50 protein-coding genes (2 of these 50 cut by a window edge) are annotated in these 57,671 nt (G+C 70.0%); 25 read left to right on the forward strand and 25 right to left on the reverse strand.

Going from position 1 to position 57,671, the window contains the following annotated elements:
- Positions 1-1,134, reverse strand: the 5' portion of a protein-coding gene (locus ACIBMZ_RS08820) for a hypothetical protein (RefSeq protein WP_396692008.1). Its footprint begins 1,311 nt before the window's first position; the window shows 1,134 of its 2,445 coding nt (coding positions 1-1,134); it begins with the start codon at positions 1,132-1,134; its stop codon lies beyond the left edge, outside the window.
- 159 nt (positions 1,135-1,293) lie between these two features.
- On the opposite strand from ACIBMZ_RS08820, the gene ACIBMZ_RS08825 reads away from it, so the two are divergent.
- Together ACIBMZ_RS08825 and ACIBMZ_RS08830 are read left to right on the forward strand one after the other, a co-directional pair.
- Positions 1,294-2,319, forward strand: coding sequence for a transposase (locus ACIBMZ_RS08825; protein ID WP_396692009.1), 1,026 nt, complete (start codon positions 1,294-1,296; stop codon positions 2,317-2,319).
- Between the two features lie 590 nt (positions 2,320-2,909).
- Positions 2,910-6,398, forward strand: a complete 3,489-nt coding sequence (locus ACIBMZ_RS08830) for a hypothetical protein (RefSeq protein WP_396692010.1) — start codon at positions 2,910-2,912, stop codon at positions 6,396-6,398.
- A gap of 1,022 nt (positions 6,399-7,420) precedes the next feature.
- On the opposite strand, the gene ACIBMZ_RS08835 is transcribed toward ACIBMZ_RS08830, so the two are convergent.
- Both ACIBMZ_RS08835 and ACIBMZ_RS08840 read right to left on the reverse strand, forming a co-directional pair.
- Positions 7,421-8,644, reverse strand: coding sequence for a hypothetical protein (locus tag ACIBMZ_RS08835; RefSeq protein WP_396692011.1), 1,224 nt, complete (start codon positions 8,642-8,644; stop codon positions 7,421-7,423).
- 82 nt (positions 8,645-8,726) lie between these two features.
- On the reverse strand, positions 8,727-10,280 hold the full coding sequence (locus ACIBMZ_RS08840; protein ID WP_396692012.1) for a hypothetical protein: 1,554 nt from the start codon (positions 10,278-10,280) through the stop codon (positions 8,727-8,729).
- Between the two features lie 245 nt (positions 10,281-10,525).
- Here ACIBMZ_RS08840 and ACIBMZ_RS08845 point away from each other — a divergent pair, with 245 nt between their 5' ends.
- A complete protein-coding gene (locus tag ACIBMZ_RS08845) occupies positions 10,526-10,840 on the forward strand; it encodes a transcriptional regulator (RefSeq protein WP_132405216.1) in 315 nt (104 codons plus the stop codon).
- Positions 10,841-11,530: 690 nt separating this feature from the next.
- On the opposite strand, the gene ACIBMZ_RS08850 is transcribed toward ACIBMZ_RS08845, so the two are convergent.
- The 7 genes from ACIBMZ_RS08850 to ACIBMZ_RS08880 all read right to left on the reverse strand — a co-directional run bounded on the left by ACIBMZ_RS08850 (position 11,531) and on the right by ACIBMZ_RS08880 (position 19,047).
- Positions 11,531-12,142 (reverse strand): GTP-binding protein, encoded by a 612-nt coding sequence (locus ACIBMZ_RS08850; RefSeq protein ID WP_396692013.1) that lies wholly within the window; start codon positions 12,140-12,142, stop codon positions 11,531-11,533.
- Entirely contained in the window at positions 12,123-12,494 is a 372-nt protein-coding gene (locus tag ACIBMZ_RS08855) for a DUF742 domain-containing protein (RefSeq protein WP_396692014.1), read from the reverse strand. The genes ACIBMZ_RS08850 and ACIBMZ_RS08855 overlap by 20 nt, the downstream gene beginning before the upstream one ends.
- A gap of 8 nt (positions 12,495-12,502) precedes the next feature.
- Positions 12,503-12,913: a roadblock/LC7 domain-containing protein gene (locus tag ACIBMZ_RS08860; protein WP_396692015.1), complete on the reverse strand. Its 411-nt coding sequence runs from the start codon at positions 12,911-12,913 to the stop codon at positions 12,503-12,505.
- 17 nt (positions 12,914-12,930) lie between these two features.
- Positions 12,931-15,276 (reverse strand): nitrate- and nitrite sensing domain-containing protein, encoded by a 2,346-nt coding sequence (locus ACIBMZ_RS08865; RefSeq protein ID WP_396692016.1) that lies wholly within the window; start codon positions 15,274-15,276, stop codon positions 12,931-12,933.
- A 172-nt stretch (positions 15,277-15,448) separates the two neighbouring features.
- Positions 15,449-16,357, reverse strand: a complete 909-nt coding sequence (locus ACIBMZ_RS08870) for a terpene synthase family protein (RefSeq protein WP_396692017.1) — start codon at positions 16,355-16,357, stop codon at positions 15,449-15,451.
- 8 nt (positions 16,358-16,365) lie between these two features.
- A complete protein-coding gene (locus ACIBMZ_RS08875) occupies positions 16,366-17,703 on the reverse strand; it encodes a cytochrome P450 (protein WP_396692708.1) in 1,338 nt (445 codons plus the stop codon).
- A gap of 261 nt (positions 17,704-17,964) precedes the next feature.
- Positions 17,965-19,047, reverse strand: a complete 1,083-nt coding sequence (locus tag ACIBMZ_RS08880) for a helix-turn-helix domain-containing protein (RefSeq protein WP_396692018.1) — start codon at positions 19,045-19,047, stop codon at positions 17,965-17,967.
- A gap of 138 nt (positions 19,048-19,185) precedes the next feature.
- Here ACIBMZ_RS08880 and ACIBMZ_RS08885 point away from each other — a divergent pair, with 138 nt between their 5' ends.
- Together ACIBMZ_RS08885 and ACIBMZ_RS08890 are read left to right on the forward strand one after the other, a co-directional pair.
- Positions 19,186-19,671 carry a DUF1772 domain-containing protein gene (locus ACIBMZ_RS08885; protein ID WP_396692019.1) on the forward strand — a complete coding sequence of 162 codons (486 nt, stop codon included), beginning with the start codon at positions 19,186-19,188 and terminating at the stop codon, positions 19,669-19,671.
- Positions 19,672-19,750: 79 nt separating this feature from the next.
- Entirely contained in the window at positions 19,751-20,833 is a 1,083-nt protein-coding gene (locus ACIBMZ_RS08890) for an NAD-dependent epimerase/dehydratase family protein (protein WP_396692020.1), read from the forward strand.
- Position 20,834: 1 nt separating this feature from the next.
- Here ACIBMZ_RS08890 and ACIBMZ_RS08895 read toward each other — a convergent pair whose 3' ends face one another.
- The 5 genes from ACIBMZ_RS08895 to ACIBMZ_RS08915 form a co-directional block, all read right to left on the reverse strand.
- Complete coding sequence (locus ACIBMZ_RS08895; protein WP_396692710.1) at positions 20,835-22,013, reverse strand: hypothetical protein; 1,179 nt, start codon at positions 22,011-22,013, stop codon at positions 20,835-20,837.
- Positions 22,014-22,102: 89 nt separating this feature from the next.
- Positions 22,103-22,795: an ABC transporter permease gene (locus ACIBMZ_RS08900; RefSeq protein ID WP_396692021.1), complete on the reverse strand. Its 693-nt coding sequence runs from the start codon at positions 22,793-22,795 to the stop codon at positions 22,103-22,105.
- Positions 22,792-23,610 carry an ATP-binding cassette domain-containing protein gene (locus tag ACIBMZ_RS08905; RefSeq protein WP_396692022.1) on the reverse strand — a complete coding sequence of 273 codons (819 nt, stop codon included), beginning with the start codon at positions 23,608-23,610 and terminating at the stop codon, positions 22,792-22,794. The genes ACIBMZ_RS08900 and ACIBMZ_RS08905 overlap by 4 nt, the downstream gene beginning before the upstream one ends.
- Complete coding sequence (locus ACIBMZ_RS08910) at positions 23,607-23,945, reverse strand: PadR family transcriptional regulator (RefSeq protein WP_396692023.1); 339 nt, start codon at positions 23,943-23,945, stop codon at positions 23,607-23,609. Before ACIBMZ_RS08910 ends, ACIBMZ_RS08905 begins: the two co-directional genes overlap by 4 nt.
- A 92-nt stretch (positions 23,946-24,037) precedes the next feature.
- On the reverse strand, positions 24,038-24,757 hold the full coding sequence (locus tag ACIBMZ_RS08915; RefSeq protein WP_396692024.1) for a PP2C family protein-serine/threonine phosphatase: 720 nt from the start codon (positions 24,755-24,757) through the stop codon (positions 24,038-24,040).
- A gap of 62 nt (positions 24,758-24,819) precedes the next feature.
- Here ACIBMZ_RS08915 and ACIBMZ_RS08920 point away from each other — a divergent pair, with 62 nt between their 5' ends.
- Positions 24,820-25,932, forward strand: coding sequence for a LuxR C-terminal-related transcriptional regulator (locus ACIBMZ_RS08920; protein ID WP_396692025.1), 1,113 nt, complete (start codon positions 24,820-24,822; stop codon positions 25,930-25,932).
- 56 nt (positions 25,933-25,988) lie between these two features.
- On the opposite strand, the gene ACIBMZ_RS08925 is transcribed toward ACIBMZ_RS08920, so the two are convergent.
- Complete coding sequence (locus ACIBMZ_RS08925) at positions 25,989-26,531, reverse strand: helix-turn-helix domain-containing protein (RefSeq protein WP_396692026.1); 543 nt, start codon at positions 26,529-26,531, stop codon at positions 25,989-25,991.
- Between the two features lie 60 nt (positions 26,532-26,591).
- Between ACIBMZ_RS08925 and ACIBMZ_RS08930 the strand changes: the two genes are divergently transcribed.
- Positions 26,592-27,935 carry a benzoate/H(+) symporter BenE family transporter gene (locus ACIBMZ_RS08930; RefSeq protein ID WP_396692027.1) on the forward strand — a complete coding sequence of 448 codons (1,344 nt, stop codon included), beginning with the start codon at positions 26,592-26,594 and terminating at the stop codon, positions 27,933-27,935.
- A 78-nt stretch (positions 27,936-28,013) separates the two neighbouring features.
- Here ACIBMZ_RS08930 and ACIBMZ_RS08935 read toward each other — a convergent pair whose 3' ends face one another.
- The 4 genes from ACIBMZ_RS08935 to ACIBMZ_RS08950 form a co-directional block, all read right to left on the reverse strand.
- Positions 28,014-28,388, reverse strand: a complete 375-nt coding sequence (locus ACIBMZ_RS08935; protein ID WP_396692028.1) for a hypothetical protein — start codon at positions 28,386-28,388, stop codon at positions 28,014-28,016.
- A gap of 216 nt (positions 28,389-28,604) precedes the next feature.
- Entirely contained in the window at positions 28,605-28,853 is a 249-nt protein-coding gene (locus ACIBMZ_RS08940; RefSeq protein WP_396692029.1) for a hypothetical protein, read from the reverse strand.
- A gap of 81 nt (positions 28,854-28,934) precedes the next feature.
- Entirely contained in the window at positions 28,935-29,408 is a 474-nt protein-coding gene (gene mscL / locus ACIBMZ_RS08945) for a large conductance mechanosensitive channel protein MscL (RefSeq protein ID WP_396692030.1), read from the reverse strand.
- Positions 29,409-29,447: 39 nt separating this feature from the next.
- Complete coding sequence (locus ACIBMZ_RS08950) at positions 29,448-30,128, reverse strand: FadR/GntR family transcriptional regulator (RefSeq protein WP_396692031.1); 681 nt, start codon at positions 30,126-30,128, stop codon at positions 29,448-29,450.
- A 50-nt stretch (positions 30,129-30,178) separates the two neighbouring features.
- On the opposite strand from ACIBMZ_RS08950, the gene ACIBMZ_RS08955 reads away from it, so the two are divergent.
- Positions 30,179-31,525, forward strand: coding sequence for an MFS transporter (locus tag ACIBMZ_RS08955; protein WP_396692032.1), 1,347 nt, complete (start codon positions 30,179-30,181; stop codon positions 31,523-31,525).
- A gap of 10 nt (positions 31,526-31,535) precedes the next feature.
- Here ACIBMZ_RS08955 and ACIBMZ_RS08960 read toward each other — a convergent pair whose 3' ends face one another.
- Complete coding sequence (locus tag ACIBMZ_RS08960; RefSeq protein WP_396692033.1) at positions 31,536-31,892, reverse strand: STAS domain-containing protein; 357 nt, start codon at positions 31,890-31,892, stop codon at positions 31,536-31,538.
- A gap of 166 nt (positions 31,893-32,058) precedes the next feature.
- On the opposite strand from ACIBMZ_RS08960, the gene ACIBMZ_RS08965 reads away from it, so the two are divergent.
- Genes ACIBMZ_RS08965 through ACIBMZ_RS08990 form a run of 6 tightly spaced genes read left to right on the forward strand, consistent with a single transcriptional unit; the run spans position 32,059 to position 37,647 of the window.
- A complete protein-coding gene (locus tag ACIBMZ_RS08965) occupies positions 32,059-32,919 on the forward strand; it encodes an STAS domain-containing protein (protein ID WP_396692034.1) in 861 nt (286 codons plus the stop codon).
- Positions 32,919-33,338: an STAS domain-containing protein gene (locus ACIBMZ_RS08970; protein WP_396692035.1), complete on the forward strand. Its 420-nt coding sequence runs from the start codon at positions 32,919-32,921 to the stop codon at positions 33,336-33,338. Before ACIBMZ_RS08965 ends, ACIBMZ_RS08970 begins: the two co-directional genes overlap by 1 nt.
- Positions 33,335-33,754 (forward strand): ATP-binding protein, encoded by a 420-nt coding sequence (locus ACIBMZ_RS08975; protein WP_396692036.1) that lies wholly within the window; start codon positions 33,335-33,337, stop codon positions 33,752-33,754. Before ACIBMZ_RS08970 ends, ACIBMZ_RS08975 begins: the two co-directional genes overlap by 4 nt.
- Positions 33,742-34,764: a SpoIIE family protein phosphatase gene (locus ACIBMZ_RS08980; protein WP_396692037.1), complete on the forward strand. Its 1,023-nt coding sequence runs from the start codon at positions 33,742-33,744 to the stop codon at positions 34,762-34,764. Before ACIBMZ_RS08975 ends, ACIBMZ_RS08980 begins: the two co-directional genes overlap by 13 nt.
- Entirely contained in the window at positions 34,761-36,110 is a 1,350-nt protein-coding gene (locus tag ACIBMZ_RS08985) for an ATP-binding protein (protein ID WP_396692038.1), read from the forward strand. The genes ACIBMZ_RS08980 and ACIBMZ_RS08985 overlap by 4 nt, the downstream gene beginning before the upstream one ends.
- 1 nt (position 36,111) lies before the next feature.
- Positions 36,112-37,647: a SpoIIE family protein phosphatase gene (locus ACIBMZ_RS08990; protein ID WP_396692039.1), complete on the forward strand. Its 1,536-nt coding sequence runs from the start codon at positions 36,112-36,114 to the stop codon at positions 37,645-37,647.
- Positions 37,648-37,707: 60 nt separating this feature from the next.
- On the opposite strand, the gene ACIBMZ_RS08995 is transcribed toward ACIBMZ_RS08990, so the two are convergent.
- Positions 37,708-37,974, reverse strand: a complete 267-nt coding sequence (locus ACIBMZ_RS08995; protein WP_396692040.1) for a hypothetical protein — start codon at positions 37,972-37,974, stop codon at positions 37,708-37,710.
- Between the two features lie 660 nt (positions 37,975-38,634).
- Between ACIBMZ_RS08995 and ACIBMZ_RS09000 the strand changes: the two genes are divergently transcribed.
- Genes ACIBMZ_RS09000 through ACIBMZ_RS09010 form a run of 3 tightly spaced genes read left to right on the forward strand, consistent with a single transcriptional unit; the run spans position 38,635 to position 41,389 of the window.
- Positions 38,635-39,171 (forward strand): PadR family transcriptional regulator, encoded by a 537-nt coding sequence (locus ACIBMZ_RS09000; protein ID WP_396692041.1) that lies wholly within the window; start codon positions 38,635-38,637, stop codon positions 39,169-39,171.
- On the forward strand, positions 39,168-39,869 hold the full coding sequence (locus tag ACIBMZ_RS09005; protein WP_396692042.1) for an ABC transporter ATP-binding protein: 702 nt from the start codon (positions 39,168-39,170) through the stop codon (positions 39,867-39,869). Before ACIBMZ_RS09000 ends, ACIBMZ_RS09005 begins: the two co-directional genes overlap by 4 nt.
- The gene (locus ACIBMZ_RS09010; protein WP_396692043.1) at positions 39,866-41,389 is read left to right on the forward strand and encodes an FtsX-like permease family protein; all 1,524 of its coding nucleotides are present in this window, start codon (positions 39,866-39,868) and stop codon (positions 41,387-41,389) included. Before ACIBMZ_RS09005 ends, ACIBMZ_RS09010 begins: the two co-directional genes overlap by 4 nt.
- Positions 41,390-41,461: 72 nt before the next feature.
- Here the strand turns inward: ACIBMZ_RS09010 and ACIBMZ_RS09015 are convergent, their stop codons facing one another.
- Entirely contained in the window at positions 41,462-43,558 is a 2,097-nt protein-coding gene (locus ACIBMZ_RS09015; protein WP_396692044.1) for a S9 family peptidase, read from the reverse strand.
- An 82-nt stretch (positions 43,559-43,640) separates the two neighbouring features.
- Between ACIBMZ_RS09015 and ACIBMZ_RS09020 the strand changes: the two genes are divergently transcribed.
- Positions 43,641-44,984, forward strand: coding sequence for an FAD-binding oxidoreductase (locus tag ACIBMZ_RS09020; RefSeq protein ID WP_396692045.1), 1,344 nt, complete (start codon positions 43,641-43,643; stop codon positions 44,982-44,984).
- Positions 44,985-45,042: 58 nt separating this feature from the next.
- Here the strand turns inward: ACIBMZ_RS09020 and ACIBMZ_RS09025 are convergent, their stop codons facing one another.
- Complete coding sequence (locus ACIBMZ_RS09025) at positions 45,043-47,121, reverse strand: SpoIIE family protein phosphatase (RefSeq protein ID WP_396692046.1); 2,079 nt, start codon at positions 47,119-47,121, stop codon at positions 45,043-45,045.
- Between the two features lie 156 nt (positions 47,122-47,277).
- On the opposite strand from ACIBMZ_RS09025, the gene ACIBMZ_RS09030 reads away from it, so the two are divergent.
- Both ACIBMZ_RS09030 and ACIBMZ_RS09035 read left to right on the forward strand, forming a co-directional pair.
- Positions 47,278-51,648, forward strand: a complete 4,371-nt coding sequence (locus ACIBMZ_RS09030) for a HAMP domain-containing protein (protein WP_396692047.1) — start codon at positions 47,278-47,280, stop codon at positions 51,646-51,648.
- Positions 51,645-52,205, forward strand: a complete 561-nt coding sequence (locus ACIBMZ_RS09035) for a two-component system response regulator (protein WP_396692048.1) — start codon at positions 51,645-51,647, stop codon at positions 52,203-52,205. The genes ACIBMZ_RS09030 and ACIBMZ_RS09035 overlap by 4 nt, the downstream gene beginning before the upstream one ends.
- Before the next feature lie 114 nt (positions 52,206-52,319).
- Here ACIBMZ_RS09035 and ACIBMZ_RS09040 read toward each other — a convergent pair whose 3' ends face one another.
- The gene (locus ACIBMZ_RS09040) at positions 52,320-52,655 is read right to left on the reverse strand and encodes an STAS domain-containing protein (RefSeq protein ID WP_131053680.1); all 336 of its coding nucleotides are present in this window, start codon (positions 52,653-52,655) and stop codon (positions 52,320-52,322) included.
- A gap of 139 nt (positions 52,656-52,794) precedes the next feature.
- On the opposite strand from ACIBMZ_RS09040, the gene hemL reads away from it, so the two are divergent.
- From hemL to ACIBMZ_RS09065, 5 genes are all read left to right on the forward strand, one after another.
- Positions 52,795-54,129, forward strand: a complete 1,335-nt coding sequence (hemL, locus tag ACIBMZ_RS09045) for a glutamate-1-semialdehyde 2,1-aminomutase (RefSeq protein WP_396692049.1) — start codon at positions 52,795-52,797, stop codon at positions 54,127-54,129.
- Between the two features lie 66 nt (positions 54,130-54,195).
- A complete protein-coding gene (locus ACIBMZ_RS09050) occupies positions 54,196-54,843 on the forward strand; it encodes a histidine phosphatase family protein (protein WP_396692050.1) in 648 nt (215 codons plus the stop codon).
- A 55-nt stretch (positions 54,844-54,898) separates the two neighbouring features.
- Positions 54,899-55,423, forward strand: a complete 525-nt coding sequence (locus tag ACIBMZ_RS09055; RefSeq protein ID WP_396692712.1) for a TlpA family protein disulfide reductase — start codon at positions 54,899-54,901, stop codon at positions 55,421-55,423.
- The gene (locus tag ACIBMZ_RS09060) at positions 55,423-56,283 is read left to right on the forward strand and encodes a cytochrome c biogenesis CcdA family protein (RefSeq protein ID WP_396692051.1); all 861 of its coding nucleotides are present in this window, start codon (positions 55,423-55,425) and stop codon (positions 56,281-56,283) included. Before ACIBMZ_RS09055 ends, ACIBMZ_RS09060 begins: the two co-directional genes overlap by 1 nt.
- Positions 56,283-57,671, forward strand: the 5' portion of a protein-coding gene (locus tag ACIBMZ_RS09065; RefSeq protein WP_396692052.1) for a cytochrome c biogenesis protein ResB. The gene runs 291 nt beyond the window's last position; the window shows 1,389 of its 1,680 coding nt (coding positions 1-1,389); its start codon is at positions 56,283-56,285; the stop codon falls past the right edge of the window. The genes ACIBMZ_RS09060 and ACIBMZ_RS09065 overlap by 1 nt, the downstream gene beginning before the upstream one ends.

Raw genomic sequence — 57,671 nt, forward strand, 5'->3', positions numbered from 1 at the left:
GCGGGTGTAGCCCTTATCGAATACTGCGATCTCCGCGCTGTTCCGGGTTAACGGGTATCCCACACGCAGTACGGACGACATTGGAGCTGCGCGGCATCGTTCATCTGTTGCCTCCGCGATCTCGTGTAGCTTCTCTTCGGAGACACTCGCACTCACGAGTGCAACTGTGAGGCGCCGGAAGCCATGATTGTAGAAGTTGCCTGGACGCAAAAGCCGCTTTATGTCTTCAGAGATGCTGGCCGTCAGTGGAAGTGCCGCTGGAACAGATCCGAGGTGACCGTAGGCCGCCCGAAGATTCCATAGAAGACAGAGGTCACTTGCGTCTTGAGGAGTGTATACAACGATCACGTTCTCGTTGAAACTGCGACTTTCGATGTTTGACATTGGAACCAAAGGCTCGCCACTGAAATTTCCGCCACGAGATGGCTGCTGAACACCCCAGCCAAGAGCCGCCAGATGCGTTGGGTTGGTAGTCGAAGACACGCCCTGCGTCCGGGAGATTAAGTCGTCTGGCCCAATATTTTCAGGAACGGCCGTGTCAATGTCATACACGTCCGCAAAAGTGGTACCAGGCACGAGGCTGCTGAGCTGCAGATCTTGTGGACTAGGACTGCTCGGCAATAGACCCAAGCAACCTACATATGCCAGGTGCCAGGGATTATCCTCAGAAACCATCGACGGATCAAAGCATGGAATTCTCCTGTTCACCCCCTTGGGCCTCCTGGCGAGCATGGATATGACCAGTTCGCCAAGGTGTCTTTCGCCATCCCTAATATCCGCCAGCGGAACGGACGGTTCAAAACTTTCTACTACGTCACGAGTGAGGACGGCGTCCACCTGGCTGATGCTTAAGAACTTCTCCCAGTCTGCGGTTAATTGGCCAGATTGCTGGATGGGAATCAGGATGTCCGTCGTGCCGCCCCATCGCGAGCATGTCTGTCGAACGGCCGTGACGGCGTCCGAATAACTGCCACCATCGACCAGTCGCGCGAAGCGCGGAGGGCTGAAATAACGGTCGATAGCATGAGTGCCGCTAATGACCGACTTATCGAGGAGGCTCGGGATGTATCGCGGGTGCATAACAGGGGGCACACAGCCTCCATCGTCCGTTTCGTCGAGGTCACCCGCGAGCATGACGGGAACAGCGCGGGGAGGTCAACAGAGCCGTGCATGAAGACCCGAACGCGGCGCCGTAGGCGGCCGGGCCGCCGGCTCCATAGGGGCCGGCTGCCGCGCCGGACCGGGCCATCGTTTTATATCTATTTTGGGTAGTTTGTTGGTGTGGCGTTGGGTATGGCTTCACAGCAGTTGGACCTGCTGGATCCGGTGAACCGGTTCTGCGATGAGGCGTTACCAGCTAACTCGATCTTCGCGTTCCTGCATGGGCATCGGGAGACGCTGTTCCCGGACGGGTTGATCATCGACCTGTTCGCGGCGGTGGGTCGCCGGTCGGTGTCGCCGTCGGTGGTGGCCACCGTGATGTGCTGCAACGCCTCGAGGGGCTGTCGGACCGGGAGGCGGTGGACCGGTTCACGTTCGACGCCCGCTGGCGTCACGCCGCCGGAGTCGGCGGCTGGGACGGCGCGGGCCGGGTGGGGTTCGCCCACACCGTGCTGGTCGACATGCGGGAACGCACGCAAGTACGCCCACGCCACCACCGCCGAGGCGTTGATTGGCCCGAACGCCAGCAGCCGACCCAGCGTCCTCACCCCGTTCCACTCCTACCTGCGGGTCAGTGCCTGGATCATGCGACCCGGCCACAAACACACCGACGACGACCGCGCTGATCTCGCCGACGCCCGCCGCCGCTGCCCGGACCTCGACACCGTCGCCGGCCTCGCCTGCGGGTTCGTCGCGCTGGTCCGCCACCAAGGCACCGGGCAACACCTCGACGCCTGGATCAACCGCGCCCGCCACGCCGGATACCCCGAAATCCGCAGCTTCGCCGCCGGCCTGGCCAGCGACCGTGACGCCGTCGCCGCCGGCCTCAGCCAGCCCTGGAGCTCAGGCCCCGTCGAAGGCCAGGTCAGCCGCATCAAGACGATCAAGCGACAGATGTATGGCCGCGCGAACCCTCGACCTCCTCCGCAAACGCGTCCTGACTACTTTGTGAGCCATCAACAAGATCAATCACAGAATGTGTGCCAGAGCCAGTTTTCAGGCGGAGCCGACAGCGAGGAGGTACCGATGACGGAGACAGCGGCAACGGAACTGAGTTGGGTCTTCCGCCCGCACCCGTCACGGCCGGCCGACATTTTGATCCTTGCGGGCGTGCCCATACACGCAGTCGACCCGGCCGACGCGGCGGGAGCCGTTTGATCGTGTTGCAAGACGGCAGCCGTGTGCGAGCCGAAAGAGCTGAGATCGTCCCGAGTAGGCGCACCGACCTCACCCCGGCGGGATACACGTGGGCTGCCGACTTGGACTCCATCTGAAGCCGCCGGACGACGGTCCCCGACCGAGATCACCCGAAGGGTATGGCGCTGGCATCCAGCTGGCGCTCGTTGGTAAGGTCCGCAGCCGGGGCAGCAAGGTTGAAGATTCGTGACGGGGACGTGATGGCGGACCGCAGGCGAAATGGAGCGGCAGGCCGAGTGCCGTTCCGTCGGCGGGTGGGAGCCCGTAGCCGAGGCAGCCTTCTACGGTTGCTGACCGCAGCGGGGGCGAGCCCTGCTGTTCGTCACCGGTGGCCGTCGGTTGGGCATCTGTTGTCGCTCGCCCTGCACGGCTCGGACGGTGGGCGGCCAGTCGATGCGGCGGACCTGTCTGGACTTCTCGAGGAGTGCCTAGCCGACGACCCGCGTGTTGGGCAGTACGAGGACTTCCTTCCCGTAGATCCCCGGCTTGTTGTGCTTGGACGCGTTGGCCACGATGCGGTGCGTCTCTTTCCAGGCGCGGTGGAGCGCCCTGTGGCGGACGTCGCGCGGTGGGCCTTGACCGCCGAGGCCGTGGATCCGTATCTCGTTGGTGAACTCGGCTTCGGTGTCAGCCATTTCACCGAGATTGCTCTTCGCTACATCGATCATGCAGTGTCGATGCTGGCGCCAGCGTGGCCGACCGACCCTCGGGCGGGTGAAAACCTGTTGCCGTTGACCACGGAGGAACTGGAGGCGGCGGGCAGGCTGCTCGACTCGGCAGTCCCGCAGGGGCTGCTGGTCTCGCCGGAATACCGGGCGGCGTTGGACTGGGCGACGGCGCCACCGGGCACCCTGAAGTTCGACGTCACCGATCCTGAGAGCTCGTTCGATCGCTTCTTGGCGGTGACCCTGCCCACCTCGGGAAGCCGTGATTACCGCTTCTGGCTGCCGTTAGCCTTTCTGCCAGAAGCCACCGCGAAGGGCGTCGTCACGCTCGCCGGCCGCGCATCTGAGGACCCCGGCAGCGTCCGGCGATTCGCCCAGCTGGCTGCCGATCGCTTGCGCCGAGCGCTTTTCCGGTTCGCCGACGAAGTGATCGGAGCGCCTGACGGCGAGGATGGGCCGCAAGTCACTCCCAACGGCAACATCGTCCAGTGGGTCGCGATGATCGGAGACGGTCGAGCGTTGGCGGTCCAGCTCGTTACCCAGCTTGAGCCCGGACCGTCCAGCTTCAACGGGATGCCCGAGGCGGTTCGCGTGGCGCAAAACGCCCGTGAGCATCCCGGCCAGGCGGTGCGTGTCCGAGTGTCCGGCGGTCATCTCGACCTCGGGACAAACATCGAGGTCGTACCCCTGCTGGTCGTCGCCTCGTCGGGGCACGTGGCTCCGCCACATCAGCCGCCCGGCTTGCCGATCATGTCGCTGGATGACGTGATCTGGGCATCCACTACAGCAGACGAAAAGACAGACCTGTACCTGTTCTGCCGCGAACTCGCCAGCGGCCGAAAGTTATTCGCGTTTGAATCGATCAACATCTGGGAGTGGTGGCGGGCCAACGGCAAGGTGCTGTTTGGTGGCGCTCAGGCCCCTGCCCTGATCTCGATCGAACCCCACTGGGGCCGCGCGGAGTGGCAACGCAGCGCGAACCGCGCCGAACTCGAACGGGCGCTTGCGGCGCTCGACATGTCGCCGATCCGGGACTGGGTCGACGTCGATGACCTTGCCGCGGGACCACCCACGGTCTACGGGTGGTCGTCCTGGTGCGCCCGGCTCCGCGGCGAGGCGGCCTACGATCCTGCGCTGGACGAGACCCTCATGCCGCCGCTCGTCGGCTGGCAGATCCACCTCAGTAGCGTCCCGGTGGCCATCCGCAGCGCCGATGAAACTTGGGCGCCCGACGACAGAGAACGGCTGTCCACCCTGGCCGGATCGATCGCCTATGGCATCGACCAAGTTGCCACGCCGTGGCAGTACGCCCATCAGGGCGTTGACGTCGCCGGATACGTCATCGGTCTTTCCGTAGCTCAGCCCAATTCCGTATCCGGCGCATTGGTGCCTCACTCGATCCAGGTCCAGAGTGTGCAGGTTGAGGCCGGCCCGACCGGCAACATCGTCCGCGTAGTTTTGCTCGTCGACGGTGACCGGCTCGTCGAGGACGCGATCGCGGACAAGGCCTCGGCCGGCCGTGCCATGGCCACCGCGTTCCAAGAGGTGATGGCGCGGGCGGGCGTTGCAGAAGGTCCCGCAACGACAGTTCGGACAGCCTGGGAAGCTGCCACCCCCACGTACGCGGCGGAGATCACGACCTCGCGAACGGCCCGGTCGACGTTGCCGCAGCCCTGGAAGCTCGACGACGCCCTCGTCGCCAGTGCTCACTTGGATGTCGCCAAGGCGGTTCAGCGCGCCGGGGTCGAGCCGGGAACCTACACCGGGGACGAGGCAAAACGACTGGACGGCGACCACTTGGGGCCGGCCGCGTTGGAGCAGCTGACCCGGCTCCTAAACCGGCATGCGTTGAGCGACATCGTCGCGACGGGAATGCGTCAACTCGACCGGGCAGTCGCCGCACGAGAACGAGCCCTCAGCGACATCCGCCGAGCCCGGACGATGCAGCTCGCGTGGGATCCCGATGAGCGTGCCGCCGAGGTCAAGGACGACCATCTGCATCTCCGGCGCTGCAACGAGACGGCGATCGAAGCGGCTCTACGAGCTGAACCCACGGGCTCCGAGCCCGTGGACCAAATCGCCTGGGTGCAGATCCTCGCCGCGGCCTGGTCATACCTCGAGGCGACCAGCCGCAGCGAAGCCATCCACCACCAGCTCAACCCGACCGCGCTAACCATCACGACCGGCTACGAAATCAAGACCACGCCTGACACCTCCGGCACGGCTGCCACCGATACCGCTGGCCAAGGCCGCGTCTACGCCCTGGATCTCGCCGCGTACCGCCGCGCTCGAATGCCCGATCGCCCTAACCTGCCCGACGCGGGCGAGCCTGACCCGACGGATACCCCGGGTGCCGCCGCCGTAGCAGGACTAGTCCCAGAACAGCTGGACACGGCAATGCTGCAAGCCTATGGCGCGTCGGCGGCGGACATCGTGACCGCCCTCGCTGCCCTCGCCCTGTGGCCCGTTCCTGCGGACGGCGACCATCTCGTTCGTGTCGAACGCGACGCCGCAGTCGGGCTCCTTCTCGATACCACAGACCTCGGCGAAATCCCGGGTGGGCCGGACCGGGCGGAGGCGGTTCTCACCATCCTGACCAGCACTGCCTCAGGCCTTCAATCGGCTGACTGGCGGCCATGGCACGCGCGAAGCCGGCAACGTCGCCTTCTTACTCAGCCGCTTGTCGAGCTGCCAACCGGAATCATTCACATCGCTCCCCACTTCTGCTATGCCGCGATTTCCGTCTATCTGAACTACCTCCGGCAAGGCATGCTCCCGTGGAGCAAACCGGAGCCCCCACAGCTCGTCAAACGAGCACTGGATGACATCCGCGATGAACGGAACAAAGACCTCGAAAAAGAGGTCGACGAGCTCCTCTCCAGTTCCGAACCTAGATACATCACCCGCTCGCGCGTTAAGCCGACCGACCCGCAACGACTCGGCGTCCCATCGTTGTCCGGAGAGATCGACACACTCGCCGGGCGACCCGGCTCGCGCATCCTCTGGCTAGTGGAAGTAAAAGACCCGGCCGACGTCTTCGTGACACCCGAGATCCGCCGACACCTCGACACCTTCTTCGTCGGCAGCCGGAAGAAGCACGCCTACTTGACGCAGCTGCAACGGAAACTTGCTGACCTCGCGCCGCATGCCGCCCAGGTCGCGGCCGCGCTCGGTCTGCCGCCGCTACCTGATGAGGCCGGCTACAAGGTGCGGCCACTGTTCGTCACTCGCCATCCCGTGCCTGCCGCATTCGTCGGCGAGCCGACGCCCTTTACTTCAATTGACAAACTTCTCGAGTTCATCACAGACCAGGAACTACGCATGTCGGCCCGGAGGCTGAGGCAACGAATGCTCACCCATCAGAGGAACCTCTAGGTCGCAGCCCTGCGCCATGATTGAAGAGTTCTTATGCCGTAACCTCAGCTCCACCAGCCAAAACACCGCCATTTGATCTAGCGCCTCGCGGCTTTGGGGGCGCCGCATAGAACAACGGCCTCCGCCGGGCGTATTGCAGACGTACAGTAGCCCGAGCAGAACGAGGCTGCCCCGGGCCTCGTGGGGTGCGCCGATCAGCTCCGGCGGCCGAGAAGCCCTGCGCCGAGGTTGTGGGCGGTTTTGGGTCTGTTCGCACCGCTCGCTGGCGACGACAGGGAATGGTTTCTTGAATATCATCCGCGTCGGCATTTCTTGGCTGCCAGCACGGTCTTCTGCTGGTCCCTGGTCGCAGGCGGTGCTGCTGGTTGCCAAGGCCGGAGACTGGAGGCGGTGGTACGAGTAGGCGAATCCCGATCGCCGAGGTCGCCTATGAGGGTTGGCTTGCCATCGAGGGGCAGGGGTTTGATCCGCAGTGGGCGTCCGCGAATGGGAGTGGTCGGGCGTGAGCGGCGGAGGGTCTCGCTCCTGCGTGGCCGGTGTCCTCGTTGTTCTGGCATGGCGGGGACGGAGCGCCGTACACCGATCGTGGTGGTGCGAGACCGAGGGCCCCCCATAACGGCGAGGGCCGACCGTAGGCGGGTGACCGCACTGACTGTATTGATTCACGAGTGGTGGTCGGGTGACCGGAGTCGCAGCGCCGATGCTGCTCCCGGTCAGCCCGGCGGCACTGCGGCGGGTGACCCACGATGAGCCGGATAGGGCATACGTCGGCGTGTCGTGCTACCGGAGCAGGCCTGCTTGCGCAGGCTGTGCTGGCCCTGATTGCGTCTCCGGGAGTACTACCGTCAGGAGTGTGAGGAAGCGTGCTGCACGGTATGAGCCGCTGACGGTGGCGCGGTTGGGTGCCCTGCTCGTCGGGGCCGATGGGACGCGACGGTGGCGGTTGGTGGCGGAGTTCCTGGAGGAGTGCCGATGGGACGAGTTTCCCCGTTTTGATGAAGCGGGTGCCGTTACAGTCGGCGTCAGGTGATACGGCGCATCACCTGATGGACAGCCTTGACCGCCATGGTCCGCAGCTCCGGCGTTCGCACCACTTTGCCGACGACAATGGCTCCCGCGACGGCGGTTGTCGCTACGGCCGGGCCGTGCTCGATGACCTTCTCCGTCGCGGCTTGCTGCCACGGCTGTGCCTGCCACAGCTCGCCAGGTCCCGCATCGATACCGACCAGCCCATACAGATCTGTGACCAGCGCGGACAGCCGGTTACTAGCGTCGATGACCGCCGGCGACTTCCACGGGTGCCTGAAGACGTTCGCATTGGCGGTGCCGACAACGGTGTCCATCCGCGCCCGTAGCGCTGTGGTGCGCTCAAGGATGTGGTCAAGCTGCTTGCGCCGGTCGGCGCGGACACCGGCGCGGTAGGCGTCGACCCGGTCGGGGGTTTCCCGGCGCACCTGGTCAAGTTCGATCACGTTGAGGCCGTCTTCTAGCTGGAACGACCGGGCGATCACGACCAGCCACCGGTGTGCTTCACGTTCGGTCTTGCTGGCTTCCTCCGCGAGAGTCGCGATTCGGGTTTGGCTCTCCAGCTTCTTCACGATCCGTTCGAGCTGACCGAGGGCGTACCCGCGCGCGGTCCTGATCGTCTCGTACCCGCCTTGCACGGTGGACCACAGTGTCCCCGACACCTCTATTGTCTTTTCCCGGATTGTCATCGTCCGGTCGATCGTCGAACCGATGCTGTACATGGCGGCCAGCTCGCGGATCTCCTGGTTAGCGAGGATGTCGGTGACACCGGAGTCGATCCGCAACAGATAGGCGGTGATCCGCGCCATCTGTTGCTGGGCCGCGAGCTGCGAGATGATCCCGGCGACGCCCGCGACCGCCGCCGGGTTCAGCAACGACCCCGGCTCTTTCGCGAACTGCACGTACGTGCGGATACGACCCTTGACGCCTTTGATCACGCCGGTCGGTGCGCCCGTCCCGAAGTCAGCGCGCAAGCCGAACTTCTCACACAGCGCCGCCGAGTCCTCGGTTAGTTGAACCCACCGAAATGCGCCCGCTGCGATCTCCGTGCCCTCAGCGACGATCGCGGCCCCGGCCCCCAGGATCGCGTTGGCCTGCTCGCGGAAGTCCTGCGATTCGGTCCACCAGCCGTTTTCGACAAGGAACAGCTCGACGGCTTGCGCCTTACCGATGACTGCCAGGCCGTGACCGTCACTTATCAACTGAATGGCGTCGTCCATCCCTGGCCTTTCGATCTGCTACCGCCGTTGAGGTTAGTCGGACTGCTCCACCCGTGAACGCGGCGCCTCGCCACCGACGTGGCTACGTGAGTTCGGTGATGCCGTACAGGAATCGCAGCCGATGTCCGGTTGTGTCACTGAGGTTCCACGGGAGATTGGCCCGGGAGGGCTGGTCCAGCCCTGGGTGGTATCCAGGCACGCCGGTTAGCGGAGTGCGGAGCATGATCTGGTCGAGTGCGCTCAGGCAGGCGGGGAACAGCTTGTTGATGAGCTGTCGGCCCTCGAATATGAGCGTGCCTTCGAGCGGGTCGGCGGGCCGGGGCGCGCCGGTCCGCCGCACGGTGACGCTGTAACGGCCGGTGCCAGGCAGCCATTTCGCCGCGGTGGCGCCGCCGGGCGGCTGGACGCGGATCCCGAGATCGGCGGCGTCCCATCCGGTGTGCCCTTCGCGGAGGAAGCCACGGAGGTCGTCCTGGGTTCCGCTCTCCACGGTGACGTAGAACCTCTGTCTCTCCCTGGTCAGGTCGAGCGCCTCGTTATGGACGCTGTTGCGTAGCCATCGCAGGACCTGGAAGGCGCGCTGCATCTCGGTGCCGGCCGCAGTGGCATCGTAGAGGTCTTCCGCGATCGGCTCGAGCCGCTTTTGCCAACCGTTGCTCTTGGTGTACTGCCAGCCGACGCTTCGTCCGCCGTTCATGCCGAGCAGCAGATCGGTGATCCGGGCGGCGACATCGAAGGCGCCGACGAGGGAGAACAGCAGGGAATCCAGTTCGCAGAGCAGTTCCTCCGGCTCGAACCCGGCCATGGTCGCTGCAAGCGCGAACACGCTGTCGCGGAACTGGAAGGCCCGCGAGACGCGGGTCAGCAGCGTCTTGTTGAGGTTCTCGATCCGCAGGTCACCGCCGGAGCGGTCGTGCCAGGCCCGTCCGGCCTGGTTCCACCGTTCGAAGGCAGGCATGGCCGTATACGCGCCACTGCTGCGCATCGCCGTGGGATGCCACTCGGCAACGGCGCCGCCGACGATCACCGGCTGGCGATGCCAACGTAGGTAGAGGCCGATCAGCGCGAGTGCCTCCGCTGATGAGACCAGGGGTGCCAGGAAGTCACCGTGCGGCCGGCCGCGTTCGGCGAGCAGCCACTCCCGGTCGGTTACGATAAGGTCGGCTTCCAGCACGGCACCGACCCGATAGAGCAGCGCCGCCTGCAGACCCTCATCCAGCGTGATGGCATGCTGTGACGCGAACGCGGCGCCTTCCTCGACAGCCTCTCCGTAGTAGCCAATCCCGGTGTAGCGCTTCCCGCGATCCGTCTTGACCTCGAACGACAACGAATCCGGATCGAGCGGTTCTGGTTCGCCGAGGACCACGTCACCGACCTCGGTGAGGTCCTCACTTATCCGCAGGATCTCAAGCCTGGGATGGGTGAAGTAGCTGCGCAGGACCGTCGCTGCGTCGGGGTAGCCGGTGCTGCCGCCGGGCAGGAACGGGTAGCCGTGGTAGTCGCCGGCACCGTCAACCGGCCCGGCGACCAGCGGTGCGTCTATCAGAATCCGCAGCCGCGTCGCCTGCGCTCGGTCGAAGGGGTTCGGCGAGCGGGACGACCGCAGGACCGGCGGCGCGTACAGCGGAAGCGGCATCCGACCACTAAAGCACCACACTTCTGCGGCAGCGACCGAGAACCGCCCTCCGACGAGGGCTGAGCCGCACTGAGGCAGGCAACCCCTCCGTTCGGCCAAGTCGCCGCAGTGGCCGAACGGATTTCGATGTTGGTCGCCGGCAACAAGGCCGGAGACTGGACGCGGTGGTACGAGAACGCGATCCCGATCGCCGAGGTCGCCTACGAGGGTTGGCTAGCCTTCGAGAGGAAACGGAGGGAGGGCTGATGGTCGACTTCCATGACTGGGACGACATCCGCGCCGAGTTGCACGATGGGGACGACGACGCGCTCGACGCCGAACGCGCCCGGACCGAGGCGTGGGTCAGCGCGTTCCACCTCGCCGAGGAGCGCAAGCGTCTCGGTCTCACCCAGCGGCAGGTGGCCGAGCTGATGGGAGTCACGCCCGGTCGGGTGAGCCAGATCGAAAACGGCGACCTGGACGCCAACGAGGTGGCGACCCTTAGCCGGTACGCACGAGCGCTCGGCGCCCGGATGCGGATCATCTTCGACTACGGCAGCGACCTCCGTCAGATCGCCTGATCCCCGCGAGCCTCAGCCGACATCACATACGACGAGGCGAGTCGTTCCGCGAACCGCACCGGTCGGCAAGCCGAGGTCATCGAGCACCGTTCCGCGCCCGCAGGCTGGGCAGATCTAGGGGCAGCGGGTCGCCGGCGATCGTGGCGGTGTGGTTCGCATGGTGGCACCTCCGCCCCACTCTCACACAGCGCAGCGGCCCTTTACGGGATCGCTCGCCTCGTCGGCACGGCTCGTACGACAGCGAAGTGCAGCAGCCGTGCCAGCCGAACCGGGCCGAGAAGCGCGCCGGCAATCCGGATGTGGCTGGTCCCGCCCCAGACGAACGCGTCCGGGGCGGGACCAGTTGTGACGAGCATGCTCCGGGGCACGAACGCAGCTCCTGGAGTCGGTGTGAGCGAGACCCCGTCAACCCCCGTTCCGGCGGCTTCCCTCTCGTGCCGTGTTCGCCCGTCGACTCAGATTCTTCGTCGTTTCGTGGTAGCGATGTTGATGATCCGTGCCTCCAGGGTGACGCCCTGTGCCAATTCGCGCGGATCAGTTCCTTGGGGTAGGGGGAACCCCCTGATCCGCTGGGCTCGACTCGGGCCGAGGCGGATCCTCCGGAGCAGTCGCGCACCACGGCGACGCGGACGTGACGCGGTACGAACGTGAGCTGGGCGTACCTCGGTAGCTGCCACTCGGGCGGTTCGGTCAGGGTCCGACCGGCTCTGGTGTGCGGGTCAGCCCTCGCCCCTTCTTGACATGTTCGAGGAGCTCGATCAGGACCTCCTTGGCCGATTGGCGCTGGCGGGCGTCACAGAGCATGACGGGAACGCCTGGATCAAGGTCGAGGGCCTTGCGCACTTCGTCCAAGCCGTAGCGGCGGGCGTTGTCGAAGCAGTTCACGGCGACGACGAAGGGCAGCCGCCGCCGTTCGAAGTAGTCGATCGACGGGAAGCAATCATCCAGTCGACGGGTGTCGGCGAGGACGACCGCGCCCAGGGCACCGAGCGACAGTTCGTCCCAGACGAACCAGAAGCGGTCCTGGCCTGGCGTGCCGAAAAGATACAGCACAAGGTTCTCGTTGATGGTGATGCGGCCGAAGTCCATGGCGACGGTCGTCGTCGACTTGGCCTCGACTCCGGAGGTGTTGTCGACACCGATGCCCTGCTCGGTGAGGATTTCCTCCGTCTGCAGGGGCGCGGATTCACTGACCGCGCCGACCATGGTCGTTTTACCGACGCCGAAGCCTCCGGCGATGAGGATCTTGACGGCGGTCGGGAGGTGCGGTCGGCCCTCCCGGTCAGAGTGCACGGAGTCCATGGATGAGCGCCTCGAATACGCGGTCGTCGGGAAGGTTGGCGGCCTGGTGGGGCTCGTTGACCCTCACGAGCCCGCGTTCGATCAGTCCGTCGAGCAGGACGCGGACCGTGCCGAGTGGCAGGCCGAGGTGCGCGGCGCACTCTGCCAACGCGAGTGGACGTTGGCAGAGTGCGATGAGTGTCGCCTGCTCGGGCGCAACGTCTGGCGGCGGTATCAACGTGGTCGCGATCACGATCGCGACCACGTTGAAGGTGTTGGCCGCTTTGGCCCGCCCGCCGGTCATGGCATACGGACGGACCACAGGACCGGCATCGTCGTCTAACCAAAGATCGTCTGCGCCGGGCTTCGTCATGGCGGCCCCTAGCTGTCGGTAGTGTTCCGAGTGGGTGACGTGAGGAACTTGTGGGCTCGACTCACGACCATGGTCATCTCGTACGCGACGATTCCGACATCGGCGTCGTCGGTGGCGAGCACGGACAGGCAGGCGCCGGTGCCGGCTGCCATGACGAACAGAAATGACGACTGCATCTCGATGATGGTCTGCCGTGCAGGTCCGCCACCGAACCGCTTCCCCGCCCCCTTGGCTAGGCTTTGAATGCCCGATGCCATCGCGGCCAGGTGCTCCGCGTCGTCGCGGGGAAGCCCTGTGGAGCGGGCCAGGAGCAGGCCGTCCACGGACAGCACGACGGCATGTTCTGCCTGCTTGACGCGCCCGACCAGATCGTCGAGCAACCAGGTCAGATCAGACCCTGCAGAGATCGGCTGCTGCACTTGCCCGTTCCTCTTCCTTACCGTTCGTCGGTTCGGTCGTCGTCAGCGCTGGGGTCTGTGGAGGCGGCGGTTGCCCGACCGAGGCGGGAGCCGTACTGGTATGAGGACATGAGCGCGCGAATCTCTTCGGGAGACCTGCCCTCGTCCACCTCGTCGGTCGGCGTCTGGCTATCCGCGGTGGCACCGCCCCGCAGGCCCGGCGCGAGGTTCTTCTGACGCTGGCGCATCGGCAGGCCGCCCTCCGTGTGGACGGTGGGAGGCACCGGGCGCGGCGACGGCGCGGGGTCGCGGGGCGGCTCATCCTCGTATTCGGCGAGTCGATCCGAGGCCCTGCGCATTGGCCCGCTGACAGTGGTGGCGGGCAATTCGACGGTTGGTGGATTGAGCGTCTGCGGCGGTGCCACCGCGACGGCCGTGGACCGCATCGCGGGCGGGTTCGCCGTGCGCCGGTCGGTGCCGGCCGCGCTGCTCGACGGGGCAGCGGTGGCCTCGGTCGTGGCCACGAGTTCCTCGGGCACGAGAACCACTGCGGTGGTGCCACCGTACGGCGAGGACTTCAGTTGCACCCCGACTCCGTGTTTGCTGGCGAGGCGGCTCACGACGAACAGTCCGAGCTGGTTGTGGTCGGCGAGGTTGAAGTCGCCCTTCGGCTCGGCGATGCTCTCGTTGATGGCGGCGAGATCCTCCTCGGCCATTCCCAGGCCGCGATCCTCGACCTCGATCGCGAAACCCCGAGCCACCAGTTGCCCCCGGACATCCACGGCGGTGTTCTTCGGTGAGAAGGTCAGGGCGTTCTCGACGAGCTCGGCGAGGAGATGGATGATGTCGCCGGCGGCACGGCCGGCGACCGCCACCGAACCGAACGGCATGACGTTCACCCGCGTGTAGTCCTCCACCTCCTGCACGGCGGCGCGTGCGACGTCGATCATGGGGACGTTCTTGCGCCAACCGCGGCCGGGCGTGGAGCCGGACAGCACGATGAGGTTCTCCGCATTGCGCCGCATGCGGGTGGCAAGGTGGTCGACCCGGAAGAGGTCTTCGAGCTCGTCGGCGTTCTCCTGACGGCGCTCCATCTCGTCGAGGAGGGTCACCTGACGGTGGACCAGCACCTGGGTGCGCCGGGCCAGGCTCAGGAAGACCTCGCGTACGCTGCGGCGCAGCTCAGCCTGCTCGACCGCGGTACGGACGGCAGTCTCCTGGACACGGTTGAAGGCCTGCCCCACCTGCCCGATCTCGTCGTTTCCGAAGTCCAGTGGTGGAGCTTCGGTGGCGACGTCGACCCGCTCGCCGCGCTGGAGCCGTTCGACGACCGTGGGAAGCCGTTCGTCGGCGAGTTGATGGGCCGCGTCACGTAGCCGCTGGAGCTGGGCGACAAGGGCACGGGCGGTGGTGACCGAGACGACGATCGACGCGATGACCGCGAGCAGGCCGAGACCTGCGGCCAGGACCAGTCGCAGGACCACGCCGATCGCGACCGGCACCGCCCGTTGGACGACGGCGTCACCGCCGGCGAGCACCATCTCCTGTAGATCGGTCAGCGCGCGGTCGGCCACGCCGCTCCACTCGTCGGCGGTGACGGCCGGCCGGGTGGAGTCTCTGCTGCCGGCGATTCGGTCCTCGACAGCGCGAAGGCTCCGAAACGCCTCCCCGTCGACGACAGCGGCGAAGGCATCGTGGTCGGCCTCGTTGAGCCGAGTGCGGCCCGCGAGGAACCGCTGCGAGATGACCAACTCGGTGAACTGATACTGCTCGGCCGGCGTCATTCGTCCTGCGGCGAGGACGCCGGAGAGGAGTGCGTCTTCTTGGGAGATCAGCTCACGGAGGCGGTACAGCTCGATGAGGTTGCGGGTGTCCTGCTCGATCTCGGGATCATCGAGCGAGCCCACGGCGTCGTAGACCTCGAACAGCGACTCGATGAGCGTGCTGTAGGCGGTGAGAGTGCTGGCGCGGTCGACGGATCGGTCATCGATGGACTCCCGTAGCGCCGGTAGCTCGTCCAACTCGGCGATGGCCTCGTCGACTCGCGCCGTGGCCTCCTTGTCGACCGCCAACCTGCCCAGCCAACTACGGGCGGTCGATCGGAAGTTCGCAGCGTGTCCGTCGACGGCCCGGCGTGCGGCGTCAAGTGCGTCTTTGCGTTCGGTGTCCGGGCCGCCGAGATAGGCCAGAGCGCGGCGTCGCTCGACCTGCAGATCGAGTAGCAGCGGTTCGCTGGGTGCGACGATCCGGCTGTCGACTGTCTGGACTCCGAGCAGGTTGACGCCGTCTCGTAGGGTTACCCAAGCGGCGAATGCCCAGAGGGCGATGAGCGAGGCGAGAAGGGCGATGACCTTCGTGCGCAGATTCGCGCTGCGAGACCGCATTAGACCGTCCCATGCCGAGCAGTGGAATCTTGCCGGCAGAGGCATGCCGAACAAGCCGCCGGTGTAGGCAGACCGACGCACGCTAGCAGTTATCCGACTAACCACTCAAGACCGTTGCCAGTCGCACAGTCTACAGTGGACACAACTCCTACTCTGCCCGTACGGCACGTGTTCAGTGATCGTCGCCGTCGCCCCAGAAGTCGGCCACGCCATAGAAGGATGCCGTGAAGCCGATCTCACGCCGGAGGTAGACGGCCTGTTGCGGGTGTCTGGCCTGCACCGAGTCCAGCAGGGCGTGGCAGCTACGGATCCGCGCGCTGATCTGCCGGCGCACGCTGTCCTCGTCGACTCCCAACATCAGGATGTTCAAGTCACCCGCCGCGAGGTCTCGACGGTAGCTGGCCAGGTCGTTCACGAGCCGTAGGATCCTTTCCACGGCCAGGCTCGCGGTGATCAATTCGTCGAGCTGTTCGCCGCTGTCCACGGCCTGGGTGGCGATCCAGTGGGACACGTTGACCCACGTGGCTCCGTAACCGGCGGCGTTGGCCGCATAGTCGTCGGGGCTGGGGAGATCTGAGGGATCGGCGGCCCGGGCCGACTTCCACTGCCACTCGCGCAGTTCGGCGTCGAGCATGCGACGCAGCTCCCTCTGCCACAGTCCGTGCAGGTCGCGGAACGCCGGACGGGTGGCGAGGTCGGTGCGGATGTCCGCGAGGAATCGCCCGAGGTCGTCGCGGGCAGCCGGCGGGTCTCCTGCGGCGACGGACAGGCAGGCCGCCACGGTCGCGCGGGCCGCTTCGGGGGTCGTGGCGACCGAGTCGATGTGCCAATCCTCGGCGGTCACCCACAGGGAGGCGCGGGTCGCGGTGCGTAGGTCGTCGGCACTGCACCACGGGGCGATGAACGCCGTGGACAGTGCGAGCGCGTTCAGCATCGTCGCGTCGATCGGAGGATCGGGGAACAGGCGGGGATAGGCGGCGACGCAGGCTCGTAGATCACGTTGGCTCGCTGCGGCCACGGAACAGACTCGTCCCTGGTCGGCGGCCTGCGTCAGGGCGGCGGACAGAGCTGGGGAGGTCACACCGGCTCCTAGCGGGCGACGGCGGTTTCACGACGGGCGAGGGTCAGTTCGACGCGCCGTTGCGGCCGCAGCGACGCGGCGACCCTGATTCCGGGCACCGTGGGTTCTGTCAGAGTGAAGCGATACTTGCTGAGGAGCGTCGCCACGATCAGTTGGGCCTCCATCTGGAACAGGTGCTCGCCCAGGCACCGATGGATCCCGAGTCCGAACGGATAGTAGGCGTAGCGGTGTCTGCCTTGAACTCTCTCGGGGGCGAACCGTTCGGGATCGAACGTCGTCGCGTCCGTGCCCCAGAATGCCTCAAGTCGGTGGGTGGCGAGCGGAGAGAGGATCACCGTCGCGCCCTTGCCGATCCGGACCCCACCGAGCGTGTCCGGTCCGGCGGCCCGGCGGGGAACGATCCATCCGGCGGGGAACAGCCGCAGGAGCTCGCTGAGCACCATCTGGGTGTAGGTCAGTTGGGGCAGATGGTCGGCCCGGACCGGCCCGTCACCGACCACGTCGTCGATTTCGGCGTAGAGCCGGCGCGCGACGTGGTCGTGCGTGGCGAGGACGGGCCACAGCCACGTCAGCGCGGCGTAGCTGGTCTCGGTCGTGACGGCGACCATGGAGACCAGGTCGTCGCGCATCTGTCGCTCGGTGAGCGGATGCCCGTCGCGGCGAGCACGGGCCAGGGTCGACAGGACGTCCTCTCCGGCCCCCGAATCGTCCAGTGCCCTGCGCAGGACGGGCAGCAGGATGTCGTCGACCGTCTGCACCCCGCGGAGGAACTGTTTGTCGCCCGGCATGGGCACCCACCACGGCATCGCGGGCGCGAGCAGGCGAGGAGCCATGGCGGTGACGATGGAATCCTGCGCCGCCATGATGCGTAGGGCCTCGTCCACGCTCAGCCGGTCGGCGAAGAACACCCGCATGATCGCTGCACAGACGAGACGGGACAACTCGTCACCGATGTCGACGACCGCGCCCGACGCCGCTGCCTCGTCGAGCCGACCGGTGGCGCCGTCGATCGCCTCGGCCATCGTGTCGACCAACGGGTTGATGCGTGCCGGCCGGAACAGCGGTGCCAGAGTCTTGCGGGAGACCTTCCAGCTCTCGCCTTCGGAGAGGATGCCGTCGCCGACGAGTCGGCGAACCGAGCGCCACAGCGCGGTGTCGTCGCCGCGTAGATAGAGATCCGACCGCTCTTGCAGGACCTGCTGCACGTGGTCCGGGTGAGTGACGAGGTACGGGTTGGAGACCCCGAGTCCGATCCGGACCACTTCGCCGTCGGCCGCATTGGCGACGTCCACCAGAGACTGGTGTGCGTCACGGAGAGCACGTGGCAGGGCCCTCCACACGGGCACCGTCCTTGGCCTTCCGGCTTCCTGAGCCTCGGGTGCTCGCACGGTGGACCCCTTCCGGTGGCTCGGCCTCGTAGTAGCGGATCGCGCAACTTCCAGCCCTCAGGACTGGTTCAGTGTGCTAGTTGTGAGGACGCTCTCGCAATGGGTGATCAGATTCGTCACGTGGCCATGCGCCCGCCGCATCCGGGCAGCGGCCGGCGCGCGAAGCGGCTGCGACTCGACTGGCCGTCCCGCTTGCATCGATGGGTCATGTCGATGTCGTCACGTACGCGGTGGTGTCGACCGCTGCCGGTACTCCTGCGGCGACATGCCGTACCTCGCGCGGAACAGGCGGGCGAACTGCGACCTGTCGCCGAGCCCCCACCGGCTGGCGACGGCATAGATGGGCCGGTCGGCCAGCAGTGGATTTGCCAGGTCGCGTCGGCACTGCTCCAGCCGCCGACGGCGGATCAGCTCGGCGACGCTTGCGTCCTCGCCCTTCCACAGTCGATACAGGGTGCGCAGGGAGATGTGGTGGGCGGCGGCGACGGCACGGGCGTTCAGGTCGGGGTCGGCCAGGTGCTCGTTGATGAACGCGTCGATCTGTGCCCGCACCACCTGCTGACGCGCCTCGACGGGAAGTGCCGCCTCCAGGTCGAGGTGCTGGGCCAGAGTCGCCGACACCAGGTCAAGAGTCATGCTGCCGAGTTGTCCGGCGTCCGATGGCCTGAACCGCTCTGGGTGCTGGGCGACCTGCGTGACGAACTGGGCGAGCAAGGACGCCATGCCCTCGGAGGGCAGACGAGTGGCGAGAAGCCGCTGGACCTTGTCCGGCGGCAGTGGAATGGCCGACTGCGGAATGTTGATCGCGATCGTCTTCGCTGTGGGACGCGGCGGTGGGCGCAACCCTCGCCCGGGCGCGGTCTCCGGCAGGTGGATGCACTCGTAGGGGCGGGAGCTTGAGATGAAGGTGAACTCCGCCGGGCGGACGACAGACTCCCGACGTTCCTGAACGAGCGCGCATCCGCCGATGAGTGGCAGGGCGAGCTGGTAGATCTCAGGGTCGCCACGGCGGATCATGCGGTGCGAACGGTTCATCGTCAGCCCCAGGTAGCGGAACATCGTGATCTGCGGAACTCCCAGGTCGATCGTCCGGGAGAATCCGTCGAAGTTCGCCGAATGCGGGCTGGTGAACTGTGATGGCGAGACTCCCTTGGAGATCAGTTCGGTCCAGATGTCGAACCGGTCGCGCTCAGGGAAGGACGCCAGGTCGAAGGTGTGGGAGGGAAGAATGGTGGTCCGCCTCCTCGCCGATTCGCCTGTCAGCCGGGCGACGGAAAGGGTACCTGGCGCCTTGGGTGGCACGGGACGGTCCGGCCAGTCCCTTCGACCCTTGGGGAGTGCGAGGGCCGGGATCCGATGTGGCCGCTGCGAGGCGTAGGGGCCGGTGGATCGGGGTTGGCAGGATCGGCTCGGACGTCGGTTCGACTGAGGGAGGCGAGCGTGCCGGAGGGCGTACGGGTGGTGGTGCTGGCCGGGGGCGTGGCGGCCACGGGACTGGTGGCGGGGCTGTTCTTCGCGTACGCCTGCTCGGTCATGCCGGGGTTGGCCGCGACCGACGATCGGACGCTGGTCGGCACGATGCGGTCGATCAACCGGAAGATCATCAACGGCTGGTTCGTCTCGGTGTTCCTGGGCGGGCCGGTGCTGGTGGCGGTGGCGGTCGTCGGGTACTTCGGTGACGGCGGGGCGGTGCGGTGGTGGTTGGTCGCCGCGCTGGTCCTGCACCTGGTGACGTTCGGTGTAACGGCGCGGTGCAACGTGCCGCTCAATGATCAGTTGGACGCCGCCGGGTCGGTCGACGGGATCACCGACCTGGCGGCGGCCCGGCGTCGGTTCGAGGTGCCGTGGGTGCGCTGGAACCTGGTCCGGACGGGCAGTTCGGTCGGGGCCTTCGCCTGCCTGATCGGTGCGCTGTTGGCCAGGTGACGGGCTGCGGGAACCGCCCGAGCGGGCCGGGTGGCCAGGTGGGACGCGTGGAAAGCGGCTGACCGGGTACGGACCGGACATGCGGATCGTGGTGGTGGGCGCGAGCGGCAACATGGGTACGGCACTGCTGCGCCGGTTGTGGCGGGAGCGCGGCGTGGAGATCGTCGGGGTGGCGCGGCGGCTGCCGCACGCGGGGGCCGGTGAGCCGTACGCGGGGGTGCGGTGGCACTCGTGCGACATCGGGCGGGCTGGTGCCGCCGACGAGCTGACCGAGGTGTTCGCCGGGGCGGACGCGGTGGTGCACCTGGCCTGGCAGATCCAGCCGAGCCACGATCGGCAGGTGTTGCGGCGTACCAATGTCGGCGGCAGCCGGGCGGTGGTGGACGCGGTGCTGCGGGCGGGCGTGCCGGCGCTGGTGTACGCGTCGTCGGTGGGGGCGTACGCGCCGGGGCCGAAGAACCTGCCGATCAGCGAGCGGTGGCCGGCGACCGGGGTGGCCGCGTCGTCGTACAGCCGGGACAAGGCGGCGGTGGAGGAGATGCTCGACGGGATCGAGCGGACCCATCCAGGGCTGCGGGTGGTCCGGATGCGGCCGGGGCTGGTCTTCCAGCGGGAGGCGGGTACGGAGATCAGCCGCTACTTTCTGGGACCGCTGGTGCCGGTGCGGCTGCTGCGCTTCGGGCGGCTGCCGTTGGTGCCGGCCAACCGCCGGCTGCGGATGCAGGCGGTGCACGCCGACGACGTGGCCGACGCGTACACCCGGGCGATCGTGGGTGACGCGCGCGGTGCCTTCAACGTCGCCGCGGACCCGGTGTTGACGCCGGAGCTGGTGGCCCGGCACTTTCACGGCTGGACGGTGCCGGTGGCCGCCCCGGTGCTGCGGACGGCTGCCGCGCTGACCTGGCGGGCCCGGCTGCAACCGGTCGACGCGGGGTGGGTGGAGCTGGCATTGAACGCGCCGCTGATGTCCAGCGAGCGGGCCGCGACCGAGTTGGGCTGGCGGCCACGGGTGGACGCGGTCACCGCGCTCAAGGAGTTGGTGGCCGGGATGGCCGAGCGTGCCCACACGGCCAGCCCGCCGCTCTCCGCCACGCCCGACCTGCCCGGCCGTCCCGCCGCCCTCCTCAAGGCCCGCCCCGTCGGCCAGGGCAACCCCTACTGACTCAGCGGACGGTGGAGGTGGTGATGGTGGGGGCGGAGCCGGCGCCCTGGTAGAAGATGCCGGGGTGGGTCTGGAAGCCGTGGCTGGGGTTGCGGCGCAGGGTCGAGTTCTCGATGCGCAGGGTGCCGGTGCGGTTGTTGCTGACGAAGAAGATCGCCCCGCCGCCCTCCCTGGCGTCGTTGCCCTCGATCAGGGTGCCGGCGACGCGGACCGAGAACTCGTTGCCGTCGGTGTAGATCGCGCCGCCGCTACCGCCGCCGGGCGTGCCGGAGCGGGCCGGGTTGGCGCCGTTGCCGACGGCCGCGTTGTCCCGCAGCACGCTGTTCAGGATGACCCAGGAGACGCCGATGCTGCTCAGCGCGCCGCCGTTGGCGCAGGAGCCGCCGGTGAAGGTGCTGCCCGTCACGTACACCGGTTGGCCGTCGTGCTGGTCGAGGACGCGGATGGCGGCACCGCCCACGTCGGGGCCGGTGCGGTCGCAGCGGTTGTCGACGAAGTGCGAGTCGACCACCTTGAGCCGGCCGCCGCGTACGAAGATCGCACCCCCGCCGCCACCGTCGGCGCGCTGGCCGGTGGAGTCGCCGTCGGCGAAGGTCAGGTTCTGCACGGTGAGCTGCGGGTGGTCCTGGTTCTGGCAGCGGGCGGTGGTCCAGCCCTGGAGGACGTCGCAGGTGTTCATGTAGAGGATGCGGCGCTTGCCCTGGCCGCTGAGCGTGATCTTGCCGCCGCCGTCCAGCACCACCGTGGGGCCGTTGGCGTTGCGCACCTTCGCGGTCGCCGCCATCTTGATGGTCAGCGGGTCGGGGCCGCAGTCGAAGGTGATGATCCCGCCGGCCGCGACCGCCCGTACCACCGCTGCCGAGGTGCAACTGGCCGGGGTGCCGTCGCCGACGGTGCGGGTCGGGTTCGAGGTGTCGACCGCCCGGGCCACGGCGGGCACGGGTGCCGCGTCGGCCGGGGACGCGCTGGCGCGTACGCCCGGGCTGCCGGACGACCCGGTCGGGTCGGCACCGGCGGCGGCGGTGCTCAGCGCGGCGGGGCTGGACGGGCTGGTCTCGGCGCTCTGGTGTCTGCCGGGAGGTGCCTCGGCGGTCGGCTCGACGGGGTCGCCGCCGGACGCCGGTTGCTGGGCGCTTCGTGGGTCGAGGCGGGGTACGGACAGGCCGCCGCAGCCGGTCAGACCGACGACGACACCGAGCGCGACCACGGGAGCGAGGGATCTGAGACGCACCAGGTGATGCTAGAGGTCCGCGACCGGTCGCGGACCTCTCAGGTGATCGATACGTGGTGCAGGTGCCGACGGCGGCGCAGCCGGACACTGAACACCCCTGCCACGGTCACGGTCAGCAACAGCGTCACCGCCAGCCCGTGCAGGACGCCCCGGGCGAGGTAGCCGTCCTCGGCGTGGTCCACCGCCCAGGTGGCGATCTCGCGACTGGACCAGAACGGGGTGAATTTCGCGCCCGAGCTGGCCGGGTCGAGCAGCATCTGCATCGCCACCACGGTGAGTAGCAACAGGGTGCCCTCCAACTCGCGGGGCAGCAGGGCGCCGATCAACATGCCGAACGGCGCGGCCACCACCACGCAGCAGAGCATCGCCACGGCGATCCCGGCGTACCGCAGGTTGCTCGTGTCCAGGACGGTGAGCAGGAAGAACGGCACCGCGACGGCGAGCCCGAGCAGCCAGAGGCCGAGCATCCGGCCGAGGTAGAGATGGTGTGGCCGGTAGCCGGCGAGCCGGAGCCGGGGTTCCAACTCGCGGGCGGCGCTGGTGGCGAAGAGCGCGGCGGTGCTGACCGCCCAACTGATGCCGAGGAACAACGCCCGGATGGACTGCCCGACGTGCGAGTCCCGCCGGATCATCCAGAAGACCAACGGCATCAACAACAGGAGCAGGAGTACGCCCCGACGACGCGCCAGTTCCCGCAACGTCATCTCGGCGACGGTGACCAGCCGCTTCACGCCCGACCTCCCTGCTCGACGGAGGTCAGGTCCAGCACGATGTCGACCCGGTCCAGTTGGTTGAGCAGGTGCGTCACCACCACGATGGCCTTCCCCTCGTCGCGCAGCCGGGTCAACTGGTCCCAGAGGTTGACGTAGCTGCCCTGGTCGAAGCCCTGGTACGGCTCGTCGAGCAGCAGCACGTCCGGTCGGGCGAGAGTGGACATGGTCAGGTTCAGCTTCTGGCGCGTACCGCCGGACAGGTGCCGGGCGAGCACGGCGCCCTCGGCGTCCCAGCCGAGGTCGCGGGCGGCCTCGCGACCGGCCCGCCGGGCCGGTCCGCGTGCCACGCCCTGACCGGCGCCCACCAGCACGAAGTGTTCGTCGGGGAGCAGGAAGTCGGCGGTGCCGCCCTGCTGGGGGCAGAAGCCGAGGCGGCCGGAGACGGTCACCTCGCCGCTGTCCGGCGAGATCAACCCGGCGCAGATCCGCAGGAAGGTGCTCTTGCCGCAGCCGTTCGCGCCGACCACGGCGGCGATCTGCCCGGCCCGTACGGTCAGCGACGCGTCCCGCAGCACCGTCCGCTTGCCGTACCGCTTGGTGATGCCCTGGGCGGACAGCCGCACCGGGCCGGGACGTGGGCCGGGTGCGGTGCCGATGCTCTCCACGATCGCGGCGGCGTACGCCTGCGGCGGACCGAAGACCTGCCACGGGTCGCCGCCGCCCTCGCGCAGGTGGGTGGCGGCCTCGGCGACCACGTGCCGGGCGGCGTCGGTCGCCACCCGGCGCTGGTGCAACTCGGCCGCGAACGCCCGCAGCCAGTCGTCGGAGTTCACCTCTCGACCCCCTTCGAGACGATCTCGGTCACCGGTGCCACGAACGTCAGCCAGGCGTTACCGCCAGTGTGCAGTGCCGCCCGCCCGTCGTCGGTGAGCTGGTAGTACTTGCGGGCCGGACCCGACCCGCCCGCCCGCCACTGCGCGGTGACCAGACCGGTGCGCTGCAACCGCAGCAGCACCGGATAGAGCGTGCCGCCCTGGATCGGCCCGACGCCCGCGGCGTCGAGCGACTGGGCGAGCTGGTAGCCGTAGGACTCGCCCTCGCGCAGCAGGGCCAGCACGCAGAGGTCGAGCACACCTCGCAGCCACTGCCCACGACGATCCGGATCCACCCGCCGAACACTAGTGGTGCTACCTAGATGGCACAACTACCTAGTTACGCACGGCTCTGCCCCGGGACCATCGGTCCCGAGGCGACAGCAGCTCAGCTCGGCACGACGTCCGAGATCACCACGGTGACGTTGTCCGGCGCGCCGGCCTGGTGGGCCAGCTTCACCAACTGCTCACCGCACTGGTGCCGGTCGGAGTGCAGGCTCAGCGCCGCGCAGATCGCGTCGTCGGTCACGTAGTCGGAGAGCCCGTCACTGCACAGCAGCAGCCGGTCACCGGCCGCCACGAGCACCGAACCCATCGTCGGGGGCGCGTCCGCGCCCTGCACCGCGCGGGTCACCAGCGACCGCTGCGGGTGGTGCCGGGCCTGCTCCGGGGTCAACGTGCCCTGGTCGACCAGCGCCTGCACGAACGTGTCGTCCCGGGTCAACTGCCGCAGCTTGCCCTCCCGCAGCAGGTAGCAGCGCGAGTCACCGACCTGCGCCAGCACCAGCGTGTCGCCCGCGAGCAGGGCGGCCGTGAGCGTGGTGCCCATGCCGTCCCGGGCGGGCTCGGCGGCGATCGCCGCGTGGATGCGTTGGTTGGCGGTGCTCACCACGGCCCGCAGCGCGTCGGCGGCGGCGTTCGGGACGGTGGGCGGGATCAGCTCGTCCAGGATCCGGATGACGATCTCGCTGGCGACCTCACCGGCGGGCAGCCCACCCATGCCGTCGGCCACCGCGACGAGGCGCTCACCGGCGAGCGCGGAGTCCTCGTTGTTGGTGCGGACCAGGCCGATGTCGTTGAGGATGGCCGAGCGGAGGATCAGCGTCATGGGTCAAGCTTGCCAAGAAGACCCTTCCCGCGTCTCTACGCACTACTGCGTAGGGTTGAGGAATGTTGCCGATGTCCATGGTCGGGCGCGCCGACGAGCTGGCTGAGCTGGGCCGGACGTGGTCCACCGTGGCTGGTCGGAGGCGTCGAACACCGGCCGTCGCGGTGATCACCGGGGGTGCGGGCGTCGGCAAGAGCCTGTTGGTCGCCGCCGCACTGGACGAACTCCACCCGCGACCGGCGGTGGTGCTCAGCGGTGCCGCCCGGGTGCACAGTCCGGCGCCGTACGACTGGCTGGCCGCCGCGCTCAGTGGCCGTGATCCCGACCGGCTCGACCTGCCGGTCGACACCGTACCGCCCGACGCGCTGGCCTGGCTCGCCCAACAACCCACCGCACCCCGCGAGCGCTACGCTCCCGGCACGCTGCTGCGTCTCGCCGTACGTGCCGTCCGGGTGCTGGTCGGCACCGGCCCGGCCGTCCTCGTGGTCGAGGACCTGCACGCGCTCGACCCGGCCAGCCTCAACCTGATCGGCGAACTGGCCACCGCCACCGGACTTCCCGCCCTGCTGGTGGTGGCGACCCGACCCGCCGCGCACGCGGTCACCCCGGAACTCGCCGGCCGCACCCTGGCCCGCCTCTGCGGCGTACCCGGGGCGGTACGACAGCACCTCGGGCCGCTGAGCCCGGTCGAGGTGGCCGAGGTGCTGACCCAGGTGTACGCCGGGCACCCGCTGCCCGGTCGACTGGTACGCGGCGTCTGGCGGTCCACCGGCGGCAACCCGTACGCCCTCACCGAGCTGCTCGCCGCGTACGCCGGACAGTCGCCCGAGGCGCTGCTCGGCCCGGCCGACGTCCCGTCCCCGTTCGACGTACGGCCCCGGGCCTCCGGCCGAGGCGTCCCCGTCCGGCCCGCCGAGGCCCGGGACGGGCTGGGAGCGGCGCCGGGCGGGGCGGGGTCGTCGGCCGAGCTGACCGGACGGGAGGTGGAGGTGCTCGACTGCCTGGTCGCCGGGATGTCCAACAAGCAGGTGGCCCGCACGCTGGGCATCTCGGTGCGGACGGTCACCGTGCACGTGTCCAACCTGCTGCGCAAGACCGGCTCCGCCTCGCGGACCGAGGTGGCGCTCTGGGCGGTACGCCGACGGCTTGCCGAGCCGACTCCCGCCGACCGCTGAGGGGGTGTAAGGAAGGGCCCCCTGCTAACGCCTCGTGCATAGCAGGGGTCCCCTCCTTACCGCCGGGGGTAGCGCAGGAGCAGGCTGGCGGCCACCTCCTCGTCGCCCACGGCGGCGTAGAGGTGCGGTACGTCGGACGTCCAGCGCAGGTGGCCACCGGCGGCGGCGGTCAGCGGCGCGTCGACCGGGCCGGCGCGCAGCACCCCGGCGAAGACGGTCACGTGCTCGGTCACCCCGGGTTGGTGCGCGGGGGAGAGCTGGCCGGGGCCGGGCACCACCCGCATCCGGTACAGCTCGTACGTGGCGTCCGAGTCGTCGAAGACCTCCAGCAGCGTCGCGCTGACCGCCGCGCCGCGTACGGTCGGCCCGGCCGACGGCCCGGAGAGCACTGCGGTCAGCGGTACGCCGAGTTGCGCGGTGATCGCGTACAGCGTCTCCAGGGTGGGGTTGCGGACACCGTTCTCCAGCCCGGAGAGCGTCGCCTTCCCCACCCCGGCCAGCCGGGACAACGCGGAGAGCGAGATCCCGCGCGCCTCGCGGAGGGCGCGGACCCGGTGACCGATCGCGACGGTGTCCGTATCTGGTGGTGGCTGCGACACCCCGCTATGGTGCTACACGCCGCTGTTCCGTAAACGGAACGGTCGGGAAGGGGTGGGACCATGGCGGGACGGACACAGCCGATCCTCGCGGGAGTGGTGACCGCGTTGGTCGGGTTCGCCAGCTCGTTCACGGTGGTGCTGGCCGGGCTGCGGGCGGCCGGCGCGAGCGAGGCACAGGCCGCCTCCGGGCTGCTCGTCCTCTGCGTCGCCTCCGGGCTCTGCGCCGCCTGGCTCGGCCTACGGCACCGGATGCCGTTGAGTATCGCCTGGTCCACACCGGGCGCGGCGCTGCTCATCGCGACCGGCCCGATCCCCGGCGGTTGGCCGGCCGCCGTCGGCGCGTTCCTCGTCTCGGGCCTGCTCATCGTCGCCGCCGGCCTGTTCCCGGTCCTCGGTCGTGCCGTCGCCGCCATCCCCAAACCCATCGCCGGGGCCATGCTCGCCGGGGTGTTGCTGCCGCTCTGCACCGCACCGGTACGCGCCCTCGTCGACGTGCCGCACCTCGCCGCTCCGGTGCTGATCTCCTGGCTGGTGCTGCACCGCTTCGCCCGGCGCTGGGCGGTCCCCGGGGCGTTGGTGGTCGCGGCCGGCGCGATCGCGCTGACCACCACCGGCGGCGGCACCGGCGGACTGCGCCCGGTGTTCGCGCTGACCGCACCGGCATGGAGCCTGTCGGCGCTGATCGGCGTGGCGCTACCGCTGTTCCTGGTGACCATGGCCGCGCAGAACGTGCCGGGCACCGCCGTCCTGGTCGGCTACGGCTACCGGCCCCCGCTCGGCTCGGCGCTGCGGACCACCGGGCTGGCCAGCATGGCCGTGGCGCCCGCCGGTGGTCACGCGGTCAACCTGGCGGCGATCACCGCCGCGCTGGCCGCCGGGCCGGACGCCCATCCCGATCCGGACCGCCGCTGGATCGCCTCGGTGACCGCCGGCATCGGGCTGGCGGTGCTCGGCCTGGGCGCCGGTGCGGTCACCACGCTCGTCGGCTGGGCGCCACCCGTACTGATCGAGGCGGTCGCCGGACTGGCCCTGCTCGGCGCGCTGGCGACCGCCCTGACCGCAGCGCTGGCCGATCCCACGGCGCGGGAGGCCGCCGTGGTGACCCTGGTGGTCACCGCCTCCGGGGTGTCGCTGGTCGGCATCGGGGGCGCCTTCTGGGGCCTGGTGGCCGGCTGGTTGATGCTGCTGCTCTTCCGCGCCCGCCGCGCCACACCGGCTCCGTCGGCCCCGGCCACCGGACCCGTCACGTCCGGTTCCACCGGGGAGCCCGCCGGGTCTGCCCCGGCCGTGTCGCTCGGGTCCACTGCGCCCGTGTCGCCTGGGTCTGCTCCGGCCGTGTCGACTGCGTCTACTCCGACTGCGTCTACTCCGACTGCGTCGCCCGGGTCCGCTCCGACCGGATAGGCCGCGCTGACTGCGAAGTCCAACCCGGCTGCTGTTCTCGGCCCGACCCGGTAGTCGTGAGCCGAGGCGACGGCGGGGTCAGTCCTCCGGGGGGAGATCGGCGGCGAGGACGTCGAGCCGGACCTCTCCGTCGACGACGGCGTTGATCTGGTCGGCGAGCACGTAGACGGCGCCGGTGGGGACCAGTTCGGTGGAGACCTTCAGGTAGCCGGTGCGCAGCAGGCGGGCGGCAAGGTCCGCCGGCACGTCGGGTTCCTCGGTGGCGGCGGACTCGATCAGCTCGTCCAGGCTGCTGCCGGGATCGGCGGTGGGGGCCTGCACGGTCACGGCGTTCGGGTCACCGCGCTGGACGAGGTCCACCGTGCCGACGTCGAGGCCGGCGGCGTCCACCACCCGCATGCCGGTGGTGACCCGCGAAACGGTGGCCTGTTGATCGATGCCCTGCTGCTCCATACCCCGCGCGGTTCCCGCCCCCCACTCCCCCTAAACCCCTCCCACCCCACTCCCACCCATCCCCCTCCCGCCCCGTTGATCAAGAAGTTCGGGTCGCGTTCGCGGTGGTAACAGGGCGAAAACCTCTTGATCAACGCGGGCCGGGAGGGGCAGCGGGGGCGGCGGGAGCGGCGGGGGCGGCGGGCCGGGAGGGGGGTGGGTGCGGCGGGGTGGGGGTCAGTGGGGGGTGGTCCAGGGGGATGGGGGGCGGGGGGAGAGTTCGCGCCAGGTGTCGGGGCCCTGGAGCAGCGCGCGTACCGTCTCCTCGGCGTCGTCGACGGTGTCGTACTCGTAGAACCGGGATGCGCCCTCGGCCCCGCCGGCACGCTGTTCCACGTACCAGCGATCGGCGTCCGCCCGGAGGAAGACGTCCCGTCGGGCCAGCCGCCCCCATTTCCCGTTCCACCAGTGCTTTCGCTGCTCCATGGCCGGACTCTATCGAACATGTGTTCGACATGAAGCGGCCCCTGCGGGATTCCCACAGGGGCCGATGTGCGGGTGCCGGGTTCAGCGCCCGCTGGGCGGTTCCTCCCGGCGACCGAGTACGTCGTCCAGGGCGCCGCGCTGCTGAGCCGGGGTGGTCCGGCCGGAGGCGACCAGGGCGTCCCGGATCTCGGTGAGCAGCTTGACCTCCTCGCTCGGTGCCGAGGGCGGCGGCTCCTCGCCCCGCTTGCGGCGCTCGGCCAGCTTGTTCATCGGGAAGACGACCAGGAAGTACAGCGCCGCTGCGGTGAGCAGGAACGTGATCAGCGCGTTGACGAAGGCGACCCAGTCGAACGGGATGCCCCGAAAATCTGGCGCCGAGCCCTCGATGCCCTTGTCGCTTCCCGTGATCAGCACCACGAAGACGCGGATCAGTGGTTCCAGGAACGACTTGGTGAGCTGCGTGACCACGCCGGTGAACGCGGCGCCGATGACGACGCCGACCGCGAGGTCGACGACGTTGCCGCGCATGATGAAGTCCTTGAAGCCCTTGAGCATCCGTACTCCTGAGGTGTCCGGTTTTTCGTCGAGGACAACCTATGCCTTGGGTGCGGACTCCAGGAAAGCGCCGGCCTCCCGCGCCGCCAGCTCCGGGTCGCCGGCCCGGATGGCGGCCACCAGACGGGCGTGGTCGACGTGCCGGTCCGGTGTCAGGGCGTCACCCATGGCCTGCGCGACGGTGCTGCGCAGGGCGGTCGCGACCGAGGCGTAGAGCTCGGCGAGCATGCCGTTGTGCGCCGCCGCGACGACGGCGGTGTGCAGCGCGACGTCGGCCTCCACGAACGCGGGGACCTCGCCGCCGCGCCAGGCCGCCTCGCGGGCCGCCAGCGCGGCGTCGAGGGCGGCCAGATCCTCGGCGGTACGTCGGCGTGCGGCGAGCCGGGCGGCCTCCACCTCGAAGGCGCGGCGTACCTCGATCACCTCGGTCATCCGGTCGTCGGTGAGGCGGCGGGCCACCACGGGTGCCAGTTCGTCGGTGGTGAGCACGTACGTCCCGGAGCCCTGCCGACACTCCAGCACCCCGGCGTGGGCCAGGGCCCGGACGGCCTCGCGGACGGTGTTGCGTCCCACGCCGAGATCCTCGACGAGTTGCGGCTCGGTCGGGATGCGACTGCCCACCGGCCACTCGCCGGCCAGGATCCGCCGCCGCAGTCGGGCGATGGTCTCGTTCGTCCGTCGGCCCCGAGGTGGGACGGCGGAATCAATCGCTGGTGGCACTGGTTACAGCCACTCGCCGAGATTCATCCCATGATTGTAGGTTCGAGGTCATGACTCCGCCAGCCGCCGGCACCCCCGCCACCTCTGCCCCGACCGCCGGCGCCGCACCCGCCCCGGGCGGTGCCGACACGATCGGGTCCGCCGGGAGCGGAAACCCCCCGAGCGGGCACGGACCGTCGGGTACGTCGGAGCGGACGCGTACCGGATGGCTGCTGTTGGTCGGGATGCTGCTGGTGGCGGTGAACCTGCGGGCCGCGATGACCAGCCTCGGCGCGCTGCTCGACGAGGTACGCGTCGGGTTGGCGCTCTCCGGCACGATGGCGGGCGTCGTCACGACCCTGCCGGCGGTGGCGTTCGCCGGGCTGGGTGCGACCACACCGTGGCTGGTCCGCCGGCTCTCCGCGCCGCGACTGCTGGTGCTGGCGATGATCGCGCTCACCCTCGGGCAGGTGCTCCGGGTGCTGACCGGGTCCGCCGTGGTGTTCCTGGCCACCAGCGCGCTCGCGCTGGCCGGTATCGCGGTGGCGAACATCCTGCTGCCGATGCTGGTCAAGCAGTACTTCCCGCACCGGACCGGCCTGGTCACCGGGGTGTACATGATGACGTTGACGGTGGGGGCGACGGCGGCGGCCGCCGCTGCGGTGCCGGTGGCGCACGCCTTCGGCTCGTGGCGCGCCGGTCTCGGCGTCTGGGCGGCGCTCGCGGCGGTGGCCGTACTCCCGTGGTTGCCGGCGGCGCTACGGACCGGTGGGGCCGCGCGGCGGGCGGGTCTGCGCGGCGGTCGGGCGCGTGCCCGGATCAGTCCCGCGCGCACCCGGCTCGGCTGGGCGATGGCGCTCTACTTCGGCGCGCAGTCGCTGAGCGCGTACGCGATCATGGGCTGGCTGGCCGTGCTGTTCCGGGACGCCGGTTTCCGGCCGCAGGACGCCGGGCTGCTGCTGGCCGGGGTGACCGCGCTCGGGGTGCCGATCGCGCTAACGATGCCGACGCTGGCCGGCCGGCTGAGTGACCTGCGGCTGCTGGTGCTGGGGTTGACCGCCGCCTCCAGCGTGGCCTATCTGGGGCTGGCGTTCGCGCCGCGCGGCGGGGCGGTGCTCTGGGTGGTGCTGCTGGCGCTGGGGCAGGGCGCCTTCCCGCTCATCCTGGCCACCATCGGGCTGCGGGCCCGGACGGCCGACGGGACGGTCGCGTTGTCCGCCTTCACGCAGAGCGTCGGATATCTCATCGCCGCGCTCGGGCCGCTGCTGGTCGGGATCCTGCACGAGTCCACCGGCGGCTGGACCGCGCCTCTCGGCTTCCTGCTGGTCGCACTCGCCGTGCAGACCGGGGCCGGAATCGTCATCGCTCGCCCCCGATACATCGAGGACGAGCGAGGCCCGGCCGTGACCGGTGGGTAGCGCGGTCAGGTCAGGAGGAGGTCGGGGTGGGTTCTCCCGCGACCGCCTGGTCGACCGTCGGATAGGTGTGCAGAACCTCCACGAGGCCACTCACCTCGAGGATGCGCAGCACGCCTCGTTGCGGCGCAGCCAGCCGGACCACTCCGCCGGCCTCGTCGGAGCTGTTCTTCGCGCGGACGAACACCGACAGACCGGTGGAGTCGCAGAACGAGACCTCCGACAGGTCGAACACGAGGCGGCTGCGCCCCTTGTCGAGCAGGTCGGTGATCTGGTCCTGCAGTTGTGGTGCGGTGGCCATGTCCAGTTCACCTGCGACCGACACCACGACCACGTCACCGCGTTGCTCCGTGTGCACCGTCAGGGACATATGCCAGACCTCCTGTTTATCGGAGGAACGGTATCCCACGCGGGGCCCGGTACGCAGAACGGGAGCACGATGAGGTGTCGACCGTCATTCCCTTGCTTTGCGACAAGTAGTTTGTGGGTCCACGGTGATAGAGTCCGGCCGGTCCAGGTCTAGGGGGGGTAGTGCGATGGCGTTGAGCGCTGACGAGAGTGGCCGTTTGGCCGACCTGCTCACCAGTCAGGCCGGACAGATCGTCCAACGGTGGACCGAGGTTCTCGCCGCACAACTTCGGGGCCGACTCAGCCAGGCCGAACTGGTCCGGCATGTGCAGGAACTGCACCGGGCACTGGTGGACGTGCTCGGCAAGGGCGTGGGCGACCTCGCCGCCGAGGAGGCGACCGAGCTGCGGGCCGTGCTCGCCGAGGTCTCCCGTGGGCAGGCCCGGCAGGGCTTCACCGCCACCGAGACCGCAAGCGGCGTGTTCGCCCTCAAGGAGGCCCTGCTGGCGGTCATGGAGACCACGCAGGGCGACGGCACCCTGCGCGACTACGTCGCCTTCTCGGCGCTGGTCGACCAGATGGGCCTGTTCACCTTCGAGACCTTCGTCCGCACCCGCGAGAGCCTGATCGCCGACCAGGCGGAGCAGTTGCTGGAGCTGTCCACCCCGGTGGTCAAGCTCTGGGAGGGCGTGGTGGCGGTGCCGCTGGTCGGCACGCTCGACTCGGCACGCGCCCAGGTGGTGATGGAACGGCTGCTGCAGACCCTGGTCGACACCGGCTCGCCGTACGCGATCATCGACATCACCGGCGTACCGGCGGTGGACACCCAGGTCGCCCAGCACATCCTGAAGACCGTGGTGGCGGCCCGCCTGATGGGTGCCGACTGCATCATCTCCGGCATCCGGCCGCAGATCGCCCAGACCATCGTCGCCCTCGGCATCGAGTTCGGCGACATCGCCACCAAGGCGAGCCTCGCCGACGCGCTGCGGCACGTGCTGCGGCTCACCGGCGTCGAGGCGAACCGACGTCATCCTCGTCGGGAGGTGTGATGGAGCGGGTGCCGATCCTCAAGATCGGCGACATCCTGCTGGTCTCCATCCAGTTGGACATGTCCGATCAGACGGCCGTGGCCCTCCAGGAGGACCTGGCCGAGCGGATCGTCGCCACCGGCTGCCACGGCGTGATCATCGACATCACCGCGCTGGACATCGTCGACTCCTTCGTCGGCCGGATGCTCTCCACCATCGCCTCCATCTCCCGGGTGCTCGACGCCGAGACGGTGGTGGTCGGGATGCGCCCGGCGGTCGCCATCACCCTGGTCGAGCTGGGTCTGTCGCTCAACGGCATCCGGACCGCCCTGAACGTCGAGCGCGGGATGGAACTGATCGCGGCCGACCGCGCCTACGACGACCACGACGACGACTTCCACGACGACGGGCCGGACCCCGAGCCGACGGCGTCGTCATGACCAGCGGCGTCGACCTGGGGCGTCCCCAGGCTCAGACGGTCGGCAGCGACGAGGACGTGGTACGCGTCCGGCAACTGGTGCGTACCGTGGCGGTGGCGGTCAAGCTGTCACTGGTCGACCAGACCAAGGTGGTCACCGCGGCCAGCGAGTTGGCCCGGAACACCCTGGTGTACGGCGGTGGCGGCACGGTCGAGGTGTCCGCCGCCGACAACGGTCGCCGGTCCGGCATCACGATCGTCTTCGCGGACGACGGTCCGGGCATCGCCGACCTGGACCTCGCGTTGACCGACGGCTACACCACCGGTGGCGGCCTCGGTCTCGGCCTCAGCGGCGCCCGGCGGCTGGTGGACGAGTTCGACATACAGACCGCGCCGGGACAGGGCACCCGGATCACGATCACCAAGTGGTCCCGGTGACCGCCGCGCCGGTCTCCGACCGGGGCATCTGGTACCGCGTGGAGAACGGCAGCGCCGGAAGTGCGGTGCGGCGGGCGGCCGAGCGCCTGGGGGACCAACTGGCGCTGTCCGAGGGCCGGATCGCCGACCTGGCCATCGTCGCCGCCGAGTTGACCAGCAATCTGATCAAGCACGCCGACGACGGCGTACTGCTGCTCCGGCCGGTACGCCGCGAACTGGACGCCGGTGTCGAGCTGATCGCCCTGGACTCCGGCCCGGGCATGGCCGACCTGGCCCGCTCCGCGCGGGACGGGCACTCCACCACCGGCACCCTGGGCATCGGTCTCGGCGCGATAGTGCGGCAGGCGAGTTGGTTCGACGCGTACTCCTGGCCCGGTCGGGGCACCGTCATCGCGGTGCGCGTCTTCGACGGCGTGGACACCGACCATTCCTGGGTCGGCGGGCTGACCCGGCCGCTGACCGGTGAGACGGTCAGCGGGGACGGTTGTACCTGGCGGATCGTCGGCGATCGCCGACAGGTGCTGGTCACCGATGGTCTCGGGCACGGCCCGCTGGCCGCGGCGGCCACCGACGCCGCGCTCGCCGCGTTCCGCGCCGCCCCGGCCGCCGCCCCGGCCGAGGTGGTCGCCCACCTGCACCGGTCGCTGTCGCACACCCGTGGCGCCGCGCTCGCGGTCGCCGAGCCGGATCCGGCGGGCGCTGTGCTGCGGTACGCCGGGCTGGGCAACATCGCCGGCGTAATCATCGACGCGGAGAGCCGGCGGCGTGGCCTGGTCTCGCTGCCCGGCATCGCCGGGCACCAGCGGCCCGCGATCCGGCAGTACGACTACCCGTTCGGCCCGGACAGCCTGCTGGTGATGCACTCCGACGGGGTGGTGGACCGCTGGCGGATCGAGGACTATCCCGGCCTCGTCGCGCGGTCGCCGCTGGTGACGGCCGCCACCCTGTTGCGCGACGCCGGGACCCGACGTGACGACGCCGGGGTTCTGGTGGCGAGGTCCTGGTCATGAGCACCGCCGCGCTGATGCAGATGGCGCTGCGGGTCGAACAGGACATCTTCGTGGTCCGCCAGCGGGGCCGTGAGGTGGCCGACGCGCTCGGTCTGGAGCACCAGGACCAGGTCCGGATCGCCACCGCGATCAGTGAGGTCGCCCGGGATCTGCTGCGGGCCGTCGGCGGGGCGGACGTGGTCTTCGCCGTCACCGGCACCGACGACGGCCGCCACCACCTGCGTGTCGACCTCGTCCCGGTGGCTCCGCTGCCGGACGGCCGCTATCAGCCCGAGTCCAGCGCGGTGGCGCGTCTGGTGGACACACTCGGCATCGTTGCCGAGAAGCAAGTTACGGTCGTGAGGATGTCGCGACGGATCCCGGCCACCGCACAGGCGCTCACCTCCGAGCGTCTCGCCGAGTTGCGCGCCGAACTCGCGCAGAGCGCGCCGGGCACCGCCGAGGAGGAACTCGCCACCCAGAATTCGCAGCTCATCGCCGCCCTCGACGAGGTGCGCACCCAGCGCGACGAGTTGGCCCGGCTCAACGAGGAACTGGAACAGACCAACCGTGGCGTGATGGCGCTGTACCACCAGCTCACCGACGAGCTGGAGGCGACGAACACGGGCGTGGTGGCGCTCTACGCGGAGTTGGACGAGAAGTCGGCGCAGTTGCGTGCCGCGAGCGAGTCGAAGACACGGTTCCTGGCGAACGTCAGCCACGAGCTACGCGCCCCGGTCACCGCGATCATCGGGCTGGCCCGGTTGTTGGGTGACTCCGCCTCCGACCCGCTCACCAGCGAACAGGAGCGCCAGGTGGGCCTGATCCGTGGCTCCGCCTCGGATCTGCTGTCCCTCGTCAACGAACTGCTCGACCTGGCCAAGGCGGAGTCCGGCCGGATCGAGCCGGCCATCGTGGACGTGGACCTCAAGGCCCTCTTCGGGCAACTGCGGGGCACCCTGCGGGCGCTGCCCACCGCCGGTGACGTGACGCTGGTGGTGGAGGAACCACCGGCGCCCGCCACGGTGCGGACCGACGAGGTGCTGCTCGCCCAAGTGCTGCGCAACCTGCTGCACAACGGGTTGAAGTTCACCTCCGAGGGCGAGGTACGGCTGCGCGCCGAGCGGCACGACGACGGCTGGCGACTGTCCGTCTCGGACACCGGGCCGGGTATCCCCGCAGAGCTGCACGAGCGGGTGTTCGAGGAGTTCTACCAGGCGCCCGGCCCGACCCGGACCGGCGGCACCGGCCTCGGCCTGCCGTACGCCCGACGGTTGGTGACCCTGCTCGGCGGCACCCTCGACCTGGCCAGCGAGCCCGGCCGGGGCAGCACCTTCACGGTGTCGCTGCCGGCGGACGGAGCCTGACGTGGACGGCGCGGCGACAGTGCTGGTGGTCGACGACAGCCGGACCAAGCGCTACCTGTTGGTGAGTTGGCTGACCCGGGCCGGTTTCACGGTGCTGGAGGCCGAGACCGGCGGCGAGGCGTTGCGCCGGGTCGGGGTGGAACCGGTCGACCTGGTGGTGCTCGACGTCCGGCTGCCGGACATGAGCGGCTTCGAGGTCTGCGAGCAGCTCAAGTCGGCGCATCCGGCGCTACCGGTGATCCACGTGTCCGCACACGCGATCGACACCACCGACCGCACCCAGGGGCTGACCCGGGGCGCGGACGCCTACCTCGCCGAGCCGATCGAGCCCGAGGAACTGATCGCCACCGCCCACGCGGTGCTGCGTTACTACCAGGCGCGGCAACGGGCCGAGCTGCTCGCCGAACGCCTCACCGGGTTGGCCGACACCACCCTGGCGGTGCACTCGGCGCCGAACTTCGCCCGGCTGCTGGAGTCCGCGGCGACGGGTGCCGCCGAGATCTTCAAGAGCCCGGCCGCGGTGGTCGCCGAGACCTTCGACGGTGACTGCCTGGCCGGGGTCTCCAACGGTCCCGGTGCCGAGGGCCGCATCGTGCCCTGGGTGGTCGACGACACCGGCGTGCCGACCGGCACCGTCGTCACCGTGCAGGATCCCGCCGGCTGGGCGCTCGCCGACTGGCCGACCGACGACACGATCACGGTGGCCGCCGCCCGGCTGCGCGAGGACCGCGCGCCGATCTACATCGTGGTCCCCACCGCCACCCAGACCGCCCGTACGCCGGTGCTGGTCCAGCTCGCGCAGGCGGTGGCGTCGGCGGTGGAGGCACAGCGCTCCTTCGACGAGGAACACCGCATCGCGGTGACCCTGCAACGCAGCCTGCTGCCGCGCCGCATCCCCGAGATCGCCGGGCTCGACCTGGCCGTCCGCTACGAGCCGGCCAGCGCCCGGACCGAGGTGGGCGGCGACTTCTACGAGCTGGTGATGCTCGACGGCCACCTGCTGCTGGCCATCGGCGACGTGGCGGGCCACTCGCTGCACGCGGCGACGGTCATGGCCGAGCTGCGGCACGCGGTGCGGGCGTACGCGGTGGAGGGACACCAACCGGGCGAGATCCTGCACCGGGTCAACGAGTTGATGCGGACGCTGCTGCCCAACGAGCTGGCGACCATCTGCCTGCTGCTGCTGGACCCGTCCACCGGGCACGTCCGGCTGGCCAGTGCCGGGCACCTGCCGCCGTTGATCAGTCAGGACGGCAAGGTCGAGTACGTGCAGCACTCCGCGCCACTGCTCGGCGTACGCGCGCCCCGCCCGGCCGACCTGGAGTTCGTCCTGCCGGCCGGCGCGACGATCGTCTTCTACACCGACGGGTTGATCGAACGGCGGGACGTCACCATCGACGACGGGCTGGCCGCCCTGTCGGTCAGTGCGTCCCGGGTCGACGACGACCTGGACCGTTTCTGCGAACGCCTGCTCGTCGAACTCGCCCCGCACGAGATCCAGGACGACGTCGCCGTCGTCGCCCTCCGTCGTCGCTGAACGACGGCGGGCCCCACGGCGGTGCGCGCCGCAGGCCCTCCAGTCGTGGCCGCGTCGGCGTCAGCGGGTCTTGACCAGGAAGGCGTACCCGACCACCGTCGTGCCGTTCCAGTTGTACATCGGGTAGCACGCCTGCGGCCGGGTCCAGGCCGAGGCGTACGTCGGCCGGGCGTCGTTGCACGCCTTCAGCGTCGGGTAGATCGGGCTGGTGTAGTCCGCCCGGGCGAGCGTGGCCAGGTCGAGCACCAGACCGCCGCCGACTGCGGCAGCGGCGACGAGGCTGCGTACGCGAGAGCGGAGCGTCGAGGTCGGGATGCGCGACGGCACGCCGTGGCCTGTTTGCGGCGTGGCCCCGTCGTGCCGAACCGTCAGAGCCGCCAAGATCCACACAACATCCCTGTTGTTGTTGCTTCGAGTGCGCTGCGAGACAGCACTATCCCTGATGTTGTGGTCTCGCACGTGACTCCGGCTCTCCAGGGACACCCACCGCTGCCGCGCACGAGCCTTCTCCGAACCAGCCAAGCGAAGGCGCACCACCCACGCGTCGGCCGCCCACGCTGTACCTCTACCCCTGCTCGTCGTCGTCCACCGCCGGTACTGGCGGATGTATTCCTCGACGTCTGCGCGTAGCCAGATCTTGCCGACCGACAGGACCTGATACGGCGTCAAACCTCTCTGGTTCTGTGCCGCCTGCGCGCACGGTTGGCCGTGCGCGCAGGCCCGAGCCGAACTGGCGGCCGACTACGGCCTCGGTCGGCTACTCGCGCTGGACATGGCCGACCTGCTCACCGAGGCGACCGCCGACTTGACCCGGCTCCGAGGGCCACCCGAGCCGCTGTACTTCTACGTCCGGTTTCTCGGCTGGGTCCGCAATCCGGCCCAATGACCGCTCCCGTCGCCGAGCCGAGCGACCGAGCCGAGGACACCGGCGTGGGGCCTGGCGTGGATAGCTTGACGGCAGCTATTCGCTGAGTGAATAGTGGGTTCGTGTCCACGTCGCACGTTCTGCTCGGGTTGCTCGCCACCGGCACCATGCACGGGTACGAGCTGAAGCGCGCGTACGACGCGCGGTTGCCGCAGGCCCGCCCGTTGGCGTTCGGGCAGGTCTACGCGACGCTGAATCGGCTGCTCCGGGACGGCCTGGTGGTCCCGGCGGGACAGGAACGCCACGCCGGGCCGGACCGCACCGCCTACGCGCTCACCGACGAGGGGCGGGCGGCACTGGACCAGTGGTTGGGCACCGTCGACCCACCCATGCCGCACGTCAACAGCGCGCTGTTCGCCAAGGTGGTGGTGGCGCTCCTGGACGCCGACGCGGACCGGGCCCGGAGTTACCTCGTCGCGCAGCGGCGGGCCCACAGCGATCGGCTCCGCGAGCTGACCGCGCTCAAGACGGCACCGGAGGCCACCGTCGACGACGTCGTGGCAGCCGACTACGCCATCGCCCATCTCGACGCCGACCTGCGCTGGCTGCGCACCACCCTGGAGCGGGTCGCCGACTGGCACCGGGAGGTGCACTCGTGACGCAACTTCAGGCACGCGCACTGGTTAGGTCGTACGGGCCGACACCCGCGCTTCGCGGCCTCACCCTCGACATCGACGAGGGTGAGATCGTCGCGGTGACCGGGCCGAGTGGCTGCGGCAAGTCCACCCTGCTGCACTGCCTGGCGGGCATCCTGCGGCCCGACGCCGGTGAGGTGACCTGGCGCGGACACCGGATCGACACCTGGTCCGAGGCGGCCCGGTCGCGCCTGCGGCGTACCGACTTCGGGGTGTTGTTCCAGTTCGGTCAGCTCGTTGCGGAGCTGACCGCGGCGGAGAACGTCGCGCTTCCGCTGCTGCTCGCCGGCACGGGGCGGCGAGCAGCGCGGACGGCGGCGCTCACCTGGCTGGACCGGCTGGGCGTGGTGGACTACGCCGACGTGCGGCCGGGCGAGATGTCCGGCGGTCAGCAGCAGCGCTGCGCCACCGCTCGGGCCCTGGTCACCGAGCCACGGGTGCTCTTCGCCGACGAGCCGACCGGGGCGTTGGACACGCTCACCGGCGAGCAGGTGCTCACCACACTCGTCCGGCTCACCCGTGAGCAGGGCACGGCGGTGGTGTTGGTGACCCACGAGCCCCGGATCGCCGCGTACGCCGATCGCGAGATCGTGATGCGCGACGGCGTGATCGACCACACCGGCCTGGGGTTGGACGCGCCGCTGGCCGAGGGCGCGCGGTGAGACCGGGGACGGCGGTCCGACTGGCCCTGGCCGGTAACCGTACCGACGCCGCGCGAGTGGCCCTGACCGTGCTGAGCGCCACGCTGGCCACGCTCACCGGGCTGGCTGCGTTGACCGTGCTGGCCATCAAGGAGCCGCCCGGCCGCGACTGGGAGCAGTCCCAGCAGTACGCGAACGCGCTGCTACGCGAACCGGGGCTGCGCGGCGGCACCGCGTTCGCCCTGCTGCTGCTGGCCATACCCGTGCTGGCCCTGGCCGGGCAGAGTGCCCGGCTCGGCGCTCCGGCGCGGGACCGCCGCCTGGCCGCCCTGCGTCTGGCCGGTGCGACCCCCGGCCAGGTCACCCGGGTCGCGATGCTGGAGACCGGCCTCGCCGCGCTGGTCGGAGCCCTGGTCGGGCTGGCGGTGTACCTCGGCGGGCGGCACCTGCTGCACCGCCCGGACGCCCACGGTCAGCTCGCCCTGCCCACCGACGTGCTGCCCTCGGTGCCGGCGATCGTGGCGCTGACGCTGGGGCTGCCGGTGCTCGCGGCGGCGGGCACCGCGCTGCTGCTGCGCCGGGTCGGCACCACGCCGTTGGTCGTGTTCCGTCGGGCTGGTCGGACCCGGTCGCCCCGGCCCTGGCCGGCGCTGCTGATCGGCGGTGGGCTGCTGGCGGCCGCGTTTGCCGAGCCGCTGCGAAAGGCGTTCGACGGCGTCCGCGCGGACTGGCTCGCGATCCTGTTCACCCTCGGTCTCTTCGCCGTCGTGATGGGGGTGGTGCTCGGGACCGGATGGCTGTCGTACGCCGCCGGGCGGCTGCTGCACCGCCTCGCCCGAGGACCGGCGACCCTGCTGGCCGCCCGCCGGTTGACCGACGACCCGTGGACCAGCAGCCGGACCTTCGCGGCGCTGCTGGCCAGCGTGCTCATCGGTGCCGGTGCGGCGGGGTTCCGCGCCTACTTCCAGCTCCGGCAGCGGATCGAACAGGAGGCGAACCAGGCGGCCGGATACGGCGGCGCTGTGGGCGACGACCGGTCCTTCTATCTGAACACCATGGACCTGGTCGACCTGGCCGTCCTCGTGGCGGTCGCCATCGCCACGGCGGGCCTGCTGGTCACGCTGGTGGAGGGCATCGTCTCCCGCCGCCGGGCGTACGCCGCGCTGGTGGCCACCGGGGTGCCCCGGGCCACCATCGGCACCTCGATCCTCATCCAGGTGCTGGCGCCGGTGGTGCCCGCCGTGCTGCTCGCGGTCGGCGTCGGGTACGCGATCGGGCGGCTGCTCAACGGCGACGTGGTCAGCGGCGGCTACGCCCAGGAGGTGTGCCGGGCGAGCACGGAGCTGTGCCAGGACCCGGCCACCCGCCCGCTGCACGTCGAGTACATGGTGATCGAACGCGTGGTCCGCACGCCGGACGTACCGCTCGGACAGCTCGCACTGGTCGGCGGCGGCGCGCTGCTCGCGGTGCTGGTCACGGTCGGGCTGGGGCTGTTGTTCCTGCCGGCCAGCACGGCGATGGAGGAACTGCGCACCACCTGAGACGGCGTCCACCATGGCCCAGGGCAGGCGCGCCCTGGGCCATGCGCGTCCGGTGGCCGGATGACGGGACGGTCAGGTGCGGCCGAGCCGGTCCAGGGTCCAGGCGTTCACGAACGCCTCCTCCCGCCAGGCGTCGTAGCGCCCGCTGGGCCCACCGTGGCCCGCCTCCATCTCGGTCTTGAGCAGGTATTCGCCCTGCGGCGCGACGGCCCGCAGCCGGGCGATCCACTTGGCCGGCTCGTGATAGAGCACCCGGGTGTCGTTGAGGCTGGTCATCGCCAGGATCGCCGGGTAGTCGCGGTCGGCCACGTTCTCGTACGGGGTGTACGACTTCATGTAGGCGTACACCTCCGGGTCGGCGAGCGGGTTGCCCCACTCCTCCCACTCGGTGACGGTCAGCGGCAGCGACGGGTCGAGGATCGTGCTGAGCGCGTCCACGAACGGCACCTGCGCGACGATCGCGGTGAACGCGTCCGGCGCGAGGTTGGCCACCGCGCCCATCAGCAGCCCGCCTGCCGAGCCGCCCCGGGCCAGCAGCCGGTCCGACGACGTCCAGCCCGCCTTGGCCAGGTGCCGGGCACAGGCCACGAAATCGGTGAAAGTGTTCTTCTTGGACAGCAGCTTGCCCTGCTCGTACCAGCTCCGGCCCAGCTCGCCGCCGCCCCGGATGTGCGCGACCGCGAAGATCACGCCACGGTCCAGCAGGGACAGCCGGCCGACCGAGAACCAGGGGTCCATGCTGGCCTCGTACGAGCCGTACCCGTAGATGACGCACGGCGCGGAACCGTCGCGGGGGGTGTCCCGGCGGCAGACCAGCGAGATCGGCACCTTGGTGCCGTCGTCGGCCAGCGCCCAGTCCCGGTGCTGCTCGTAGTCCTCCGGCCGGTACTCCCGGCCGTCCGGCCCGGGCAGCACCGGTCGCCGCCGCAGCAGCGTCATCTCGCGGGTAACCAGGTCGTAGTCGTACACCGAGTCCGGGGTGACCAGCGAGGTGTAGCGCAGCCGTACCCGCCCGGTGCGGTACTCCGGGTTCGAGTCCAGCCCGACGGTGTGCAGCGGCTCCGGGAACTCGATGTCGTGCCCGTCGCCGCCGCCGACCGGCAGCACCCGCAACCCGGTGAGCCCGTTGGCGCGCAGCGTGACGACCAGGTGGTCGGCGAAGGCGTCGACCGACTCCAGCCGGGTGCCGGGGGAGTGCGGGATCAGCGGCACCCAGTCGCCCGGCGCGTCGGCCGAGGTGTACGCCAGCGCGAAGTCCTCCGCGCCGTCGTTGTGCAGGATCAGGAACCGGTGCCCGTGGTGCTCCACCGAGTACTCGACGCCCTGCCGGCGGGGGGCGATCACGGCCGGCTCGCCGGTGGGGTTGCCGGCCGGGATGACGCGTACCTCGCTGGTGATCTTGCTGGCGATGTCGATCAGGATGAACCGCTCCGAGCGGGTCAGCTCGACCCCGACCCAGAACCGCTCGTCGTCCTCGGAGTGCACCACCACGTCGTCGGCGGCGGCGGTGCCGAGCACGTGCCGCCAGACCCGGTGCGGACGCCAGGCGTCGTCCACGGTCACGTAGAACAGCACCGAGGCGTCGGCCGCCCAGGCGGTGCCGTAGAACGTGTCCGGGATCTCGTCGGGCAACAGCTCGCCGGTGGTGAGGTCCTTGATCCGGAGGGTGAAGCGTTCCTTGCCGGAGAAGTCGGTCGAGAAGGCCAGGAAACGGCCGTCCGGGCTGACGTCGAAGGCGCCGAGGGAGAAGAAGTCGTGCCCCTCGGCGAGCAGGTTGCCGTCGAGCAGCACCTCCTCGCCGTCCAGCGGCGCGCCGTCCGGGCTGATCGGCGGCGTGGTCTCGCCGTCGCGGACCGGTCGACGGCAGTGCACGCCGTACTGCTTACCCTCGACCGTCCGGGAGTAGTACCAGTGCCCACCCTTGCGGGTCGGCACCGACAGGTCGGTCTCCTGGGTACGCCGGCGGATCTCCTCGAACAGCTCCGTGCGCAGCGCGGACAGGTGCGCCGTACGCGTCTCGGTCCAGGTGTTCTCGGCCTTGAGGTACTCGATCGTCTCAGGATCGTCCTTGGTGGCCAGCCAGGCGTACTCGTCGACGACGGTGTCGCCGTGGTGGACGCGGTCGCTCGGCACCTGCCTGGCTACGGGGACGGGGGTCTCGGTGGTCACGGCGCCACGTTACCGGCAGGCCGGGCGTCTCGGGCGGCGCAAATCCCCACTTCGCCGTTCGAACACATGTACGATCGCAGCCATGGTGCCAGCGCGTTCCACCGGCGGGTCCGGTGCCCTCGACATCGCCCGTCGCCTTACCGACATCTGCGGCTCCCGCTTCGCCCGGTTCGCCGGTCCGGCCGACGAGGTGGCCGGGCGGCCCGCCCGCTGGGTGGCGGTGCCCGGCGGTGCCCACGCGGCGGCCGAGGTGCTGCGGCTCGCCGCGCGGCACGATCTGACGGTGGTGGCGCGCGGTGCCGGCACCAAGATCGACTGGGGTGCCGCGCCGGAACGGGTCGACATCATGCTCGACACCGGTCGCCTCGCCGGCATCGGTCACCAGCCGTCCGGTCGGGACACCGCCGAGGTCGGCGCCGGCACGCCGCTGCGCGCGGTGCAGGCCAGTCTGGAACGCACCGGTCAGCGGCTCGCCCTGGACGCCCCCTCACCCGGCGCCACGGTCGGCGGGGTGCTCGCCGCGGACGAGGCCGGTCCGCTGCGACACCGACACGGCACCGCCTGCGACCAGCTCGTCGGTCTGCGTTACCTGGCCGCCGACGGCGAGTTGGCCGAGGCCGGTGGCGGGGCGGCCGGGCTGGCCCAGGCCCGGCTGCTGTGCGGGTCGGAGGGCGCGCTCGGTGTCCTGGTCAGCGCCACCCTGCGGGTGCAGCCCCTGCCGGCCAGCCGGGTCTGGGTGACCCGCCCGGTGTGGACGCCGCTGGAGGTGCACGACCTGGTCCGGGCGGTGCTCACCGCCCGGCTCGACCCGGCTGCCATCGAGGTGGACCTGCCGGCCGGCACGGGACCCCGGCCGAGGGACCCCCGGGCCGAGGCGATGGCGCGCCATCCGTCCATGACGGGGCGCACGTCGACCGGCCCGGCGGGGGCCGGCTCCCTGGTGGTGCTGCTCGAAGGAGGGCCGTCCGACGTGGCGGAACGCGCCGACCGGCTCCGGTCGATGCTCGGCTCCCGCGCCACCGTCGCCCGGTCCGCGCCGTCCTGGTGGCGCAGCTACCCGTTCGCACCCGGCGACACCGCGCTGCGGCTGGAGGTGCCGATCAGCGACCTGCACGCCGCCGTCTACGCGTTGCGGGACGCGGCCGGCTCACCGGTGCCGGTCCGTGGCTCCGCCGGCCTGGGCGTGGTGCACGCCGCCCTGCCCGGCACGATGGCTCCCGACCGGGTGGCGTCGATCCTGGTCGCGGTGCGCAGCGTCCTGCTCGCCCGACGGGGCCGCTGCCTGGTCCTCTCCGCGCCGCCCGCCGTCCGGCGGGCCGTCGACCTGTGGGGCGAGCTGACCGGCGTGGCCCGGTTGCGGGCGGTCAAGCAGCATCTCGACCCCGGCCACCGGCTGGCCCCCGGCCGTCTCCCCGGCGGCCTCTGAACCCCGTCGACCGGACGGCGTCGTCGCGCAGCCCGGTTGCTCAGAGAGCTTGGCCGGGTCAGACGGCGTCGTTGCGCAGGACCAGGATGGCGATGTCGTCCCGGGGTGCCTCGACCGAGAAGTTGATCGCGGTGGCGCGCAGCCGGGCCGCCACCACGTCCGCCGAGTAGCCGGCGAGCGGCGCGGCGGCGTCCCGGAGCCGACCGGTGCCGAACAGCTCCCGGCCCCGGCGTCGCTCGGTCACCCCGTCGGTGTAGAAGACCAGGCAGTCGCCCGGGTCGAGGGTGATGTCCAGGGTCGGCGAGGTGATCGCGTCGAGCAGGCCGAGCGCGGTGCCGCCGGTGCCGACGAACGTGGCCGGGCCACCCGCCGCGCGGACCAGCACCGGTCGGTCGTGACCGGCGAGGTGCAACCCCACGTCGAGCTGCCCGTTCTCGCCCGGCCCGACCGCCGCCAGCGCCAGCGTGCAGTAGCGCCCGGCACCCCGCTCGACGAGCGTCTCGTTGAGCCGGGACAGCACCTCGGGCAGCGGCTTGCCGTCCCCGGCCAGCACCCGGATCACGTCCCGGACCAGTCCGGTCACCGCAGCGGCCTGCACACCCTTGCCGGAGACGTCACCGATCACCACCAGCCAGCGGCCGTCCGGCAACGGCACCACGTCGTAGAAGTCGCCGCCGACCTCGGCGTCGTCGCCGGTCGGCACGTACTCGGCGGCGAAGCCGATGCCCTCCACCACCGGCAGCACCGGCGGCAACAGGGACTGTTGCAACGTCTGGGCCACCCGGCGACGTTCGGCGTGGATACGGGCGTTCTCGATCGCCAGGGCGGCACGCCGGGCCACGTCCTCCAGCACGGCGATCTCGTCCGGATCGTGCCGGTGCCGCTGGTGTCGGCCGACCGCCAGCGTGCCGAGGCGCTGACCTCGGGCGATCAGCGGCACGGCGAAGCCCTCCATCGGCGCGCCCAGCGGTGTCTGGGTGCCGTTGCGGCTCGCCTCACGTAGCCGGGCCTGGACCGAGTCCGGTCCCGCCTCGCGCAGCGTGGCGTGCAACTGCGGCAGCATCGACTCGTCGGCGTGACTGGCCGCGGCCAGCTTGAGCCGACCCCACTCGTCGGTGGTGTGCACCGCACACCACTGGCCGAGCCGGGGCACCACGAGCTGCGGGACGAGCGCCATGGTCAGCTCCACGTCCAGGGACTGGGCGAGCAGCTCACTGGCCTCGGCGAGGAAGGTCAGCCACGCCTGCCGCCGGACGTCGGCGCGGCGTAACCGGTCGTTCTCCAGGTGCAGCGACAGCCGCTCGGCGGTCAGCAGGGCCAACGGCCGGGCGTACGCGGTGGGAGCGGCGTCGAGTTCCAGCTCACCGGCGTACGGGCGGTGCACCGCCAGCGGCACGCGGAGCAGGTCGTTGCCGGGGCGGGGCTGCCGGCCGTACCGGGCGATCACCTGCGGGCCGTGCCCGTCACCCCGGTCCAGGCGCACCATCCCGCCGGCCGCGCCGACCATCTCCGCCACCCGGGTGAGCAGGCTGGTGGCGAAGTCCGGCAGCGGATCGTCCGCGTACGGGTCGGGGGTGGGCTGCATCAGGGCGCTCATCGCCCCGGCGCTCGGCACCGAGGTGTGCGGGCCGTCCGAACGGTCGGTCGGCGGGGCGAAGTCGGTCGGGCCGGCGGGCGCCGCAGCGTCGCGCGGTGGCCCGTCGCGCTCCAACCGGAACCACACGCCCTTGCCGCTGGGCAGGTAGGTGGTGCCCCAGCGGCTCGCGAAGTGGTCGACCAGCAGCAGGCCCCGCCCGCGCTCGGCGACCTCGGTGATGTCGGTCGCCACGTTCCGGACGCCGACGGTCAGCTCGTCGACCGGCCCGGAGGCGAAGTCCGACACGGTCACGGTCAACCCGGACGAGTCGGCGCTGACCTCGATGTCGAGTTCGGTGCGGGCGTGCTCGACCGCGTTGGTGGACAGCTCCGTGGTGAGCAGGAGTGCCTCGTTGAGAAGTTCGTCCAGGTTCGCCTCGGTCAGTACAGACCGGACGACGGCCCGCGCGGCGGCCGGGGTACGCCGGTCGGCGGGCAGCCGAACCCGGCGGACGTGCTCCTCCGAGACCCCGTCCGTCGTTGGCCCCACCGCCGCTGACACCCTCGTATCGTGCCCCGACACCGGTCGCGTGCCAAGCTGATCACGGGTCGGGTCCGGAATACGGACGGCGGTGCGCCGTGGCGGTTTCGAGGTCACGGGGACAATGATGGGGTGGCCGGCGCGAGCCGGTGTACCCCGATCCGAGTGCGAGGAATGATGACCACGGCGAAACAGTCGGCGATCGCGGACACCTCCGCCGCCGACCACGAGGCGGTCCTCACCGAGCTGGCCGAGGCGCTGCGGCGGGTCCGCGGCGGCGATCTCAAGGTCAGGCTGCCCCGGCGGTCGGGGGCGGCCGGCGAGGTGGCCGACGCCTTCAACGACGTGGTGTCGCTCCAGGAGCGGCAGCATCTGGACCTGCGCCGGATCAGCCGGGTCGTGGGTCGCGACGGTCGGCTGACCGAACGCCTGGACGAGGAGGGGCTGGACGGCTCCTGGGCGGAGGGCCAACGCGCGGTCAACTCGTTGATCGACGACCTGGGGCGGCCCACCACCGAGATCGCCCGGGTCATCGTGGCGGTCGCCGACGGTGACCTCTCCCAGCACATGGCGCTGGAGATCGACGGTCGCCCGCTGCGCGGCGAGTACCTGCGCATCGGCCGCACGGTCAACACCATGGTCGACCAGCTCTCGTCCTTCTCCAACGAGGTCACCCGGGTGGCCCGGGAGGTGGGCACCGAGGGCAAGCTCGGCGGCCAGGCCGACGTACGCGGGGTGGCCGGCACCTGGAAGGACCTCACCGACTCGGTGAACACCATGGCCTCGAACCTGACCGGCCAGGTGCGGTCGATCTCGCAGGTGGCGACGGCGGTGGCGAAGGGTGACCTGTCGCAGAAGATCACGGTCAGCGCGCGCGGCGAGGTGGCGGCGCTGGCCGACACGATGAACTCGCTGACCGACACGCTGCGCCTCTTCGCCGAGCAGGTGACCCGGGTGGCCCGTGAGGTGGGCACCGAGGGCAAGTTGGGCGGTCAGGCGGAGGTGCCCGGCGTGGCCGGCACCTGGAAGGACCTGACCGACAGCGTCAACTCGATGGCGTCGAACCTGACCGCCCAGGTCCGCAACATCGCCCAGGTCTCCACGGCGGTGGCCCGGGGCGACCTGTCGCAGAAGATCACCGTGGCCGCCCAGGGTGAGATCCTGGAACTCAAGGACACCGTCAACACGATGGTGGACCAGCTCTCGTCGTTCGCCGACGAGGTGACCCGGGTGGCCCGTGAGGTGGGTACGGAGGGCAAGCTCGGCGGTCAGGCCCAGGTCCGCGGTGTCTCCGGCACCTGGCGTGACCTGACCGAGAACGTCAACCAGCTCGCCGGCAACCTCACCAGCCAGGTCCGCAACATCTCGCAGGTGTCCACGGCGGTGGCCAAGGGTGACCTGTCGCAGAAGATCACCGTCGACGCCCGGGGCGAGATCCTGGAGTTGAAGTCGACGGTCAACACGATGGTGGATCAGCTCTCGTCGTTCGCCGACGAGGTGACCCGGGTGGCCCGTGAGGTGGGTACGGAGGGCAAGCTCGGCGGTCAGGCCGAGGTGAAGGGCGTTTCGGGCACCTGGCGTGACCTGACGGACAACGTGAACTCGATGGCGTCGAACCTGACCGGTCAGGTGCGGAACATCGCGTCGGTGACGACGGCGGTGGCCAAGGGCGATCTGTCGCAGAAGATCACGGTGGATGCCCGGGGTGAGATCCTGGAGTTGAAGTCGACCGTGAACACGATGGTCGACCAGCTCTCGTCGTTCGCCGACGAGGTGACCCGGGTGGCCCGTGAGGTGGGTACCGAGGGCAAGCTCGGCGGTCAGGCACAGGTCAAGGGCGTCGCCGGCACCTGGCGTGACCTGACGGACAACGTGAACTCGATGGCGTCGAACCTGACCGCCCAGGTCCGCAACATCGCCCAGGTCTCCACGGCGGTGGCCCGGGGCGACCTGTCGCAGAAGATCACCGTGGACGCGCAGGGCGAGATCCTGGAGTTGAAGTCGACGGTCAACACGATGGTGGATCAGCTCTCGTCGTTCGCCGACGAGGTCACGCGGGTGGCCCGTGAGGTGGGTACGGAGGGCAAGCTCGGTGGTCAGGCCGAGGTGAAGGGCGTTTCGGGCACCTGGCGTGACCTGACGGACAACGTGAACTCGATGGCGTCGAACCTGACCGGTCAGGTGCGGAACATCGCGTCGGTGACGACGGCGGTGGCCAAGGGTGACCTGTCGCAGAAGATCACCGTGGACGCGCAGGGCGAGATCCTGGAGTTGAAGTCGACGGTCAACACGATGGTCGACCAGCTCTCGTCGTTCGCCGACGAGGTGACCCGGGTGGCCCGTGAGGTCGGCAGCGAGGGCAAGCTCGGCGGTCAGGCGCAGGTCAAGGGGGTCTCCGGCACCTGGCGGGACCTGACCGAGAACGTCAACCAGCTCGCCTCGACGCTGACCACCCAGCTCCGGGCCATCGCCCGGGTCTCCACCTCGGTGACCCGTGGCGACCTGACCCGACGGATCACGGTCGAGGCGCAGGGCGAGGTCGCCGAGCTCAAGGACAACATCAACCAGATGATCGTCACCCTGCGGGAGACCACCCACAAGAACGCGGAGCAGGGCTGGCTCGACTCCAACCTGGCCCGCATCGGTGGTCTGTTGCAGGGGCAGCGCGACCTCGGCGAGGTCTGCCGCATGATCATGCAGGAGGTGACGCCGCTGGTCGACGCGCAGCTCGGGGCGTTCTTCCTGGCGGACAACTCCGAGGGGGTGATGCGGCTGCGGCTGACCGCCTCGTACGGCTACGTGTCCCGGGGACACGACGTCACCTTCGGTCCGGGTGAGGGACTCGTCGGTCAGGCGGCGATCTCCCGGCGCACGATCCGGGTCGGCGCGGTGCCGGACGGTCGCATCACGCTCCGCTCCGGTCTGGCCGACACCCCGCCGGCCGACCTGGTCGTGCTGCCCGTCCTCTTCGAGGGCGAACTGCTCGGCGTGATCGAGTTCGCCACCGTCACCCCCTTCTCCGAACTGCACCTGGCGTTCCTGGAGCGGCTGGTCGCCACCATCGGCATCGCGGTCAACACCATCCAGGCGAACCGGCGTACCGAGGAGTTGCTGGCCCAGTCCCAGCGGCTGGCCCACGAGTTGCAGGAGCAGTCGGCGGAGTTGCAGCGCACCAACGCCGAGTTGGAGGAGAAGGCCACGCTGCTGTCGGAGCAGAAGGGCAACATCGAGACCAAGAACCGGGAGATCGAACTCGCCCGGCTCGGCCTGGAGGAGAAGGCGCAGCAGCTCACCCGGGCGTCGGCGTACAAGTCGGAGTTCCTGGCGAACATGAGCCACGAGCTGCGTACGCCGCTGAACTCGCTGCTGCTGCTGGCCCGGCTGCTCGCCGAGAACTCCGAGCAGAACCTCAGCCCGAAGCAGATCGAGTTCGCCCGGACCATCCACGGCGCGGGTTCCGACCTGCTCTCTCTGATCGACGACATCCTCGACCTGTCCAAGATCGAGGCGGGGCGGATGGACGTCGAGCCGACCGAGATCCGGTTCGCGGAGATCCGCAACTACGTGGAGCAGGCGTTCGCGCCGCAGGCCGACGAGAAGGGCCTGGACTTCCAGGTACGCGTCGGTAAGGACCTGCCGGCGGCGGTGGTCACCGACGCCCAGCGGCTCCAGCAGATCCTGCGCAACCTGCTGTCGAACGCGGTCAAGTTCACCGACAACGGGGCGGTGACGCTGCGCATCTCGCGTGCCCCGGAGCACGCGGTGTTCGACGTACCGGCGCTGACCAACGCCCGGCAGGTGCTCGCCTTCACGGTGATCGACACCGGCATCGGCATCTCCGACGACAAGCTGTCGCTCATCTTCGAGGCGTTCCAGCAGGCGGACGGCACCACCAGCCGCCGCTACGGCGGCACCGGCCTGGGGCTGTCGATCAGCCGGGACCTGGCCCGTCTGATCGGCGGCACGATCACCGTCACCTCGGCACCGGGTCAGGGCTCGACGTTCACGCTGTACCTGCCCGACGTGCTGGCGCCGGACGCGGTCGTGGCACCGTCGCCACCGTCGCCCCAGCGGGCCGGCCTGCCGTCGTCGCTGCTGATGCCGCCGGTGGAACTGCTGCCGCAGCGGCCGGAGGCCCCCAGGACCCGTCAGCTCGACGGTGCCACCGTGCTGATCGTCGACGACGACGTGCGTAACGTCTTCGCCCTGACCAGCGCGCTCGAACTGCACGGCATGACCGTGCTGTACGCCGACAACGGCACCGACGGGGTACGCCTGTTGGCGGAACACCCGGAGGTGGACATCGTCCTGATGGACGCGATGATGCCCGACCAGGACGGGTACGAGACGACCCGACAGATCCGCCGGAATCACCGTTTCGTGGACCTGCCGATCGTCTTCCTGACCGCCAAGGCGATGCCCGGTGACCGGGAGTCGGCGATCGCGGCCGGGGCCAGCGACTACATCACCAAGCCGGTCGACCTGGACGAGCTGATCGAACTGATGACCAGCTCGATCAGTGGCAGCCGTACCGAGGAGGGCTCGTGACGCAGGTGGCGAAGGCGCTGCTGGTCGATGACCGCCGGGAGAACCTGATGGCCCTGGAGGCGATCCTCCAGGGACTGCCGGTGCAGACGGTCGCGGTGGAGAGCGGCGAGGCGGCGCTGAAGCAACTGTTGGTGGACGACTTCGCGGTGATCCTGCTGGACGCCCAGATGCCGGACATGGACGGCTTCGAGACGGCCAGTCACATCAAGCGGCGGGAACGGACCCGGCACGTACCGATCATCTTCCTGACCGCCGCGGACCGGGACGCCCAACTGGCGCTGCGCGGCTACGCGGTCGGCGCGGTGGACTACCTGACCAAGCCCTTCGACCCCTGGGTGCTGCGGGCCAAGGTCTCGGTCTTCGTGGAGCTGTGGACGAAGACCCGGCAGTTGGCCGCGCAGTCCGAGATGGTGCGGGAGCGCGACGCCCAGTGGCGACTGCTGACCGACGCGGTGGACGAGGCGAGCACGCTGCTCCGGGCCGCCGACAAGGACGCGGACGCGGTGGCCCGCGCCGTGGCCGTCCTGGAACAGGCCCGCTGGGGCACCACCTCCTGACGTCGCGCCCCCGGTCACCCCGCCGATCGTGACGTCGCCGGGGCTGCCGCCCGGTCGTCCCGGCGACGTCACGATCGATCAGTGGTCCGTGTGCGGACCGATCGGCGGAGTGGTTCAGCTCGTGGGGGCGTCGTTCCGGATCATCAGGGCGCTGCGCAGGCCCGTGATGTCCAGTACGCGTATCAGGAACTCGCCCACGTTGGTCAGCAGGAGCAGGCTCTGCGCGTGGCTGGCCTTGCGGCTGAGGACGACGAGCGTCCCCAACCCCTGCGAGTCGCAGAAGGTGACTCCGCCGAGATCGAGCACGATCCGTGGCGGAGGTTCGGTGAGCACTTCGTTGACGACGGTCGACAGCTGGGCGGCCGTGAGCATGTCGATCTCACCGGCTAGGCGAAGCACCGCTTCGTCGCCAGTCCGGTGTACGGTGATGGACAGTTCGGCACGATCCACCGGGTCAGCCTATCGCGATCTCGGGCACCCGGCCTGTCGAGGCGAACCGCCTCCGCCCAGCGTGCCGTGGGTGAGCCTGGTAACCCCGATCCGGGGTGCCTGCCGATCCGCCGTCGGGCGCTGACACAATGGCGGCATCGTGACCGAGGTGTTTCCCGCCGGAACCGACCGCTATCCGGTCGACGCGCCGGCCTCAGAGGCCCTGTTCGACCGCGCCCGCGCCATCGTGCCGGGCGGGGTGAACTCACCCGTGCGCGCCTTCCGAGCGGTAGGCGGCACACCACGCTTCATGGTCCGTGGCGAGGGACCGTGGCTCCACGACGCGGACGGGCGACGCTACGTCGACCTGGTCTGCTCCTGGGGCCCGTTGATCCTCGGCCACGCCCATCCCGAGGTGGTCGCGGCCGTGCAGGCCGCCGCCGCGCAGGGCACCAGCTTCGGCACCCCCACCCCGGGCGAGGTCGACCTGGCCGCCGAGATCGTCGCGCGGACGCCGGTCGAGCAGGTACGCCTGGTCAACTCGGGTACCGAGGCGACCATGTCGGCGATCCGGCTGGCCCGGGGGTACACCGGACGCTCGAAGATCATCAAGTTCGCCGGCTGCTACCACGGGCACGTGGACGCGCTACTGGCCGCGGCCGGTTCCGGCGTGGCCACCCTCGGCCTGCCCGATTCGCCCGGTGTGACCGGCGCGGCGGCCGGCGAGACGATCGTGCTGCCGTACAACGACCTCGCCGCCGTGCAGGAGTCGTTCGCCGCCGAGGGTGAGCACATCGCCGCCGTGATCACCGAGGCTGCGCCGGGCAACATGGGCGTGGTGGCGCCCCGGGACGACTTCAACGGCCAGTTGGCGCGGATCGCGCACGCCAACGGCGCGCTGCTCATCGTGGACGAGGTGATGACCGGGTTCCGGGTCTCCCGCTCCGGCTGGTACGGCCTCGATCCGGTCGACGCGGACCTGTGGACGTACGGCAAGGTCATGGGTGGTGGGCTGCCCGCCGCGGCGTTCGGCGGGCGGACGGAGATCATGTCGCGACTGGCCCCGGCCGGGCCGGTCTACCAGGCCGGCACCCTCTCCGGTAACCCGCTGGCCTGCGCCGCCGGCCTGACCACGCTGCGGCTGGCCGACGAGGCGCTGTACCGGCGGCTGGACGACACCGCCGCCGTGGTGGGCAAGCTCGCCGCCGACGCGCTGGCCGCCGCCGGGGTCCCGCACCGGCTGTCGTACGCGGGCAACATGTTCTCGATCTTCTTCACCGACGCCGACGTGGTCGACTACGACAGCGCCCGCACCCAGCAGGTGCCCGCGTTCAAGGCGTTCTTCCACGCGATGCTGGCGGCCGGGGTCTATCTGCCGCCGAGCGCGTTCGAGTCCTGGTTCGTCTCGGCGGCGATCGACGACGCCGCTCTCGAACAGATCGCCGCCGCTCTGCCGGTGGCGGCCAAGGCGGCGGCAGCGACGACAGGGGTGTAGAGCAGTGATCGCGAGGAGTGAGCCGGTGTTGCGAGCCCCGCAGTCGCGAACGAAGGGGACACAACAGTGAGCAAGACGGTGGTCCACGTGCTTCGGCACGGCGAGGTACACAACCCGGACGGCATTCTCTATGGCCGACTGCCCGGTTTCCGCCTCAGCGAACTGGGTGTCCAGATGGCCAAGGCCGCCGCGCAGGGGCTCGCCGAACGCGAGGTCGTGCACGTGGTCGCCAGCCCGCTGGAACGTGCCCAGCAGACCGCCGAACCGATCGCCGCCCAGTTCGGGCTCCCCGTCGGAGTCGACGAACGGCTCATCGAGAGCGCCAACTGGTTCGAGGGCAAGAAGGTCTCGCCCGGTGACGGCTCCTTCCGCGACCCCCGTAACTGGTGGGTGCTGCGCGACCCGGTGACCCCCTCCTGGGGCGAGGCGTACCGGGTGATCGCCGAGCGGATGTTCGCTGCGCTGCACGCCGCCCGGGTCGCCGCCGAGGGGCGGGAGGCCGTCCTGGTCTCGCACCAGCTCCCGATCTGGACGCTGCGCCGGCACGTCGAACGCAAGCGGCTCTGGCACGACCCGCGCCGCCGGCAGTGCGGACTGGCCTCGCTGACCACGTTCCACTTCGACGGCGCCAAGATCGTCGGGATCGGCTATTCAGAGCCGGCCGCGCACCTGGTGGCGATCTCGCCGACCGCGCGGACGGCCAAGGGAGCCTGACGTGGCGCTCCGCAGGTGGGCCGTGGGTCTGCTCGCCGCCGTCACCGCCACGACGGTGCTGAGCGGCTGCACCGGCGGTGGCCGGGAGGCGGCCTGCGACAATACCGGCGGCATCGTGGAATGCGCCCCGGACCAGCGTTCCGACGCGCCGAGTCTCGCCGGTGAGCTGCTCGACGGCGGTTCCTACGACGTGACGCAGCAGCGGGGCCAGGTCGTCGTGGTCAACTTCTGGGGCTCCTGGTGCGCGCCGTGCCGGGCCGAGGCCGACGACCTGGAGAACACCTACCAGGCGACCAAGGATTCCGGGGTGACCTTCCTCGGCATCAACGTGCAGGACAGCCGGGACAAGGCGATCGCCTTCGAGGAGGGCTTCGGGATCAGCTACCCGAGCATCTTCGACCCGGGCAGCCGCCTGGCTCTCGACCTGGACATCCCGCCGAACACCATCCCCGCGACCGTGGTCCTGGACCGGGAGGGCCGGATCGCGACCGTGATCCGGGCGGCGGTACGCCAGGAGGGCCTGCAACCCATCGTCGAGCGGATCGCCGCGGAGTCCGCTGCGGCGTCCGGCCCACGCTGATGGGCGAGACCTTCGGTCAGCTCGCCGTCTCGGGGCCGCTGCTGCTGGCGATCGGCGCGGCGGCGCTGGCCGGGCTGGTCAGCTTCCTCTCCCCGTGCGTGCTGCCCCTGATGCCGGGCTACCTGTCGTACGTGACCGGCCTGGCGGGCGCGGACCTGGAGGGCCGAGATGAAAGGAAGGGCCCCGTACTAACGCCTGGTGTAGAGGAGGGGTCCCCTCCTTACACCTCCGGCGGGGGTACGGCGCTGCGGGAACGCACCCGGGTCAGCCCGGCGGTCAAGGGGCGCGTACTCGCCGGGACGCTGCTCTTCATCGCCGGCTTCACCGTGGTGTTCACCGCCACCGCGATCCTGTTCAGCAGCATCGGCCGGGTTTTCTTCGACTACGAACGGGCGCTGGAGATCGTCGTCGGCGCGCTGATCGTGGTGCTCGGGCTGGGCTACCTCGGGGCGCTGCCCGGTTTCCAACGCGAGTTCCGGATCAACCGCCTGCCGAACGCCGGCCTGCTCGGCGCACCCGTCCTCGGCGCGGTGTTCGCCCTGAGCTGGGTCCCGTGCACCGGCCCGACACTGGCCGCGGTGCTCGGCATGGCCACCACCAGCGGGCAGACCGACCGCGCGGTGGTGCTCGCCGTGGCGTACTGCCTCGGGCTGGGCATACCGTTCATCATCTTCGGGCTCGGCTTCAACCGCCTGCTCGGGGTCTTCCGCACGATCCGTCGGCACAGCCGCTGGGTCACCCGGGTCGGTGGCGTACTGCTGATCCTGATCGGGCTGGCCCTGCTCACCGGCGGGTGGACCAACGTCGTGATCTGGTTGCAGACCACCGTCGGGGTGGGCGATTTCGAGGTGAGCATCTGATGACCGCGGTGGACGACCGGCCGGCCGCCCCGGCCGAGTCACCCCGACGCCGCCCCCACGCGCTGCTCGCGCTGCTGCGCAACTCGTGGCGGCAGCTCACCAGCATGCGTACCGCGTTGGTGTTGCTCTTCCTGCTCGCGGTCGCCGCGATCCCGGGTTCGGTGCTGCCGCAGCGCGGCGTCAACCCGGAGGACGTCCGGGACTTCTACACCGCGAACCCGCAGCTCGCTCCGGTGCTGGACCGCATCGGCGCGTTCGAGGCGTTCAGCTCGGTGTGGTTCTCGGCGATCTATCTGCTGCTGTTCACCTCGCTGATCGGATGTATCACGCCCCGGCTGCGCGATCACGTCCGGGCGCTGCGGGCCAGGCCGCCGGCCGTACCGAAGCGGTTGGAGCGGTTGCCGCAGCACGCGGTGGTGCCGGTGCCCGCCGGTGGCGCGGCGGCGGTCGCCGAGACGCTGCGACGCCGCCGGTGGCGGGTGGCGGTACGCGGTGACGAGATCTCCGCCGAGAAGGGCTACCTCAAGGAGACCGGCAACCTGATCTTCCACTCCTCGATGGTGCTGGTGCTGATCGGTGTCGCACTCGGCTCCTGGTACGGCTGGCACGGCAACCGCCTGCTCGTCTCCGGCCCGGACGGCGTCTTCTGCAACACCCGCCAGCAGTACGCCGAGGCGAAACTCGGTCCGCGCGTCGGCGACGACCTGCCCCGGTTCTGCATGCAGCTCGACGAGTTCGAGGCCGAGTTCCTGCCCAGCGGCCAGCCCTCGCACTTCAACGCCAAGGTCACCGTGGACGAGGACGGCGGCGCACCCCGGGCGGCCGAGTTCTCGGTCAACTCGCCGCTGCGTCTCGACGGCGCGAACGTCTACCTGCTGGGCCACGGCTACGCTCCGGTGATCCGCTACACCGACCGGTTCGGCGGTACGCAGACCAGCGTGGTGCCCTTCCTGACCACCGGCGACATGGGTCTGACCGGCGAGGGTCTGGCGGCCTTCCCGGACGCCAACGTCGACCCGGCGACCGGCGAGCGGAACGCGGACCTCCAGATGGCCTTCTCCGGCCTCTACCTCCCGACCGCGCCGCAGGAGCCGCCGTTCACCCGCTCCGAGTACCCGACGGAGCAGAACCCGCTGCTCGGCCTGATCGCCTATCGGGGCAACCTGGGCCTCGACGGCGGCATCCCCGGCTCGGTCTACCAGCTCGACCAGCGGCAGATCCGCAACGGCCGGCTGACCGAGGTCGGCTCCAAGGAGCTGCGCAAGGGCGAGAGCTGGACGCTGGACGACGGCACCACGGTCGAGTTCGTGGGCACCGAGCGTTACATCGTGCTGTCGGTCCGGCACGACCCGGGCACCATGTTGCTGCTGATCAGCTCCGTCGGGCTG

This window comes from Micromonospora sp. NPDC049900, assembly GCF_044461025.1.
Lineage (GTDB): Bacteria > Actinomycetota > Actinomycetes > Mycobacteriales > Micromonosporaceae > Micromonospora.

Excerpts from the sequence above, each read along its gene's own strand:
- ACIBMZ_RS08940 (WP_396692029.1), bottom strand. The coding sequence starts at position 28,853 with ATGGAGCAGCGAAAGCACTGGTGGAACGGGAAATGGGGGCGGCTGGCC.
- ACIBMZ_RS08915 (WP_396692024.1), bottom strand. The coding sequence starts at position 24,757 with ATGACGCTGATCCTCCGCTCGGCCATCCTCAACGACATCGGCCTGGTC.
- ACIBMZ_RS08960 (WP_396692033.1), bottom strand. The coding sequence starts at position 31,892 with ATGTCCCTGACGGTGCACACGGAGCAACGCGGTGACGTGGTCGTGGTG.
- ACIBMZ_RS08975 (WP_396692036.1), top strand. The coding sequence starts at position 33,335 with ATGACCAGCGGCGTCGACCTGGGGCGTCCCCAGGCTCAGACGGTCGGC.
- ACIBMZ_RS08920 (WP_396692025.1), top strand. The coding sequence starts at position 24,820 with ATGTTGCCGATGTCCATGGTCGGGCGCGCCGACGAGCTGGCTGAGCTG.
- ACIBMZ_RS08935 (WP_396692028.1), bottom strand. The coding sequence starts at position 28,388 with ATGGAGCAGCAGGGCATCGATCAACAGGCCACCGTTTCGCGGGTCACC.
- ACIBMZ_RS08840 (WP_396692012.1), bottom strand. The coding sequence starts at position 10,280 with ATGCCGCTTCCGCTGTACGCGCCGCCGGTCCTGCGGTCGTCCCGCTCG.
- mscL (WP_396692030.1), bottom strand. The coding sequence starts at position 29,408 with ATGCTCAAGGGCTTCAAGGACTTCATCATGCGCGGCAACGTCGTCGAC.
- ACIBMZ_RS08965 (WP_396692034.1), top strand. The coding sequence starts at position 32,059 with ATGGCGTTGAGCGCTGACGAGAGTGGCCGTTTGGCCGACCTGCTCACC.
- ACIBMZ_RS08865 (WP_396692016.1), bottom strand. The coding sequence starts at position 15,276 with ATGCGGTCTCGCAGCGCGAATCTGCGCACGAAGGTCATCGCCCTTCTC.
- ACIBMZ_RS08890 (WP_396692020.1), top strand. The coding sequence starts at position 19,751 with ATGCGGATCGTGGTGGTGGGCGCGAGCGGCAACATGGGTACGGCACTG.
- ACIBMZ_RS09030 (WP_396692047.1), top strand. The coding sequence starts at position 47,278 with ATGACCACGGCGAAACAGTCGGCGATCGCGGACACCTCCGCCGCCGAC.
- ACIBMZ_RS08855 (WP_396692014.1), bottom strand. The coding sequence starts at position 12,494 with ATGACGAAGCCCGGCGCAGACGATCTTTGGTTAGACGACGATGCCGGT.
- ACIBMZ_RS08835 (WP_396692011.1), bottom strand. The coding sequence starts at position 8,644 with ATGGACGACGCCATTCAGTTGATAAGTGACGGTCACGGCCTGGCAGTC.
- ACIBMZ_RS08845 (WP_132405216.1), top strand. The coding sequence starts at position 10,526 with ATGGTCGACTTCCATGACTGGGACGACATCCGCGCCGAGTTGCACGAT.
- ACIBMZ_RS08930 (WP_396692027.1), top strand. The coding sequence starts at position 26,592 with ATGGCGGGACGGACACAGCCGATCCTCGCGGGAGTGGTGACCGCGTTG.
- ACIBMZ_RS08955 (WP_396692032.1), top strand. The coding sequence starts at position 30,179 with ATGACTCCGCCAGCCGCCGGCACCCCCGCCACCTCTGCCCCGACCGCC.
- ACIBMZ_RS08985 (WP_396692038.1), top strand. The coding sequence starts at position 34,761 with ATGAGCACCGCCGCGCTGATGCAGATGGCGCTGCGGGTCGAACAGGAC.
- ACIBMZ_RS09060 (WP_396692051.1), top strand. The coding sequence starts at position 55,423 with ATGGGCGAGACCTTCGGTCAGCTCGCCGTCTCGGGGCCGCTGCTGCTG.
- ACIBMZ_RS08970 (WP_396692035.1), top strand. The coding sequence starts at position 32,919 with ATGGAGCGGGTGCCGATCCTCAAGATCGGCGACATCCTGCTGGTCTCC.
- ACIBMZ_RS09020 (WP_396692045.1), top strand. The coding sequence starts at position 43,641 with ATGGTGCCAGCGCGTTCCACCGGCGGGTCCGGTGCCCTCGACATCGCC.
- ACIBMZ_RS08825 (WP_396692009.1), top strand. The coding sequence starts at position 1,294 with ATGGCTTCACAGCAGTTGGACCTGCTGGATCCGGTGAACCGGTTCTGC.
- ACIBMZ_RS08850 (WP_396692013.1), bottom strand. The coding sequence starts at position 12,142 with ATGGACTCCGTGCACTCTGACCGGGAGGGCCGACCGCACCTCCCGACC.